The organism is Stenotrophomonas cyclobalanopsidis (assembly GCF_008710035.1).
GTDB lineage: Bacteria > Pseudomonadota > Gammaproteobacteria > Xanthomonadales > Xanthomonadaceae > Stenotrophomonas > Stenotrophomonas cyclobalanopsidis.
This window is the reverse complement of record NZ_VYKI01000013.1, coordinates 1-45,056: the sequence shown is the minus strand read 5'-3', so window position 1 is coordinate 45,056 and position 45,056 is coordinate 1. Positions and strand designations below refer to the sequence as shown.

Below are 45,056 nucleotides of genomic sequence, written 5' to 3'. Positions count from 1 at the left end.
TGGCGGGCTCTGCTTCTTCTTATTTTCTTGCTTGCTCGACTGCTCTGCACGGAATCAGTCGAGCAAGCTCGACTCTACGTGGCCCAGATCGCAGGCAAGAAAAAACCCGCTTGCGCGGGTTGTTTTCTTTCTCGACGTGGTGCCCAGGAGAGGACTCGAACCTCCACGAAGTTGCCCCCGCTAGCACCTGAAGCTAGTGCGTCTACCAATTCCGCCACCTGGGCGTCGAGGAGCGAGATTATGGGGTGTTGTTGCCGGGGTGTCAACACTTCTCGAAAACCAATCTCGCGATGGGGTCACAGCCCTTTCCTCTGGAAAGGGATCCGACCCCGCTGCTGGATTACAGGCAAAAAAAAACCCCGCCGAAGCGAGGAGTTTTTTCGTTGGTGCCCAGGAGAGGACTCGAACCTCCACGGTTTTACCCGCTAGTACCTGAAACTAGTGCGTCTACCAATTCCGCCACCTGGGCGTTCCAGAGGCGCAATTGTGAAGATGAATCCGCAGGCTGTCAACGATTTCCAACAAATAGTTCACGCGGCAATTCCAGAATCCGCCCCTGACCCGTTCTGCACGCCCGCAACGGCTACCATGTAGGGCGATGACTACCAAAAAACCAAGCAAAGGCGGGAGCAAGTCCCGCAGCCAGGCCCCGACCAAGGGCGCCAAGGCGGGCGCAGCCCGCACTAACAAGCCGGGCAAGCCGTTGCCGGGCTGGCTCCCTGAAATGAATGAAGGCGGTGCACCGCCGCGCGGCCGCAAGGGCCGCGGCATGGATGCCGCCGCACCGGGCCCGGCCCCGGGCCGCAAGCTGCCGCCGACCGGCAAGGTGATCGACGATCCCTATGCCGCCCGCGAAGCAGAGAAGTACGAACAGCCTATCGCCAGCCGCGAGGCCATCCTGGCCCTGCTGGAACGCTGCGAAGGGCCGCAGACCGCCGAAGAGCTGGGCGCGCGCCTGGGCTTGACCGCAGCCGACCGTGCCGAGGCACTGTCGCGCCGGCTCGGCGCCATGGTCCGTGATGGCCAGCTGGTGCAGAACCGCCGCGGCGGCTTCGCGCCGATCCGGACCCTGAATCTGGTTACCGGCGTGGTGATCGCCAACCCGGAAGGGTTCGGCTTCCTGCGCCCGCTCGAGGGCGGCGACGATCTGTTCCTGCCGCCGTATGAAATGCGCAAGGTGATGCACGGCGACAAGGTGCTGGCCCGCGTGACCGGTATCGACCACCGTGGCCGCCGCGAAGGCAGCATCGCCCGCGTGCTCGAACGCGGCATGACCCGCCTGATCGGTCGCTTCAGCATTGAAATGGGCATCAATTACGTAGTGCCCGATGACAAGCGCATCCAGCGCAACGTGCAGGTACCGCCGGACCAGACCGGTGGCGCGCGCGACGGCCAGCTGGTGGTCTGCGAACTGACCCAGGCACCGGACAGCCGTCGCCCGCCGATCGGCCGCATCATCGCCGTGCTGGGCGACAAGCTGACCGCCTCGCTGGTGGTGGAGACCGCCATCCACGGCCACGAACTGCCGTTCGAGTTCCCGCAGGATGTGCTGGACGAGGCCGCTTCGGTGCCGATGGTGGTCGAGCCGGCGATGATCGGCGACCGCGTCGACCTGCGCAGCACGCCGCTGGTGACCATCGACGGTGAGGATGCCAAGGACTTCGACGACGCGGTCTACTGCGAACCGAATGCCGATGGCTTCCGCCTGGTGGTGGCCATTGCCGATGTCTCCAACTACGTGCGCCCCGGCACGCCGCTGGACGAGGAAGCGCAGAAGCGTGCCACGTCGGTGTACTTCCCGGGCTTCGTGGTGCCGATGCTGCCGGAGACCCTGTCCAACGGCATCTGCTCGTTGATGCCCAAGGTCGACCGCATGTGCTTCGTCTGCGACATGCAGATCGACCGCGACGGCGTGGTCAGCCATTCGCGCTTCTACGAAGCGGTGATGAACTCGCACGCGCGCCTGACCTACACCCAGGTGTGGAAGGCGGTGGGCGAGGACGATGCCGATACCAAGGCGTGGATGGGCCCGCTGCTGCCGCAGGTGCAGCGCCTGCACCAGCTGTACAAGGTGCTGTCCAAGGCGCGTGCCAAGCGCGGTGCCATCGAGTTTGAAAGCAGTGAAGTGCGCTTCGTGCTGGACAACCGTGGCGAAGTGACCCAGGCCGGCATGCTGGTGCGCAACGATGCGCACAAGCTGATCGAGGAATGCATGATCGCGGCCAACGTGGAGGCGGCCAAGTACCTGCTGTCGCGCCATGTGCCGGCCCCGTACCGCGTCCACGAGAAGCCGCCGGAGACCAAGTTCGCCGACCTGCTGGAATTCCTCAAGGAGTTCAAGCTGAGCCTGCCGCCGTGGTCGAAGGTGCGCCCGGGCGACTACACCAAGCTGCTGAAGAAGATCCGCGACCGTCCCGATGCAACGCTGCTGGAATCGGTGCTGCTGCGCAGCCAGAGCCTGGCGGTCTACAGCCCGGACAACAATGGTCACTTCGGCCTCGCCCTGGAGGCGTACGCGCACTTCACCTCGCCGATCCGTCGTTATCCCGACCTGCTGGTGCACCGTGCGATCAAGCACGCGCTGTCCGGCAAGCCGCTGGACAAGTTCACCTACAACGCCCGCGAGATGGCCGCGCTGGCGCTGCAGTGTTCCGAGCGCGAGCGTCGTGCCGACGAGGCCGAGCGCGAGGTCGACGAGCGCTACCGCGCGGCGTGGATGGAAAAGCACGTGGGCGGCCAGTTCGACGGCGTGATCAGCGGCGTCACCAGCTTCGGCCTGTTCGTGGAGCTGGATGATTCCAAGGTGCAGGGCCTGGTCCATGTGACCCAGCTGCCGCAGGACTATTACAAGTTCGACGCCACGCGCAAGACGCTGACCGGCGAACGCCGCGGCAGCAGCTACCGGCTGGGCGACCGCGTGCGCATCCTGGTGCTGAAGGCCAGCATGGAGGAGCGCAAGATCGACTTCCGCCTGGTCGAACACAAGGGCGAGGACGAGGGCGATGGCCTGCCGCCGCTGCCGGAACGCGGCAAGCCGGCCAAGCGCGAAAAGAAGCAGTATTGAAAGGCGTGCCGACCAACGGTCGGCACCTGCCGGACCTGGTAGATGCCAACCTTGGTTGGCACATTCCTCACCCGGTAGGTGCCAACCTTGGTTGGCACGACGTTCCGGAGGAACCCAGCATGCAAGGCCAACCCGAGTACCGCGGCGGCTGCCAGTGCGGCGCCATCCGCTTCGAGGCGCGCGGCGCCCTCACCGACAGCTCGATCTGCCATTGCCGGATGTGCCAGAAGGCGTTCGGCGCCTACTACGCGCCGCTGGTCTCGGTGCGCGGCGCGCAGTTCAGCTGGACCCGCGGCCAGCCGCGCTATTTCCAGTCCTCCAACGTGGTCCGCCGTGGCTTCTGCGCTGACTGCGGCACCCCGCTGACCTACGAGGCCCCGGACGGCATGGCCGTGGCTGCCGGCGCCTTCGACGAACCCGAACGCCTGCCGCCCACCCTGCAGTACGGCATGGAGCGCAAGCTGCCCTTCGTGGATGGCCTGCGCCTGTTGCCGGGCAGCCGCACCGAAGAGGACGTCGCGGCGCTGGAGTTCCTGGCCACGATCGTGTCCCACCAGCACCCCGACCACGACACCCCGCACTGGCCGCCGCGCAGCCGTTCAGCCGAAGGATGAACGGCGGGTAGCGCCGGGCCATGCCCGGCGAGCGCGCAGCGCGGCCGGCGCCGATGCTCTACCATAGCCACCCCCTTTCCGGTTCGGCCCCCGCATGAGCAAGAACAGCCAGTGGATCGTCGGCGTCAACGCCGTCGCTTCCTCCATCGAGAACGACGCCGACAATGTCCGCGAAGTGCTGGTCGAGGCCGGTGCGAAGAACCCGCGCCTGGTCGAAATCGAGGAAAATGCCCGCCGCAAGGGTATCGACGTGCGCAAGGTCAACAGCCAGGCGCTGGACGGTGTCGGCGGTTCGGTGCGCCACCAGGGTGTGGCCGCGCGCTATGCCGCAGCCCGCACTTACAGCGAGAACGAGCTGGAAGGCCTGGTCACCGCTGCCGAGGGCAAGGCCCTGCTGCTGGTGCTGGACGAAGTGCAGGACCCGCACAACCTGGGCGCCTGCCTGCGCTCGGCCGCCGCGGCCGGTGCCACCGCCGTGATCATTCCCAAGGACAAGTCGGCCACGGTCAATGCGACTGTGCGCAAGACCTCGGCCGGCGCCGCCGACCTCATCCCCGTGGTGGCGGTGACCAACCTGTCGCGTTGCCTGAAGGACCTGCAGAAGCAGGGCGTCTGGATCTACGGCCTGGCCGGTGAGGCCACCGCTTCGCTGTACCAGCTGGACCTGAAGGGCAACATCGCGCTGGTGCTGGGCGGTGAAGCCGATGGCCTGCGCCGCCTGACCCGCGAGAACTGCGATGGCCTGGTCAAGATTCCGATGCCGGGCGAGATCGAGAGCCTGAACGTCTCCGTCGCCGCGGGCGTCAGCCTGTTCGAGGCCGTGCGCCAGCGCGGTTGATCGGCTGACGGTTTTGTAGAGCCGAGCCCATGCTCGGCTGCTTTCTGATCGGGACGACGTGGCCGCGCGGCATGCGACAGCCGAGCATGGGCTCGGCTCTACAGCAGTCGCGTGTCGACCAAGGTCGACACCTGCCAGAGCGGTGCACCCCGCCATCCCATGGAGCCTTACCCCGCGCTGCCGCCCAGCGCCTTGAACAGGGTCACGTCGTTGTTCAGCTGGCTCTGCCGCACACGCGCCAGCGACAGCTCGGCATCGCGCCGGGTCTGCTGTGCTTCCAGCCAGGTCCGCAGGTCGGTGGCACCCACCCGGTAGCGCACTTCCTGCGCGCGCTCCACTTCCACGGCCTGGTCATACGATGCCTGCGAAGCGGCCACCTGGCGCGCCAGCTGCTCGCGCGCCGACAGCGCGTTGTCCACTTCCGATAGCGCGGTGTACAGCGTCTTGCGGAAGTTGGTCGCGGCGATCTGGTAGGCGGTACCGGCGATGTCGGTGTCCAGCTGCGCACGCTGCAGGTTGAGGAAGGGCAGCGACAGCCCGGCGCCGAGCGTGGCCACCGGGTTGCGCAGCACATCCCCCAGCGAGGTCGCACTGGAGCCGAGGCTGCCGGTCAGGCTCAGCGCCGGGTAGTACTGGGTGGCGGTCACCTTGATGGTCTTCAGGCTGTTGCGCAGGCGCAGTTCGGCCGCGCGCAGGTCGGGGCGGCGGCCCAGCAGGTCGGCCGGCAGGCCTTCGTCGATGCCCGGGCTGCGCGCGGCCTGCAGGTCCTGCGGCTCGTCCTGCTGCGGCCACGGCGTGCCATCCAGCAGCACGGTCAATGCGTTGCGTACTTCCACCCGCTGCTGTTCCAGCGCGCTCTGCGCCGAACGCTGCGATTCCAGGTTCTGCAGCGCCTGGCGCACTTCCAGCCGCGACACCGCACCGGCGTCGAAGCGGGCCTGCACCAGGTCGCGGGTGCGCTCCAGGCGCTGCAGGTTGGCCTCGCCGCTGGCGATGGACTGGTTGAGGTAGGCCAGCGCCCAGTACTGGCTGATCGTGTCGCCGATCACCAGCAGGGCGGTGTTCTGCCGGTCCTCCTCGCTGGCCTGGGCTTCCCAGCGGGCGATGTCGCGCGCGGTGCGCAGGCGGCCCCACAGGTCCACCTCCCACGACAGCGACACGCCGGTGGAATAGCCGCGGCTCCAGTCGGCGGCCTGGTCGGTCGGGCGGCTGCCGCTGGCGCTGACGCCGGACGATGACGGCTGCGGCCACAGCGCGTTGCTGGCCAGGCCGGCCTGCAGGCGGGCGCGCTGCACGGCCAGGCCGGCGGCACCGAGGTCGCTGTTGGCGGCCAGGGCCTGCGCCACCAGGCGGTCCAGTCGCTCGTCACCGAAGCCGGTCCACCAGGTGTCCTGGCGGACGTCGCGGCCCGGGGTGTCCAGGCTGCTGCGCGGGTCATCGGCCGGCGCGTTGAGGGTGGCATCGCCACGGCCATAGGTCGCGGCCACGGCCGGGTCTTCGGTCGGGTAGCGGCCCACCGAGGCGCAGCCGGACAGGGCGAGCAGCACGGCGCCGGCCAGCAGCAGGCGCGAAGGGGCAGGGGAGGTCAGTCGGGTCATCATCTTCATTCGCGGGCCAGGGCCTCCACCGGGTCGAGCTGGGCGGCATTGCGTGCCGGCAGGAATCCAAACGCCACGCCGATCAGGGTCGAGCAGGCAAACGCGGCGATGATCGAGGCAGTCGAGAACACCACCTGGAAATTGCTGGAGAAGTGGCCGATCAGTACGCCCAGCAGCAGTGCCAGGCCGATGCCGAGCAGGCCGCCGATCAGGCACACCAGCACCGCTTCGATCAGGAACTGCTGGCGGATGTCGCTCTGCCGCGCACCCACGGCCATGCGCACGCCGATCTCGCGGGTACGTTCGGTCACCGACACCAGCATGATGTTCATCACGCCGATGCCGCCGACCAGCAGGGCGATGGCGGCGATGGCGCCGATCAGCAGGGTCATCGTGCGCGTGGTCTGTTCGATGGTCTCGCGGATCTCGGCGCTGTTGCTGAGGAAGAAATCCTCGGTGCCGTGGCGCAGGGTCAGCAGCCGGGTGATGGCTTCCTGTGCGGCATCCATCGGTGTTTCATCGTTGACGCGCACGGTGATGCTGGAGACGAAGCTCTGCCCCAGCATGCGCGACATCACCGTGGTGTACGGCACGAACACGCCCAGGCTGGTGCTGCCACCGAAGCCGAAGCTCTGCTTCTTGGCTACGCCGACCACGCGCACCGGCACGTTGCCCAGCAGGATCACCTGGCCGATCGGGTCGCTGTCGGGGAAGAACTGGGTCTTCGTGTTCTCGTCGATCACCCCCACCTGCGCCAGGCCGCGGATCGCATCGGTGTCGAAGAAGCTGCCGTCGAGCAGGGTTACACCCTTCACCCGGAAATACTGCTCGCCGACGCCGCTGATCTGTGCCGTCGCCGACTGGTTGCGGTAGCGCGCGGTGACCGAGGTCGACACGCTGGGTGTAGCGCTGTCCACGTAGCTCTGCTGCGACAGCGCATCGGCGTCGGTGGCCTTCAGGGTCTGCACGCGCGCCGAGCGCATGTCACCGAAGCCACGGCCGGGGTAGACATCGATGGTGTTGGTGCCCAGCGCGCTGATGTTCTGCAGGATCTGCTGCTGCGAGCCGTTGCCCAGCGCCACCACCGACACCACCGAGGCGATGCCGATGATGATGCCGAGCATGGTCAGGAAGGTGCGCAGACGGTGGGCGTTCATCGCCAGCAGCGCCATCCGGAACGCTTCGGTGAAGCGGTCGCGGGCCGCGCGCCAGCTGCTGCCATGGGCGACGTCGGCGCTGGGCTGGCGCTGCGCACGGTAGTCCGGCGCCTTTGGATTGGCGCGGTCGGCGATGATCTCGCCGTCGCGGATCTCGATGATGCGCTGGGCGTGCTCGGCCACGCTCATGTCGTGGGTGACGATGATGATGGTGTGGCCTTCGGCATGCAGCTCGCCGAGGATGGCCATCACTTCCTCACCGGATTTCGTGTCCAGCGCGCCGGTCGGTTCGTCGGCGAGGATCACCTCGCCGCCGTTCATCAGCGCGCGCGCGATCGACACGCGCTGCTGCTGGCCGCCGGACAGCTGGCCCGGCTTGTGGTGCATGCGGTCGTGCAGGCCCAGCCGCTGCAGCAGCTGCTCGGCGCGCGCGTTGCGGATCGGCCCGGGGCTGCCGGCATATACCGCCGGCACTTCGACGTTGCCACGTGCATCGAGGTCGCCCAGCAGGTGATAGCGCTGGAAGATGAAACCGAAATGCCCGCGGCGCAGCTCGGCCAGCTCGTCCGGCTCCATCTTTCCGGTTTCGCGGCCGGCCACCTGGTAGCTGCCGCGCGTCGGGCGGTCCAAGCAGCCGAGGATGTTCATCAGCGTCGATTTGCCCGAGCCGGACTGGCCGACGATGGCGACCATCTCACCGGCATGGATGTCCAGGTTGACGTCGCGCAGCACGGCGATGACATCCTCGCCGGCCGGGAATTCACGGCGCAGGTCACGCAGGCGCAGCAGGGGCGCCGTCGTGCTCATCGGCGCGGACCCATGCCACCGGGCGGGCCCATGCGCATCGCGCCGCTGCCGCGGTTGCCGGTGCCGCTGCCGGCTGCGGCCGCACCGCCTTCGCCGACCACCACGCGCTCACCTTCCTTCAGCCCGGACAGGATCTGCGCGGAGGCGCCGTTGTTGATGCCGACCTTGACCTTGCGCGGCTGCGGCTGGCCCTGTTCGTTGACCACGCGCACCACGCGCTCGCCGTCACGCGTCTTCGGGCCCAGCGCCACGGCCGGCACCAGCAGCGCGCCCTTGGCCTGCTGCAGCAGGACCGAGACCTGCGCGGTCATGTCGATGCGCAGGGTGCCATCGGGGTTTTCCACGTCGAACAGGGCGTTGTAGTAGACCGCGCTGCTGGAGCTGGAGCTGGACGAGCTGCTGGAACTGGACGAGCTTTCGTTGGCGATGGACGACGGCGCCGGATTGATCTGGCGCAGCGTGGCGTGGTACTTGCGGTCCGGGTCGCCCAGGGTGGTGAAGTACACCGGCATGCCGGCCTTGATTTTGACCACGTCAGCCTCGGAGACTTCGGCATTGACGGTAACCACGTCCAGGCGCGCCAGCATGACGATGGTCGGCGCGGTCTGGTTGGCATTCACCGTGCGGCCTTCCTCGGCCACCACCGCGACCACGGTGCCGTCCATCGGCGCGGTGATGCGGGTGTAGGCCAGGTTGGCGCGGGCGGTACCCAGTTCGGTCTCGCGGCCCTTGATCTGCGCCTCGTACGACTGCAGCTGGGCGCGGGCGGTCTTCAGCGTGGCCTCGGCGGCATCGTATTCCTGCCGCGAGGTCGCCTCGGCGGCCAGCATCTCCTTCTGCCGGGCGAAGTCCAGCTCGGCCTGGCGCAGGCTGGCCTGCTGCACGGCGCGCTGGGCGATCACCTGGTCCAGCGAGGCCTGCGCGTTAAGCACCTGGTTCTGCTGGGTGGTGGCGTCGATCTCGGCGATCAGATCACCTTCCTTCACCGTATCGCCCAGCTGCACCTTCAGCGATTTGATCTGGCCCGAGGCCTGCGCACCGACGCTGACCAGCTTGTAGGCATCGATCACGCCGGTGGCTTCCACCGTCTGTTCGATGTCGCCGCGGCTGACCGGGCTGGTGGCCAGGGCCGGGGCGGCGGGCTTGCGCAGCAGCCACCAGGCGCACGCGGCAGCAATGACGACAAGCAGGACAATCACGATCAGACGACCCCGGCGGGTCGCGGGCAACAGGCGGGAGATCACGTGCGGGCTTCACTCGGGCAGGCCGCCGCAGCGGCATTGGTGGGCATTGTGAAGATCGGGCGCAGGCAGGCTCAATCCTCGGGGTGTGTCTGTGTGTAACACTGTCGGCCGAAACGCGTAACTGCAGGTATCCGGCCCCGGCGTGGATACAGTGGTACGCATTGGACAGGATGCGGTTCAGCTCCCGACACGGGAAAATCGCGACATGGAGACTGAAAACCCGATGCATCGCCTGTTGATCGTCGACGACGACAATGACATCCGCACCCTGCTGGCCGAACAGCTCGGCCGCGCCGGCTACCTGGTCAGCACCGCGGCCGATGGCACCAGCATGCGACAGCTGCTGGAGCGCGAGCACGTGGACCTGATCGTGCTCGACCTCAACCTGCCGCGCGAGGATGGCCTGACCCTGTGCCGCGACCTGCGCGCGCGCTCGAACACGCCGGTGATCATGCTCACCGCACGCGCCGAGCCGATCGACCGCGTGCTGGGCCTGGAAATGGGCGCCGACGATTACCTGGCCAAGCCGTTCGAGCCGCGCGAGCTGCTGGCGCGCATCCGCAACGTGCTGCGCCGGACCGAGGCGCTGCCGGCCAACCTGGAGCCGCTGGCGGTGCGCCGCGCGCGCTTCTCGCGCTGGATCTTCGATCTGGAACACCGCCACCTGGTCGACCCCGATGGCCGCGTGGTGGTGCTGTCCGGCGCCGAATTCCGCCTGCTGCGGGTGTTCATCGCGCACGCCAACAAGGTGCTCTCTCGCGAACAGCTGGTGGCGCTCAGCAGCGGCCGCAACTACGAGGCGCAGGACCGCGCGATCGACCTGCAGGTCAGCCGGCTGCGCAACAAGCTGGCCGACGATGGTGGGCCCGATGGCCTGATCAAGACCGTACGCAACGAAGGCTATGTACTGGCCTCGGCCGTCAATCTGGAATAAGCCGTGATGAAGCGCCTGCGCCACTTCCTGTCCTCGATGGTGGGGCGGCTGTTCGTGATCCTGCTGCTGGGCATGTCGGTGGCCGCGATCGGCGCGACCATGCTGGCCACGTCCAAGCGCCAGCAGGAATTCGAGCGGCAGAACCTCAACCGCATCGCCGACCGCCTGCAGGGGTACGTCAACCTGCTCGACGGCAACCCGGAGCTGCGTGACCGCCTGCTGGAGATGGGCGGGCCGAGCGTGCGCGCGCTGCAGCCCGGCGCACGCCTGGGCCGCGTCGATACGGCGTTGATGGAAGTGCTTGATGACCGCCCCGGACCGGTGGCGCGCGCCCATGTGCACTTCGCCTCGTTCCGCTCGTGCATCCCCAAGCTGCAGGAACTGCTGCCGCCGCCACCGCCGGGCCACCGGCGCCCGCCGCGCGAACGCGATCCGTCCTTCATTCCGCCCAAGTGCCGGGCCGTGGACGTGGTCCTCAGCGATGGCACCTCGCTGAAGCTGGCACTGGATTCGCCGGCGGTGGCGCACAACGGCGTGCTGGCCGTCGACCCGCTGTTCCTGACCCTGCTGGTGCTGGCGATCGCCGTGCTGGCCTACATCGTTTCGCGCATGGCCAGCGCGCCGCTGCAGGAACTGGCCTCGGCCGCCGAGGAACTGGGCGACGACCTGCAGCGCGACCCGCTGCCGCTGCGTGGCCCGCGCGAAGTACAGCGCGCCGCCGAAGCCTTCAACGCCATGCAGCAGCGGCTGCAGCGGCACCTGGCCGAACGCACGCAGATGCTGGCGGCGATCACCCACGACCTGCAGACGCCGCTGACCCGGCTGCGCCTTCGCCTGGAAAACGTGACCGACGAGATCCTGCGCGAGCGCCTGATCGGCGACCTCGCGGCCATGCAGGCACTGGTGCGCGAAGGCCTGGAACTGGCCCGCAGTGCCGAGAGTGCCGAACAGCGCGCTGCCCTCGACCTGGATTCGCTGCTGGAGAGCATCGTCGAGGACACCGCCGAGGCGGGCGCCGACGTGGCTTTCGAAGGCGCCAGTGGCGCAGTGCTGATGCTGCGGCCGCTGGCCATGCACCGCCTGTTCTCCAACCTGGTGGACAACGCGGTGATGTATGCCGAGCGGGTGCGGGTGCGGGTGGACAGCAGCGGCGGTGGCATCACCGTGGTGGTGGCCGACGACGGCCCGGGGCTGGCCGATGACCAGCTCGAAGCGGTGTTCGATCCCTTCGTGCGGGTGGAAACCTCGCGCTCGCGGCAGACCGGCGGCGCCGGCCTGGGCCTGACCATCGCCCGCGCGCTGGCCGAGAAGGATGGCGCCCGGCTGTGGCTGCGCAACCGTCCCGAGGGCGGGCTGGAAGCGGTGGTGCAGTGGCCGGCGGGCAGCCCGGTGGCCGGGCGCTGAGTCGGGTGCCCGGATAGCTGGGGTCAGAGCCCTCTGCGTGCGCAGAGGGATCCGACCCCGTACGGCCTGGGGTCAGATCCCTTGTGCCATCGGTGGAAGGGGTCTGACCCCGGCTGAAACCACGGCTTTCACGCCGCGGTGACGCCGAGGGGGGTGTTTGGCCTATCATTCGCCCAATCTCCCCACAGTTCCCGCGATGAGCCAGCCTGTTCACACCGGCGCGCGGCCCCGTGCCGCCCGGCTGTTCCTGCTCCTGCCTGTCGCCCTGCGCGGCAACCGCACCTGGCCGCTGCCGTTGCAGTAATGGGCGGTCAGGGGGCTGGCAGGCGCCTGGCGGGGCGCCACCCGGAACACCACATCGGTCGCCTGTTGCGGCTCGGTGTGCTGTGGCTGTTGCTGCTGCTGGCGTCGCCGCTGGCGGCGCAGACCGTCGCGCCGCCGCTGCGCGATTACGCCATCGACGTGTGGACCTCGCGCAACGGCCTGCCGCACAACTCGCTGCGCGACATCGCCCAGACCCCCGAAGGCCACCTGTGGTTCGCCACCTGGGAAGGCCTGGTGCGCTACAACGGCCTGGATTTCACCGTGTTTGACCGCAGCACGCGGCCGGGCCTGCGCGACAACGGCATCGGCGCGCTGCTGGTCGACCGCCAGGGCGGGCTGTGGATCAGTGATTCGCGCGGCAACGTGACCTACCGCAGCAGCGCCGGCCAGTGGCGTGTCTGGGAGCACCAGGCCAACACCCCGGAAGTGCTGATCCAATCGATGCAGATGGACAGCCAAGGGCGTCTGTGGCTGCTGTACGAAGGCAAGGGCATCGCCTACCTGACCCCCGAAACCGGCATCGTCTACCAGCCGCCGCCGCCGGACCTGCCGCTGGCGATGAGCTTCACCAAGCTGGTGGTCGACGCCCAGGACCGGGTCTGGATCGGCACCCTCGATGGCCTGGTGTTGCGCGACAACGATGGTGAGCTCAAGCGCGCGCCGGCCGGCTGGGGCGTGGACAAGGGCCTGACCTGGCCCTATCGCGCACCCGATGGCGCGCTGTGGATCGTGGCCGGCGAGCGCCTGTACCGGGTCGAGGATGACCGCCTGGTGCTGGTGCACAGCCTGCCGGGGCAGCTGCACATGACCGCGATGCTGCAGGACCGCCACGGCGACATCTGGCTGGGTACCGAGAACCAGGGCCTGCTGCGCATCTCCAGCCACGGACTGGAGCGCCTGCCGGCCGGCCTGAACCTGCCCGGCGGTCGGGTGGTGAGCCTGCGCGAGGACGCCGAGGGCAGCATCTGGGTCGGCGCCAACGGCGGCCTGTACCGCCTTCGCGAAACGCTGTTCAGCAGCTACACCGAGCGCGATGGCCTGAGCGGTGACTACGTGCGCACCGTGTTCGAGGACCGCGACCGCCGGTTGTGGGTGGGCAGCGCCAGCGGTCTGGACCAGCAGACCGCCGATGGCCGCTTCCGGCCGATGCCGCTGCACAACCGCGGTGGCAAGGCGCCGTCGGTCCTCAGCCTGGCCCAAGGCCCTGAGGGTGATCTCTGGGTGGGCACCTTCGGCGACGGCGTCTACCGCCTGCGCGCCGATGGCAGCCTGCGCCACAACTACGATGCGGCCGATGGGATGCCGGGCGGCAACATCCGCGCGATCAGCATCGATCCAGCCGGCGTGGTCTGGGCGGGCACACAGAAGGGGGTGGTACGCATCGAGGGGGAACGCGTGCATGTGTCCGACGTACCCGGCATGCCGGGCGGTCTGATCACAGCGCTGGAACACGACCATCAGGGCAACCTGTGGATCGGTACCATCGAGGGCATCCGCGTGCTGCGCGGCGACCATGTGCAGTCCATCGATCTGGCACCAACGGGCGGCGGCCGCAGCGTGTTCGGCTTCCACCAGATCGGCGACGCGATGTGGATCAGCAGCGACCGTGGCCTGTACCGCTGGTACAAGGATCGCCTGTCCCGGGTCGGCCTGGAGCAGGGCATGCCGGTCGACACCGTGTTCCAGCTGGTGCCCGACCGGCTGGGGAATGTGTGGATCAGCAGCAACCGCGGCGTGCTGCGCACCGACATGGCGACCTTGAACGCCGTGGCCGACGGGCGCGCGCCGCGAGTGACCGTGGAGCGCTACAACGAGATCGACGGCATGGCCAACGCGCAGGCCAATGGCAGTTCCGGGCCCTCGGCGATCCTGCGCCAGAATGGCAGCTTCTGGGTGGTTACCGCTGGTGGCCTGAGCACGGTGGACCCGCAGCGCCTGCAGCGCTTCCGCGAACGCCCGGCGCCGCCGGCGGCGATCGAGAACGTGCAGGTCGATGGCGCGCCGGTGCTTTGGGAAGGTCCCGAGCGAAACCTGATTCCCGGCGGGCGCCGGCTGGCGGTGAGCTTCGTCGGCCTCAGCTACCTGATGTCAGACCGCATCCGTTACCGCACACGGCTGGAAGGCCTGGACGCCGGCTGGGTCGAGCGTGGCCCCCAGCGCAGCGTCGAGTTCGTCGGCCTGCCGCCGGGTGATTACACCCTGCACGTGGCGGCCTCGCACCCGGGCGGTGCCTGGGGCCAGCAGGAAGCGGTGTGGAGTTTCACCGTGCAGCCGTTCTGGTGGCAGCGGCACAGCGTGCAGGCGCTGATCGGCCTGCTGCTGCTGGCTGCGCTGGTGGCGCTGTACCGGTTCCTGCTGCAGCAGTACAAGGCCAGCAACCTGCGCCTGGCCCGGCGGGTGGATGAAGCAACCTTCGACCTGCAGGCGCAGACCGTGCATCTGCAGGCGCTGAACCAGGAAAAGACCGAGCTGGCCGAGCGCCTGGCGCGGCAGGCCGAGGCGTTCGAGCGGCAGGCCCGCGAGGATGCGCTGACCGGCCTGGCCAACCGTCGCGGCTTCGACGAGACGCTGTCGCGCGATTTCGCCCGCTCGCAGCGCAGCGGCCATCCGTTGAGCCTGGTGGTGCTGGATATCGATCATTTCAAGTACGTCAACGACACCTACAGCCACAGCATCGGCGACCTGGTGCTGAAGGAAGTGGCCGAGGTGATCGCCGCAGCCTGCCGGGATTCGGACCTGCCGGCGCGTACCGGTGGCGAAGAGTTCGCGCTGCTGCTCAACGACACGCGCCTGGAAGAAGCGGCGCAGGTCTGCGCGCGCCTGCGCGGCCTGTTCCATGACCATCCGGACTGGGCCGGGGTGAAGGGCCTGCGCGTGACCTTCAGCGCGGGCCTGGTGGAACTGGCCAATGACGACCGCACCCCGGCGCTGCTGTACCAGCGCGCCGACCGCGCGCTGTACCGCGCCAAGAGCGACGGCCGCGACCGCACGAGCATCGGGTAATCGCCATCTGGTTGATGGGTGCGGACCGTTGGCCCGCACTGCAGGTGTGGATCTACCGCGGCCAGGCGTTGGCGATGGTGCAGAACAACCGTGCCGTCTGCTCGGTGTCGTACACCGCGCTGTGCGCCTCGTTCGCATCCCAGCCCAGGCCGGCGGCATTGGCTGCACGTGCCAGCACCGTCTGCCCATAGGCGATACCAGCCAGGGTGACCGTGTCGAACACGCTGAAGGGATGGAACGGGTTGCGCTTGTGACCGGTGCGGGCCACGGCAGCATTGACGAAGCCCAGGTCGAAGTGGGCGTTGTGCCCGACCAGGATCGCGCGCTGGCAGCCGTACTTTTTCATCGCTGCGCGGACCGGGGTGAAGACATGGTCCAGCGCGGCCTTCTCTTCCTTTGCCAGCCGGAACGGATGGTCGAGGATGATGCCGGTCACTTCCAGCGACTTCGGGTCGATCTCCAGCCCTTCGGCGGGGACCACGTGGGCGCTGGCGGTCTGGCCGGGGTAGAGCAGGCCGTTCTCGTCCATCTCGATCGGCACGGCGGCGATTTCCAGCAGCGCGTTGCGCTGGCTGTCGAAGCCGCCGGTTTCCACGTCCACCACCACCGGCAGGAAGCCGCGGAAGCGTTGCGACATCGCGCGCTGCGCCATCGGAACTACGGAAACAGGGGCGGCGTCAGCTGCGGGGGTGGGGTCAGTCATGCGCGGATTCTAGCAGAGCGACCCTGAGCGCCCGGCCACGCATCGCATGGCCGGGACACTGTGCACGGGTCAGCGGCGTGCCAGCACCACGTCGGCGATGACGCCGGTGGCCACGGCAATCAGCACGTAACGGCCGTCGACCTTGCGCCATTCCTGGCCGCGGGCGGGGGCGTGCAGGCCATGGTGGCGATAATCGCGGACGTGCTCGCCGCGGTGGTCACGGGCGAGCTTGTGGCCGCGACGGGGCGGATCGCGGCGGTCGTCGTGGTGATCCTTGTGGCCGTGGTGGTCGTCGCGCCCACCGGCGCCATAGGGAGCGGCCATCGCGGGCGAGACGGCGGTGGCCAGCAGGGTCAGCGAAAGGGCGGCGGCAATCAGGCGCTTCATGGGGCAACTCCGAGGGAAGGACGTGGTCATCGAGGCCACGGATCCAGCATCGGATTTTTTTGATGAATAGGCGATTAAATCGGCCTTTTGCGCGGTTTCAGCGCGTATCGGCGTGTAACGGGATGGCCGCCGGACCGGTGGATGCCAACCTTGGTTGGCATGCGGAACAACCGCCAACCAAGGTCGGCGACTACCGGGGCGCGGCGGCCCGGCCGGCGATCCACGCGTCCACACTCAGGCGGCCGGCGCCGTTGCACAGCAGCGGCAGCAGCATCGCCATGAACAGTACCGGCAGCTTGAAGTTGCCGAACCCCTGGTCGCTGATCGCATAGCCCATCGCCAGATCACCCAGCGAACCCCAGTGCATCGGCCAGTGCACGGCGTAGGTGGCCACCACGGTCAGCACCAGCAGGCTCGCCGCAGCGAAGCGGGTGCCGAGCCCGAACAGCAGGCAGGCCGCGCCGACCAGCTCGAACCAGGTCGCCAGCTGCCAGTTCACGCCAGCGGGCAGCAGGTCGAACGGGAACGGGAACGCGCCCTGCAGCTCGGCAAACCAGTTCTCGCCCAGCAGCTTCTCGCGGCCGGACTCGAAGTATTCCCATGCGAGCAGCAGGCGCAGGCCCAGCGGCGCCAACCACGGGCCGCAGCGATCCAGCTGGCTGCGCACGGCAGCCAGGGGCAGGGTATTCATCGGGGGGAACTCCTTGTTGGGGGTATCACGCCACGGCGGGCAGCGGGCCGATCACGCCGGCCTGCAGGAACTGCTGCAGCAGCCGGGTGCCGGGTTCGATCAACGCATCGGCGTCGAGGTGGTGCAGGGTGGCCAGCTGCTGCAGCCGCTCTCCGCCGATGGCTCCGGGCGACTCGTCGATCAGGATCAACAGGTGCGCGGCCAACGGGCTGAGCTGGGCGAAGCGCACCACGCCATCGGCATCGCGGCGGACCAGCAGGCCGGTCGGTTCGGCAGGCGGAGCGAGTGGTGCATCATCGGCGCCGAGGCGGTGGACCGGCCACGCGTACAGCAGCGGCCAGGCCAGCGGTGAGCAGCGCAGCGGTTCCTGCAGCGGGTCGATGCCCGGGGCTGGCGGCAATGGCTCGGCCGCACGCTGGTACAGATCGGTTTCCACCCACTCGTAGTGGGCCAGCTCGGCCAGCGCCGGGTGCGGCAGCTCGGGCTGCGCCTGCAGCCAGCGCACGAACTCGGCCGACACTGCCGTGAACAGCGGCGTGCGTGCGCGGTGATGGGCGAAGTAGTAGCGGACCAGCTCGGCCCAGGCCGCTTCGCCGAGCAGGCGCACACAGACCGGGAAACTGTTGCCGAGCAGGCCCAGCAGGTTGTTGGACAGCAACCGCTGGTAGACGGCCACCCGCCGCGGGTCGAGGTCGGCGGGGGCAGGCACCTGCTGCGGGTCGCGCAGGTGCGCCGTGAATGCATGCTGCTGCGCGCGCAGGCGCTCTGGCGCGTCAGCCATGGGCGACCTCGCGCGGTGTGCCCTGCAGCCGGCGGATGGTACCCAGTTCGCCCTGCAGCTCTGCGTAGGGCGGGAAGTTGAAGTCGCGTTCCAGCAGGGTCGGGCGCGGCCCGAAGCGGGCGTAGCTGCGCTCCAGCAGCGCCCACACCGGGTCGATCACCGGGCTGCCGTGGGTATCGATCTTCAGGTCGGGCGCCTCGTCCAGATGGCCGGCCACGTGCAGGCAGACGATGCGCTGCGCCGGTAGGCCGGCGATGAAGGCGTCGGCATCGTAGCCATGGTTGCAGGCGTTGACGTACACGTTGTTGACGTCCAGCAGCAGGTCGCAGTCGGCCTCGGCCAGCACCGCGTTGGTGAAGGCCAGTTCGTCCATCGCCGGCTGCGGGGCCAGGTAGTAGGACACGTTCTCCACCGCGATGCGGCGGCCGAGCAGGTCCTGCACACGCGCGATGCGCGCGGCGGTATGGCGCACCGCTTCGTCAGTGAAGGGAATCGGCAGCAGGTCGTACAGCTGGCCGTCGTCACTGCAGTAACTCAGGTGCTCGCTGTACAGCGGCACGCGGTGGCGTTCCAGGAAACGGCCGACCTGCTGCAGCAGCTGGGTATCCAGCGCGGCGCTGCCGCCCAGCGACAGCGACAGGCCATGGCAGGTCAAGGGGTGGCGCTGGGCCAGTTCGTCCAGGGCGTCGCCGGCCGGGCCACCGACGTGGATCCAGTTTTCCGGCGCGCACTCCAGGAAGTCGAAATCGCCGGCCGGGGCATCGTGCAGGTCCTGCAGCAGCGCACGCCGCAGGCCCAGCCCGACGGCCGCCGCAGGCAGCGGCAGCCGTGGGTGGACGACGCTGGCGGCAGCGTCAGTGCTTTGCACCGCACTTGCCTTCGCCGCACTTGCCTTCGGCGGCCTTCTTGTCGCCGGCGGTCTTGGCCTTGGCTTCGGCGCCCGCGCCGGCCTTGGCCTTTCCCTTGTCGGCGCCGCACTTGCCTTCGGCGCTCTTGCCGTCGGCACCACACTTGCCCTCGGCATGCTTGGCGGCGTCACCGGCCTTGGCGTCGGTTGCCTTGGCATCGCCGGCCTTGGCCGCCTGGCCAGCCACCAGGTAGCCCTGGGCAAGGTCGGTCATGCTCAGGGCCGAAGCACTGGCAGTCACGCCCAGCCCTGCAGCCAGGGCGGTGGCGGTCAGCAGGGACAGGGTCTTGTTGGAACTGCTCATCGGTCGTACTCCTTGGGTGGTGGGCGGGCGCCCGGGGTGAAACGATGGTGCAGCGATCCTACTCAAGGAATCCTCGCCGGGACCTCAAATTTTCGTGAGGATTGCCGCAGGCGGGAAGGGGGCAGGAGCACCGTATCCAGTAGATCCACGCCATGCGTGGATGAATGCCCGGATCGCGCATACAAAAAAGGCCCCTGTCATGCCGACAGGGGCCTCCACACGCGCTTGCGCTGTTGCAGCGCAGTATCAGACGTGATCGGTGCTGGACGTCTCGTCGCGCTTCTCGCGCGGCGGCAGCGGCTGCTCGCCGTGCACCAGGAACCACACGTTCTCGGCGATGTTGGTGGCGTGGTCGCCCACGCGCTCCAGGTTCTTGGCCATGAACAGCAGGTGGGTGCACGGGGTGATGTTGCGCGGGTCTTCCATCATGTAGGTCAGCAGCTCGCGGAACAGCGCGGTGTACTGCGCGTCCAGGCGGGCGTCGTCCTGGCGCAGGGCGATGGCGGCTTCGGCGTCGTTGTCGCGGTAGGCGGCGATGGCGCGGCGCACCTGCTGCGCGGCCAGGCGGCCGAGGGCGCGCAGGCCCTGGATCTGCGGCAGCGGCGGCACCTTGCCCAGCGCGATCGAACGCTTGGCCACGTTGGCGGCGTAGTCACCGATGCGTTCGATGTCGGCCGGGATGCGCAGGCCGGCCAGGATCTCGCGCAGGTCGCGGGCCATCGGGCCACGCAGGGCCAGGCGCATCACGTCGTGGCTGATCTGCTGCTCCAGCTGGTCGATGGCTTCATCGTTGGCGATGATGCGGTGGGCGGCGTTCTCGTCGCGCTTCTCGATGACGTCCATCGACGCCTCCAGCTGGGCGACAGCCATCTCGCCCATGCGCACGATTTCGGCCACCAGGCGCTGCTGCTCTTCGTCGTAGCTCTTGACGATGTGGTCGTTGGGAAGATTCATGGTTGTTCCACTCTGTAGAGTCGAGCCATGCTCGACTGGCGTTGTCTGTAGAGTCGAGCCATGCTCGACTGCCCTTTCAGCCAAAGCGACCGGTGATGTAATCCTCGGTCTGCCGCTGCGAGGGCTGCGAGAAGATCACTTCAGTCCGGTCGTGCTCGATCAGGTCGCCCAGGTACATGAAGGCGGTGTAGTCGGACACGCGCGCAGCCTGCTGCATGTTGTGGGTGACGATGACGATGGTGTACTCGTGCTTGAGCTCTTCCACCAGCTGCTCGATGCGGCTGGTCGAGATCGGGTCCAGCGCCGAGGTCGGCTCGTCCAGCAGCAGCACCGACGGGCGCAGGGCCACGGCACGGGCGATGCACAGGCGCTGCTGCTGGCCACCGGACAGGCCCAGTGCGCTCTGCCCCAGCTTGTCCTTCACTTCGTCCCACAGCGCGCCCTGGCGCAGCGCCTGCTCGACGCGGTCGGCCATGTCGGCCTTGCTCAGTTTTTCGTGGTGGCGGATGCCGTAAGCCACGTTCTCGAAGATGGTCATCGGGAACGGAACCGGCTTCTGGAACACCATGCCCACCTTGCTGCGCAGGCGGTTCATCGGGTACTTCGGCGACAGGATGTTCTCGCCGTCCAGCAGCACCTCACCACGCGCTTCCAGCTTCGGGTACAGCGCGTAGATGCGGTTGAAGATGCGCAGCAGGGTCGACTTGCCGCAACCGGAGGGACCGATCAGCGCGGTCACGCGCTTTTCCGGGATCTCCAGGTCGATGCCCTTCAGGGCGTGGAACTTGTCGTAGTAGAAGTCCAGACCACGCGCGGCCAGCTTGACCGGCGACGGCGCGTGCAGGTTCTCGTGCGAGGCCGGCACCGCGATGCGCTGCATGGGCACGGCGTTGGAGAGGTCGTTCATGGCGTTATCCACGGAAAGGTCAGTCATGGGAGATACGGTTGCGCAGCAGGATGCCGCGGGCGGCAAGGCTGACCAGCAACACGAAGACAGTCAGCACCAGGGCACCGGCCCAGGCCAGCACCTGCCAGGATTCATACGGGCTGCCGGCGAACTGGTTCATCACCACCGGCACCGAAGCCATCGGCTGGAAGATGTTGTTGTTCCAGTACTGGTTGCCGAAGGCGGTGAACAGCAGCGGTGCGGTTTCGCCGGAGATGCGGGCCAGGGCCAGCAGGATGCCGGTGATGATGCCGGCCGACGCACTGCGGTACAGCACCTGGACGATCACCTTCCACTGCGGGATGCCCAGCGACAGGGCGGCTTCGCGCATCTGCGAAGGCACCAGGCGCAGCATCTCGTCGGTGGTGCGTACCACCACCGGCAGCACGATGAAGGCCAGCGACAGGGCACCGGCGAAGGCGGAGAAGTTGCCGCCGGTCTGCATCACGTACAGGGTGTAGACGAACAGGCCCAGCACGATGGACGGTGCCGACAGCAGGATGTCGTTGACGAAGCGGACCACGGTGCCGGCCTTGCGGGCGTTGCCGTACTCGGCCAGCCAGGTGCCGGCCAGCACGCCCAGCGGGGTACCGATGCCGATGGCCAGCGCACACATCACCGCGCTGCCGAAGAAGGCATTGGCCAGGCCGCCTGCCTGCATCGGCGGCGGCGTCATCTTGGTGAACAGATCAAGATTGATGCCGGCCAGGCCCTTGGAGGCCAGGGTGAACAGGATCCAGCCCAGGAAGAACAGGCCGAACAGGGCGGTGGCGCAGGACATCGCGATGGCGATGACGTTGCCGATGCGGCGGCGCAGGTACAGGGAGTCAGCGGTGGTGGACATCAGTTGCCCTCCTTGCGGGACAGGCGCATCAGCATCAGGCGGGCGATGGCCAGCACGACGAAGGTGACGATGAACAGGACGAAGCCGAGCAGCAGCAGCGCCGAGCGGTAGGTTTCAGTGGCCTCGCCGAAATCGTTGGCGATGAGCGCGGCGATGGTGGTGCCCGGTTCCAGCAGCGACGGCGACAGGCGCACGCTGTTGCCGATCACGAAGGCCACGGCCATCGTTTCGCCCAGTGCACGGCCGAGGCCGAGGAAGACGCCGCCGATGACGGCCGAGCGGGTGTAGGGCAGGACGATGTCCCAGCTCACTTCCCACTTGGTGGAGCCCAGCGCGTAGGCCGATTCCTTCAGGCGGGTCGGCACGGTCAGGAACACTTCGCGCATCACCGAGGAGATGAACGGGATGACCATGATGGCCAGTACGAAGCCGGCGGTGAGCATGCCGATGCCCAGCGGCGGGCCCTGGAACATCGGGCCGATGATTGGCCATTCGCCCAAGGTTTCGTTGAGGAACGGGGTGACGTACTCGGTCATCACCGGCACCAGCACGAACAGGCCCCACATGCCATAGATGATCGAGGGGATGCCGGCCAGCAGTTCGATGGCGGTACCGACCGGGCCACGCAGCCAGCGCGGCGCGACTTCGGTGAGGAAGAAGGCGATGCCGAAGCTGACCGGCACGGCGATGACCATCGCGATGAACGCGGTGACCAGGGTGCCGTAGATCGGGGCGAGGGCGCCGAACTTGTTTTCGACCGGATTCCAGTCGGAGGAGAAGAAGAAGCTCAGGCCCTGCATCTGCAGGGCATGGCGGCCACCCCACAGCATGGACAGCGCGGCACAGGCCAGGGCGATCAGGACGAAGATGACGGTGCCGACCAGCACCCATCGGAACAGTTTGTCGTTGCGGGCATCACGCGCATCGCGCGTGGACGGGGCTGCTACAGGCTGGGCGATGGCATTCATGGGGACGGCAGGGCCAGGAAAGGGGGCGGCACGACGTGGAAGTGACGGTGCCCGCGCGGGGCGGGCACCGTCGGGTCCATCACTTCAGCTCGGTGCCCCAGTAGGCCTCGATCTGCTTGGTCAGTTCGGCCGGCAGCGGCACGTAGTGCAGCTCGTTGGCCTGGGTCTGGCCGTTCTCGAAGGCCCACTTGAAGAAGGCCAGGGTGTCCTGGTTGCGCTTGGCGTCCTTCGGCTTCTTCTGCATCAGCATGAAGTTGGTGGCGGTGATCGGCCACGCCTGCTCGCCCGGGGCGTTGGTGATGACCAGGTTGAAGTCCTTGGCGCTGGCCCAGTCGGCGCTGGCAGCAGCGGCGGCGAAGCTTTCAGCGTTCGGCTGCACCCAGGTGCCTGCGGCGTTCTGCAGGGCGGTGTACGGCATGGCGTTCTGCAGGGCGTAGGCCAGCTCGACGTAGCCGATGGAGCCCTTGATCTGCTTCACGTAGGAGGCAACGCCTTCGTTGCCCTTGCCGCCGACGCCGTCCGGCCACTGCACCGAGGTGCCTTCGCCGACCTTGGTCTTCCACTCCGGGCTGACCTTGGACAGGTAGTTGGAGAAGTTGAAGGTGGTGCCCGAACCGTCCGAACGGTGGACGATGGTGATCTTGCCGTCCGGCAGGGACACGCCCGGGTTGGCCGCAGCGATGGCCGGGTCGTTCCAGGTCTTGACCTTGCCCAGGAAGATGTCGGCCAGCAGGGCGCCGGTCAGGCGCAGCTTGCCGGCTTCCAGGCCTTCGATGTTGACGACCGGCACCACGCCGCCGATGGCCGACGGGAACTGGGCCAGGCCGGCCTGGGCCAGCTCATCGCTGCTCAGCGGCTTGTCGGAGGAACCGAAATCAACGGTGCCGGCCTTGATCTGGGCGATACCGCCGCCCGAACCGATCGACTGGTAGTTGATCTTGGCGCCGGTGGCGGTGTTGTAGTCGGCCGACCACTTGGACACCAGCGGGAAGATGAAGGATGCGCCAGCGCCGGAGACTTCAGCGGTCACCTTATCACCGGCAGCGGCCGGGGCGGCGGCTGCGTCGGCAGCCGGCTGCTGTGCAGCCTGCTTGTCGCCACCGCAGGCCGACAGGCCCAGGGCGATGGCCAGGGAAAGGGCGGCGAGGCCGGCCGAGTGCAGTTTCATGGTCACTCCATAGCGGGGAAGAGCCGACGGCGTCGGCGGATGCGGCTATGAAATGATGTTTTTGTTACAGCCGTATGACGTCCATGACAGAGGTGTCGGACATCACGTTCTGACAAGGGTTTCACGGGGCCCGGGACGCCGCCCGCAGGCCCGGTGGCCCCCGGACTGCGCGCCCCTGCCTTTGTAGCGTCGAGCCATGCTCGACGGCTTCTTGCATTCGTAGAGTCGAGCTTGCTCGACTGAAGGCGCACGGCAGTCGAGCAAGCTCGACTCTACCAAGCGGGGTCCCCCAAAAAAGAAAGGCGCCAGACCCGAAGGTCCAGCGCCCGGTTGGGGTCGGCGAGGGAGAGAGGACCCGCCGACGCCCGTTCCTGCGGGGGAACACCTTTCTCAGTACTTCAGGTTCTGCGACCAGTAGGTCTCGATCTGCTTGACCAGGGCGTCCGGCAGCGGCACGTAGTCCAGCTGCTTGGCCTGCGCATCACCGTTCTTGTAGATCCAGCGGAAGAACTCCTGGGTCGCCTTGGCGCCGGCCACGTTCTTCGGCTGCTTGCGCACCAGGATGAAGTTGGTGGCGGTGATCGGCCACGCCTGCTCGCCCGGGGCGTTGGTCATGACCAGGTAGAAGTCCTTGGCATTGGCCCAGTCAGCGCTGGCGGCCGCGGCCGAGAACGAGGCGTCCGACGGCTGCACGATCTTGCCGGCAGCATTCTTCATCGCCGCGTAGGACATCTTGTTCTGCAGGGCGTAGGACAGTTCCACGTAGCCGATGCCGCCCTTGATCTGCTTCACGTAGGCAGCGACGCCTTCGTTGCCCTTGCCGCCGATGCCGGCCGGCCACTGGACCGAGGTGCCTTCACCAACCTTGCTCTTCCACTCCGGGCTGACCTTGGACAGGTAGTTGACGAAGTTGAAGGTGGTGCCCGAACCGTCCGAACGGTGGACGATGGTGATCTTGGCGTTCGGCAGGGCCAGGCCGCTGTTCAGGGCAGCGATGGCCGGGTCGTTCCAGGTCTTGATCTTGCCCAGGAAGATGTTGGCCAGGGTCGGGCCGTCCAGCTTCAGCGCGCCCGGGGCGACGCCGGCCACGTTGATGACCGGCACCACGCCGCCGATGACCGACGGGAACTGGGCCAGGCCGGCAGCAGCCAGCTCTTCCGGCTTCAGCGGGGCATCGGACGAACCGAAGTCCACGGTCGCCGCCTTGATCTGGGCGATACCACCACCGGAACCGATGGACTGGTAGTTGACCTTCTTGCCGGTCGCGGTGCTGTAGTCCGCCGACCATTTGGACATGACCGGGTAGATGAACGAAGCGCCCGCGCCGGTGACATCGGCGGCGTTGGCGGCAAACACGGACGATGCAGCCAGGATGGCGACAGCGGCGCGCGACTTGAAGGCGTGGATCACGGGACAGACTCCTGGGGTGGTCGAAGGGCGGCTGCCCAACGTTTCGGTGCACATTCCATAACGGTTACGTGACACGCCGGCGTCTGTCATATGACGTTGTGGTGACAGTGCCGGCGGTCTTGCGCTGGCAACAAAAAAGGCACGGCCGGAGCCGTGCCTTCGTTGCAGCGCGTGCGTCAGGTCTTACCAGAAGAACTGTGCGCGGGCTTCCAGGATGTTTGGATCGTCGTTGACGAAGCCGCGGGCAGTGGAGCTGTACTTCTTGCTGTCCACCATCACGTAGTTGACCATGAACTTGAAGTTCGAGCGCCAGTACCAGTTGGCGCCGACGGTCCAGATGTCCATCTTGCCGCCCAGCACGCCATCGACGATCGGCGGACGACCGGCCACCGGGTTGGCCGACAGGTTGCCGTCGTTCAGGTCCATGTGGTCGTAACGCACGCCCAGCTGCCACTGGCCGCCGGCCGGGTTGTTCGGCAGGCCGGTGCCCGGGGTGCCGCCCTTGTAGCTCCAGGTTTCGCCGGTCACGTTCCACACGCCGCTGACGTAGTAGCCGTCGCTGGTGTAGTTGTCGTGGTCGTAGCGCTTGGCCTTGCTGCTGTAGTACTCGGCCTGGGCCTTGAACGGACCCTGGAAGTACATGGCTTCAGCGCCCAGGGTGCTGACGCGGTCGGTGTCGGTCATGTTGCCGCTGTCGACCAGGCGCGCGGTGGCCAGGTCGGCGTTCGGGCGGGCACGCACGCGCAGGGTGTCGGCGTCGGCGTCGTAGTCGACATAGCTCAGGCCGAAGTGCAGGACCTGGCCCTTCTCGTTGATCGGGGCGAAGGTGCCGCGTGCGCCGTAGCCGCTGCCGTGGGCCAGGTTGCGGGTCAGTTCGCGGCCGAAGGCGCTGGCGGTGACCGACCAGTTGTCCTGGCCGTAGCTGTAGGCGCCACCGAGGCGGCGGGCGACCGCGTAGGTGTTGGTGACCGCAGCCTTGGAGATGAAATCGTTGTTCTTGGTGCTGGACAGTTCTTCCAGGCTGTTCGGCTGCTTGAACTGGCCGGCCTGGATGAAGTGGTTGGCGTTGCCCAGCAGCTTGTACTTGACGTTGGTGTCGAGGAACTTGTCAGCCTTGGCGTCGTAGCCGACGACCCACTCCACGTTGCCCGGGCCCTTGCCCTTCAGTACCAGCTCGGCGCGACGCAGTTCGAATTCGCTGTCCTTGCCATTGCCGGCGTCACCGCCGTTGAGGTCCACGACGTCATTGTCGAACCAGTTGCCGTCGGCCTGGACCAGGCCTTCGAAGGTGATTTCCGAACCGCCGATCACATCGATGGCGACTTCAGCGTGGGCAGCCGGCACGTACAGCGCAGCAGCCACGGCCACCGTCAGGAGTTGGTGATGCAGTTTCATGGAGAGGAGCCTTGCAGGCAGGTGGGAAGATGCGCGCAGGCTAAAAGGTAAAGATTGCGTAAATGTGACAGTTCGCGCGCGGCCGGAATCCGCCGCAGGCCCCGTCGCGTCAGGGGCTGACGATGTAAACGCTTGCGTGTGACGCTGGGGTTGCGCACGGATTGCAGTAGATCCACGCCAGGCGTGGATGCGTTTCCTGCGGCCTACGCGACGGTTTTTTCCTTGAAGCGACACAGGTCGGCAATCACGCAGCCCGCGCAATCCGGCTTGCGTGCCTTGCACACATAACGCCCGTGCAGGATCAGCCAGTGATGCGCATCGAGCAGGAACTCGGCCGGGATCGCCTTGACCAGGCGGTCCTCCACTTCGCGCACATTTTTGCCCGGCGCCAGCCCGCTGCGGTTGGCCACGCGGAAGATGTGCGTATCGACTGCCATCACCGGTTCGCCGAACGCGGTGTTGAGCACCACGTTGGCGGTCTTGCGGCCGACCCCGGGCAGGGCTTCGAGCGCTTCGCGATCGCGTGGCACTTCGCTGTCGTACTTCTCCAGCAGGATCGCGCAGGTGGCGATCACGTTCTTCGCCTTCGCGTTGAACAGGCCGATGGTGGCGATGTACTTCTTCAGGCCGTCCTCACCAAGCGCGAGCATCTTCGCCGGTGTGTTGGCCACCGGAAACAAGCGTCGCGTCGCCTTGTTGACGCCCACGTCCGTGGCCTGCGCCGACAGTGCCACCGCCACCAGCAGTTCGAACGGTGAGCTGTATTCCAGCTCGGTCTTCGGGTGCGGGTTGAGTTCGCGCAGGCGGGTGAACATTTCCACCACGTCGGCGCGCGGCATCACGCTGCCACGACGCGCAGTTGCGCGCGTGGTCTTCTTTGCAGTGGCCATTACTGTTCCTTGCCTGCCGCGCGGGCCTTGGCCCGGGCGAGGATGGCGGCCGCCGCAGCGGGCAGTGCGGGTTTCACATCGGGCGCCGGTGCCGGTGTGCGACGTGCATCACGTTCGGCTTCGCGGCGTGCCAGGCGCACGGCGCGTGCGCGATAACGTTCGCGTGCGGCCCAGGCCGTGCGCAGGTCATGTTGTGCCTGCAGCAGCCGTTGCGGAAGTTCCGGGTGGTCGGGCAGCAGGCGTACGTCGTCATCTGCGGCGATGTAGTCCATCAGACCGTTCTGCACGGCGCCATCGAGATCGTCTGCCTGGACCCGGGCAAACAGCTGCACGGGGTTGGGTCGGGGTGCCATGGGGTCAGCGGTTCTGGAAGGCCGGCGGGCGGCGCTGCAGGAACGCGCTGGTGCCTTCGCGCATGTCCTCGGTGGCGAACAGCAGGCCGAACTGCGCGCTTTCATATTCCAGGCCGGCTTCCAGGCTGCATTCGCCGCCCACGTGCACGGCATCCAGCAGGCCGCGCAGGGCCAGAGGTGCCGAGCGTGCCAGCTGCCTGGCGACGTCCTGCACGCGGTTGTCGAGTTCGGCCGCCGGCACTACATGGTTGACGATGCCCAGCGCGAGGGCGCGTTCGGCATCGATCGGGGCGCCCAGCAGGCACAGTTCCAGGGTGGCGGCGCGGCCGCACAGGCGCAGCAGGCGCTGGCTGCCGCCGAAACCGGGGATCAGCCCCAGGTTGATCTCCGGCTGGCCGACTTTGGCGGTATCGGCGGCGATGCGCAGGTGGCAGGCCATGGCCAGCTCCAGCCCACCGCCGAGCGCGAAGCCGTTGACGCGGGCGATGACCGGCTTGGGCATGCGCTCGATCCGGCGCATCAGGGCCTGGCCGAGCAGCGAGAAATCACGTCCCTGAACCGGGCTGAGGGTGTTCATCTCGGCGATGTCGGCACCGGCCACGAAGGCCTTGGGGCCGGCGCCGGTCAACACCACCACGCGCACGTCCGGGTCGGCCGCCGCCGCGCTGAACGCCTCGGCCAGGGCCTGCAGGGTGGCCGCATTGAGGGCATTGAGCTTTTCCGGGCGCTGCACGGTGAGGGTGCGGATGGCACCGTCATCGGTCACGGCGACGGGCTGGTCGGCGGGGGCTGAGGCCACGGCAAGCTCCTGGAACGTTAAAAAAAAGTGAGATTGAACTCTTGAAACGCAGGTGGGTCAAAGCCTGCGTGGTCAGTAGCGGTTACACGTTGTGGCCGGTATCCTAACCCGTCGCCTCAGGGCGGCGCAGAACGTCCCTGAGTTACCACCCCTGGAGAACTGTTTGATGAAGTTGCGTTCTATCGCGGTCGCCGTCGCGGCCCTGGCCCTGACGGGCAATGCCCTCGCCCAGGACGTCGCGTCCGAAAAGGGCAAGCTGAGCTATTACTTCGGTTATGACTACGGCAATAACCTGGCGGAGCTGACCGGTCGTGGTGAGCAGCTGGACATCAACTCGGTGGTGAAGGGTCTGCAGGACGCCTACGCCAAGAAGCAGCCGGCAATCACCGCCGAGCAGCTGAAGCCGGCTGTTGAAGCGTTCCAGAAGCGTGAGCAGGGCCGTGCCCAGGCTGCCAAGGCCGAGTACGAAAAGGCTGCTGCCGAAAACAAGACCAAGAGCGACCAGTTCGTTGCGGCCAACAAGGCCAAGGCGGGCGTGCAGACCCTGCCGAGCGGCGTCCAGTACCGCGTGATCGAAGCCGGCAAGGGTGCCAAGCCGACCCAGGCCAGCACCGTGCAGCTGGAAGTGGCCGGTCCGTACCCGTTCGGCCAGCGTCCGACCGAAGCCCGTCCGGCCCAGCAGATTCCGTCGATCAAGGTCAGCGAAGTCGAAATGAAGGCCATGCGCGAGACCCTGCTGCAGATGCCGGCGGGTTCGAAGTGGGAAATCACCCTGCCGCCGGATCAGGCCTACGGTGCCGACCCGCGTACCGGCTTCCCGCCGAACGTGGCGGTGCAGTTCGAAGTCAAGCTGGTCAGCGTCAAGTAAGTCGAAGCAACATCAATGCAATGCAGACAACGCGCCGGTGGCTTCCACCGGCGCGTTTCTGTTTCTGCCGCGGGACGGTAGAGTCGACCGTTGGTCGACTGCTCTTACCGCGCTGCGCGCGATAGTCGACTGACAGTCGACTCTACCGCCCATCCGCGTGCCGTGATCGTCCCCAACCGCAGCCATTCGCGCTACTGTTGCAGGGTGCAAACTACGGAAGAACCGGCGCGTGTTGTCGCAAGCCCCTGCATTGGAGTGTGCAAGCTGGATCACAACCGGCTGTGCGCCGGGTGCGGGCGGCATATCGATGAAATCGCTGGGTGGTCGATGATGAGCGACCGCGAACGCAGCCGCATCCTGCACCGCGTGCAGCCCCTGCGCGAACAACTGCGGCAGTCGCTGCGCGGATCGGTCGCCGACCACGAACGCCTGCTGCGCGCGCTGCATCCGCTGGCCGAACCGCCGCAGGGCGATGGCTGGAACCGCAGTGAACTGAGTGACCTGCTGCCGCCCGGCCCGCCGGTGGAAGCCGCGGTGCTGGCAGGCATCGTGCCGCGTGCCGGCGGCGCCCAGGTCATCCTGACCCGTCGCACCGAAACCCTGCGCACCCATGGTGGCCAGGTCGGCTTTCCCGGTGGACGCACCGAACCGGACGACCGCGATGCGCTGGCCGCCGCACTGCGCGAGAGCCAGGAAGAAATCGCGCTGGCACCGGGCCAGGTGCAGGCGCTGGGCTATCTCGATCCATTCGTGACCATCACCGGCTACCGGGTGACCCCGGTGGTGGCGGTGGTCGATCCGGATTTCGTGCCGGTACCGCAGCCCAGCGAAGTAGCCGAGGTGTTCGAGGTGCCGCTGGATTACCTGATGGCCGCCGACAACCTGCGCCAGGTCGAGATCAACCATCGCGGCCGCGTGCGCCATGTCCTCGAATACGACTGGCCTGGCCAGCGCATCTGGGGCGCGACCGCCGCCATTCTCTACAACCTGCGTCGCCGCCTGGAGCAAGTGCAATGAAGCCGATCGATCCGCCGTGGACCACCCTGGTCGATGTCGCCACGCTGGCCGCCGCCCTCGATGGCGACGTGCGCGTGGTCGATGCCCGTGCCACCGCCAGCACCGTCGTGCGTGTGGTGGATGCGCGCGCAGCGCTGGCCGACCCGCAGGCCGGGGCAGGGCAGTACGCGGCCGGGCATATCCCGCGTGCGGTCCATGCCGATCTCAACCAGGATCTTTCCGACCTGCGCCGCAGCGGCCATGGCCGCCATCCGCTGCCCGACAGCGACACCTTCGCCGCGCGCGTGGGCCAGTGGGGCATCGGGCCGGACACCCAGGTCGTGGTCTATGACAGCAGTGACGGCAGCATGGCCGCCGCACGCCTGTGGTGGCTGCTGCGCCTGATCGGGCATACCCGTGTGGCCGTGCTCGACGGCGGCATCGCCGCCTGGCAGGCCGCCGGCCATGCGCTGGCCACCGGCCACAGCGAGGTGGCCGCGCAGCCGCCCTATCCAGGCCGCTTCGACACCACCCAGGTGGCCTCGACCGACGAAATCGCCGCGCGCCTCAAACACGCCCCGGGCTGGCTGGTCGACGCCCGCGCCGGCGAGCGCTTCCGTGGCGAAGTCGAGCCGCTGGACCCGGTGGCCGGCCACGTGCCCGGCGCGGTCAACCGCCCGTTCGCCCTGAACGTCCTCGACGGCCGCCTGCGCGACCCGCAGGAACTGCGCGCCGAACTGCAGGGCGTGATCGGCAGCCAGGACCCCGAGCGCGTCGTGCTGATGTGCGGATCCGGCGTGACCGCCTGCCACCTGCTGCTGGCGATGGAAAGCGCCGGCCTGAGTGGCGCCCGCATCTACGCCGACTCCTGGAGCGGCTGGGTCAGCGACAGCACCCGCCCGGTGGCGACCGGCGCCTGAGTCGCACGGGGGCGGATGCTCATCCACGCACGGCGTGGATCTACTGTCGACCAAGGTCGACACCTACCAGAGCAGAGCGCGGTTCCGGCAGATAGAGGCCGGTAGATCCACGCCACGCGTGGATGAAATCTGTCAGCTATCGAATGAATTCATCCGTGCCGACCAACGGTCGGCACCCACCATCAGCACCCACCATCAGCAGTAGGTTCCAACAGCCCGCAGGAAACTGTCGAAGGTGGGGTGGGTCCGGTTGAGGGGGCGTGAGCGCCATGGATGGCGCGACCGAGCCGCCCTGGGCGGATTTTAGGGGGGCCCCCCAACCCGTCCCAACCCCCCACCCCCCCCCCCCCCCCCGCCACCCCACGGACTGCAGGCTTCTGACGTTGACGTTGATTCGGCAGGTGCAGGGCGCAGCCCTGCAAACGATCACCCCAACCCTTGCAACGGCACCTTCGCCAGCACCCGCGCCCACGGGAACAACGGCCCCGGATCCCGCTTGCGCGCCACCACCAGCCCCGCATCATCACTGGCCGGCACCTGCTCCAGATCCAGCTGGTCGTGCCCGGCAATCCGCTGCAGCGAGGGGTAACGCGCCACCAGCGCCAGCAGCAGCGCCTCCAGCGCCAGCAGCTGCGCCTCCGTGTACGGCTCGTCCATCGCCTGGTGGCGGCTGTCGAACCAGTGCGGGTAACGGCCGGTATTGACCAGCTCGATGCCCACCGTATCGGCGTTCATGCCGCGCACGTGGTGGGCGATGCGCTCCGGCGCCACGTACTGCACCACGCTGCCGTCCCGGTCGATGTAGAAATGCCCGCTGTTGCCCACGCCACTGTCGTACAGCACGCGCTCGCCATACTCGCGGGCCATCGCCAGGTCGGGCAGTTCGGTGCAGTGGATCACCACCATCCGCAGGCTGTCGGCATCACGCAGGGGCAGGCGGTCATGGTAGGGCAGGGGCTGCAGCTGCAGGCCGGGCAGGAGCGGGGTGGGCATGCGGCGATGCTAGCATTGCAGGATGAACCTGCCTTCCCGATCGACGTTGAACCGCTCCCTTGGAGCGCAAGCATGAGCCGCGGCCACTGCATCCTGTCCCACGGCTTCGAGAGCGGACCGGAGGCCTCCAAGGTCACCGCGCTGGCCGAGGTTGCGCAGCGCCTGGGCTGGACCCATGAGCGCCCCGACTACACCGACCTGGACGCGATGAGCGAGATCAGCCGCGTCGGCGACGTGCGCACCCGCCTGCAGCGCCTGGTCGAGCGTGCCGCCGCGGCCGCCGCGCAGGGCCCGCTGGTGCTGGCCGGGTCCAGCCTGGGCGCCTACATTTCCGGCATCGCCTCGCTGCAGGTGCCGGTGGCCGGCCTGTTCCTGATGGTGCCGCCCACCACCATGGGCCCGATGCCGGCGCTGGACGCCGCTGACGTGCCTATCACCGTGGTCCAGGCCTGGCATGACGAGGTGGTGCCTGCGGCCGGGGTCATCGCCTGGGCGCAGGCGCGCTCGGCGCAGCTACTGCTGGTCGACGACGGCCACCGCCTGGAACGCCACGTGGAGGCCTCCGCGCAGGCCTTCGAGCGCCTGCTGCGCCAGCTGTGAAGCCCGGGCGCACGGCGCGCCCGCCCGCTTTGACTACAATGGCAGCCCCGCCGCCCCTGGCGCGGGCCTGCCGGCCGTGTCCACGGCCCTCCTTTCCGACTGGCCCGGCCCCCGTGCTGCGCCCGACCACCTGCGAACCGATCCCGTGAAATTCTTCGTCTCCTGCGCCAAGGGCCTGGAATACCTGCTTGCCGATGAACTGTCGGTCCTGGGCCTCGGCAAGGCCACCGCCACCATTGCCGGCGTCAACGCCGATGGCGAACTGGAGCAGGCGCTGCGGATCGTCATGTGGTCGCGCCTGGCCAGCCGCGTGCTGTGGCCGATCGACGAGTTCGAGTGCCCGGACGAGCAGGCCCTGTACGACGGCGTGCGCGCGCTGCCGTGGCACGAGCACATCAAGCCGGAAATGACCCTGGCGGTGGACGCGCACGTGTCCGGCGACAAGATCACCCACGCGCGCTTCGCCGCGCAGCGGATCAAGGACGCCATCGTCGACCGCATGCGCGATGAAGGCCTGGAACGCCCCTCGGTCAACACCGACCTGCCCGACGTGCGCGTGAACCTGTCGCTGCGCAAGGGCCGTGCCTCGCTGTCGATCGATCTCGGCGGCGGTCCGCTGCACCGCCGTGGCTGGCGTGGTGCCGCCCACGAGGCGCCGCTGAAGGAAAACCTGGCCGCCGCGCTGCTGATGCGCGCGCAGTGGCCGCGCCTGCACGCCGCCGGTGGTGGCCTGCTGGACCCGATGTGCGGCAGCGGCACGCTGCTGATCGAAGGCGCGCTGATGGCCGCCGACGTCGCCCCCGGCCTGATGCGCCATGGCAGCCTGCCGCCGAGCCGCTGGCTGGGCTTCGACAAGGCCGCCTGGAAGGCCATCCAGAGTGAAGCGCGTGATCGCGAAGCCGCCGGCGTGGCCGCGCTGAAGCCGGTCATCCACGGCAGCGACATCGACCCGGTGGCCATCCAGGCTGCGCGTGAGAATGCCGAAGTTGCCGGCGTGGCCCACGCCATCCGCTTCACCCGTGCGGACGTGGCCGATCTTGCCGCACCGGATCAGGAAATCGGCGCGGTGGTCTGCAACCCGCCCTACGACGAGCGCCTGGCCGCCGATCCGGCGCTGTACCGCGCGCTGGGCAACGCCCTGCAGAAGGCGGTGCCGCAGTGGCGCGCCAGCCTGCTGTGCGGCAACGACGAGCTCGCTTTCGCCACCGGCCTGCGCGCCGGCAAGAAGTACCAGATGTTCAACGGTGCGCTGGAATGCGCGCTGATCGTCTGCGATCCGATCGCTGTGCCGGGCCGCGACCCGGCGCAGCCGCGCGAGCTGAGCGAAGGCGCGCAGATGGTGGCCAACCGCCTGCGCAAGAACCTGAAGAAGTTCAAGAGCTGGCGCGCGCGCGAGGACATCACCTGCTTCCGCGCATACGATGCCGACCTGCCGGAATATGCGGCGGCCATCGACGTCTACGAAGAAGACGGCGGCCAGCGCCGCACCTTCCTGCACGTGCAGGAATACGCCGCACCGGCCGCGATTCCGGAAAACGACGTGCGCCGCCGCCGCAACGAACTGCTGGCCGCCGCGCGCGACGTGTTCGGCGTGCCGCCGGAGCAGGTGTCGATGAAGTCGCGCGAGCGCGGCAAGGGCGGCAGCAAGTACGGTCGCTTCGAACAGCGCGACGAGTTCATCGTGGTGCGCGAGAACAACGCGCTGCTGCAGGTGAACCTGTTCGATTACCTGGATACCGGCCTGTTCCTGGACCACCGCCCGCTGCGCCGGATGATGGCCGAGCAGGTGCGTGGCAAGCGCTTCCTCAACCTGTTCTGCTACACCGGCGTGGCCAGCGTGCAGGCGGCGGTGGCCGGTGCGGCCAGCACCACCAGCGTCGATTTGTCGGCCACCTACCTGCAGTGGTGCTACGACAACCTGGCGCTGAACGGCCAGGGCGGCAACCAGCACCTGCTGGTGCAGGCCGATGTGATGGCGTGGCTGGAAGGTGATCGCGGCCAGTACGACGTGATCTTCTGCGACCCACCGACGTTCTCGAACTCGGCGCGTGCCGACGACTTCGACGTGCAGCGCGAGCAGCTGAAGCTGCTGCGTGCGGCCTTGGCGCGCCTGGCGCCGGGCGGCGTGCTGTATTTCTCCAACAACTTCCGCCGCTTCAAGCTGGAAGAAAACGCCATCGCCGAGTTCGCCCAGTGCCGCGAGATCACCGCGCGCACGATTGGTCCGGACTTCGAGCGCAACGCGCGCATCCACCGCGCGTGGGAATTGAAGCGCCTGGGCTGACCGGTAGCGCCAGGCCACGCCCGGCGGATGCGTCACGTGGATGGGGTCAGAGCCCTTGCGCATTGCGCAAGGGATCCGACCCCGGTAGCGCCGGGCCATGCCCGGCGGCTGGATCTGGATGGGATCCGACCCCAGCTGTCGGGTTACAGAACGGCCGCCACCAGGCCGAGAACCGGCAGCGCGATGGCCAACGGCGCGATCCACGTCTGCCGGTACGGGTACAGGCCAAAGGCCAGCGGCACGCCGGCCAGGGTCAACGCACCCAACCACAGCACCGGGCCCATCGCCCAGCCGTGGTCGACCACGCACAGCGCGAACGCGACCGTCAGCAACACCCAGCCCAGCACGCGCCACTGCATGCGCCGTGCCGGCGTCGCGGCGGCCTTGCCGTGCAGATCCTGCTGGTGCTTTTCCATCGCCAGCGACAGCGCGGTGAACGCGGAGAACGACAGGGTCAGGGCCAGCAGCATCATGCGTTGGCCTCCGCTTCGGTCGTCGCAGGCGCAGCCGGTGCCTTGGCGGCTGCAGCCGCCGCTGCGCGCTTCTTCTTCTCGGCCGCGCTCAGCGGCGGCGTCCAGCGCTGCATGCGCCATCCGCACATCGCCAGCATCGCGCCGAAGGCGAGCATCGACAGATCGAAGCCGGCCAGCACCCAATCGCCACTGAGCAGGGTCACGCCCAGGTGCGCGTGAGTGGTCAGGGCATTGACCACCGGTACCAGCGCGAAAGCGGCCGCGCCGATGTACAGCTGCCACGCCCACATCATCCGCTTGGGCCAGATGAAGGCGGCCAGCAGGGCAGCGCCCCAGGCGTAGAAGAACACGTTGGCCTCTGCGTTGGAGCGCTCGGCCATCTCCAGCGGCAGCAGGCGGTTGCCCCAGAAGTAGGCGGCAAACGCGATCGGCAGGCCGGCCACGGCGCCGATGTTCAGCGCATCGACCAGGCGCAGGCCGAAGCCGATGCGCCCGCTCTTGGTGTGCTTGGGCCGTTCCTTCACCGCCCACAGCACTACGCCGCTGGCCACCATCAGGCAGCCGGTCAGGCCGGACAGGAAGAACAACGCGCGCAGGCCCCAATCAGCGAAGCGGGCCAGGTGCAGGCCATACATCACGCCACGAGTGGCGGTTGCACCGCCGGAGGGCGGGCTCTCCTGCAGCAGCGTGCCACTGGCCATGTCATAGCGCAGCGCCGGGGTGTCGGTGGACAGCCGCTTGCCGTCGCGTTGGCGGATGTCGATGATCGCGTTGGCGGCGCCCGGGTTGGTCACGGTGAAGCCGGCCACTTCCACGCCCTTCCAGCGTGCGCGCGCGCTGTCCAGCAGCTGCGCGATCGGCAGCGGCGCCGCGCGGCCCTCGGCCGGTGCGCCCACCTCGGGCAGGCCACCGAAGGCTTCGGCGAAGAACGTGTCCTCGTCCTGCGGGTAGGCCACTTTCACCCCCCACGGCAGGTACATGATCATCAGGGTGACGATGCCGGTGTAGGTGATCATCGCATGGTAGGGCAGGGCCATCACCGCGCTGACGTTGTGGAAATCCAGCCACGACCGCAGGCCCTTGTCCTTGCGGAAGGTGAAGAAGTCCTTGAAGATTTTCTTGTGGGTGATGACGCCGGTGATGATCGCCACCAGCATGAACATCGCGCAGAAGCCCACCAGGTAGCGCGCCCAGTACACCGGGATGTAGTGCAGGTCGAAATGCAGGCGGTAGAAGAAATCACCGCCACGGGTGTCGCGTGCCTTCAGTTCGCCGCCGGTGTTCGGGTCCAGCGTCGCATCGCCGAAGGCACCGCGACGCCCTTTGGACGGATCGGCCTGGTCGGCCGGCACGCGCCAGAACGTGCTCATGGCCGGGTTGCGCGGCTGCGGCAGCGTCACGTACCACATCTCGGCGTTGCCGGCCTTGTCCTGCAGGAAATCGATGGCGCGCTGCGCGGCCACGTCGGTGCTGACCTTGGCACTGGGCAGCTCCGGGCGCATCCAGCGGCTGATCTCCTCGCGGTAGTAACTGGCGGTGCCGGCCATGAAGATCAGCAGCAGCAGCCAGCCGACCAGCAGGCCGGTCCAGGTGTGCAGCCAGGCCATCGATTGGCGGAATCCATTCTTCATGCCCAGGCCCCCAGCAGGCGCGATGCGGCGGCCAGCAGCAGGGTGGGGCCGAGGATGCCGACCCAGGCGCGCAGCGCACTGCGCGTGGCGAAGGCCCACAGTGCGGCGCAGGCGGCCACCACGATGGCCAGCAGCATGCCGGTCAGCACGGCCTGGCCACGCGCGGCGGGCAGGGCCACGGCACAGAACACGCTGGTCATCGCGGCCAGCGCGTAGCCACCGAAGATCGCGGCCAGGGAACGGGACAGCACTCCCCAGCGTTCGCTGGCGAAGAAGGTGCTGAGGCGGGAGCTGGCAATTTCGGGCGAGCGGTCCACGGCGGTCCTGCAGGTTCGTAGGAAGAAAGGCCGGCGCAGCGAAGTGCGCCGGGGTTGGCCATCCGTGGCCGGGCGCCGGTCGCAGAACCGGCGCCATCCATCAGGGCATCAGAGCTTCCAGCGCAGGGTCATGGTGACGTTGCGCGGTTCACCCCAGTACACGCCGTTGTAGAAACCGACGTTGTTGTAATACTTCTTGTCCAGCAGGTTGCTGATGTTGAGCTGGGCGCTGAAGTTCTCGTTGAAGCGGTAGCCGCCGGCCAGGTTCAGCAGGTAGAACGCGTCCTGGGTGATGTTGGCCTTGCTGCCATCGGCCTTTGTGCTGCTGCGCCAGATGCGGCTCTGCCAGGTGCCACCGCCGCCCAGCCAGAAGCGGCCATCGATGCCGCCCGGGCGCCAGCTGGCGTTGAGGCGGAAGATGTGCTGCGGGGTGGTGCTGTTCTGTACGACGCCGGCCTGGCTGCGGCTGACGGTATGGGCAAAGCCCGTCGACAGGTTCCAGCTCTCGCCGAGACTGCCCTGTGCTTCCACTTCCCAGCCGTGCACCTTGTTGCCCTTGCCGGTGGAGCGGTAGGCCTGGGTGCCATCCGGCAGCGAATTCAGCGGCACCGAATCATCGACCTCGGCCACGTTGTCCTTCTCGCCCTCGAAGATCGCCGCCGAGGCGTTCAGCAGGCCGCCGAAGAACTCGGCCTTCAGGCCGCCTTCGTACATCCTGCCGACCACCGGCTCCAGGTAGCTGCCGTTCCTGTCGCGATAGTTCTGCGGCGCAAAGATGTCGGTGTAGCTGGCATACGCGCTGAGCACGCGGTTGAAGTCGTACACCACGCCGGCGTACGGCGTGGTCTGGTCCTTGGGCTTGTAGCCGGTGCGCGTGGTCCGCGTGCGGTTGCCACTGCTGTCGTAGCTGTAGCGCCAGGTCTTGGTTTCCCAGTTGCCGTAGCGCACGCCGGCCACGACCAGCAGCGGGTCGGCCAGGCGCAGTCGGGTGGCCACGTAGGCCGCCTGCTGGCGCAGCTCATCCTGCGAACCGAGATAGCCGGGGCGGGTCACCGACAGCGGCGCGACGTCGCCGGTCCAGTTCCGCCAGTCGGGAACCTGGGCGTAACTGGCGGGGTAGGGGTCGAGGGAAGCCGCGGGGTACTCGCCCTTGCGCACCGACTGGCCTGCGCCGAACACCACTTCCTGGGTGTGGCCGAACAGTTCGAAGCTGCCGGTGGCGTTCACGTCCGCCACATCCATGCTGCTGTCTTCAACGAAGTTGCCGATGTAGGCGAGCACGCCGGTGCCATCGGCACGCGGGTAGCCCTGCGCGCCATACCAGACCGCGCCATCGGTGTTGCGCTTGGCGCGGCTGATCGCGGCCTTCACCGACCAGTGGTTGCCCAGCTGCTGTTCCAGCCGCGCGAAGGTGGTCTTCTCGATGATCGGCCAGCTGCTCCACGACGCCGACAGATTGGTCGAGCGCGGCAGGTTGGCCGGATTGCCATCGGCACCCCAGTACGGCACCACGCCCCAGGTGACGCCTGTGGTGTGCGGCGACTGGTACTCGTAGCCCACTTCGAACAGGGTGCTGTCGGTCAGATCGGCCTGGACGATGCCGTAGAACACGTCCTTGTCCAGCTGGTACACATCACGGAACGAATCACTCTGCTGCTTGGCCGCGACCACGCGGGCGCGGATGCGGCCGTCCCAGGCGATCGGGCCGCCCAGATCGGCTTCCAGGCGCTGGTTGCCCCAATGGCCCAGGGTCAGGTTGGCACCCATCTGGAAGGTATCGGTGGGGCGCTTGCGCACCATGCTGATGGTGCCGGACGGATCACCGGCGCCGGTGGTCAGGCCGGTGGCACCGCGGATCACTTCGATGCGCTCGTAGATCACGTTGTCGGTGTTGGTCTTGATCGACCCACCGAACGTGTTGAGCATGCCGTCGATCTGGAAATTGGTGATGTTGTAGCCGCGCGAGACATAGTTGATGCGTTCGCTGTCGGTGACCGCCACATGCACGCCGGTCACCTGGCCCATCACGTCGGACAGCGAGAACAGGCCCATGTCGTCGAGGCGCTGGCGGGTGATGACGGTGACCGACTGCGGCGTCTCGCGCAGCGACAGGTCCAGCTTGGTCGCACTGCGCGCGTTCTTCACCGTGTAGCCGTTCTGGATCTCGCCGTCGGCGGTTACCTTCACCGTGTCCAGCGTGCGCGCATCGGCGGCGGACGGTGCATCGGCGTGGGCCAGCGGGGCACACAACAGCGTGGCCAGGGCAAGCGCCAAGGGTGAAACGACGGGGATGTTCGGTCGGGCCATACAGTGCGATTCCATGCAGGAGAAAAACATCAGCGACGGAATGCATGCGTGCGGGCGCCTGCGCGGAATGGCGCGACCCGAGGCATCTCCCATCGCCACGCGCTGACGGCCAGGGCCGTCGGCGCACGAGGAGCCGGGGATGTACACGGGCGGAAGCGCGGTGGGGGCGCCGGGTGGCTGAGCGTACAACCGATCAGTAAATGATAGGCATTCGCATTTCGTTAATCAAGCGTGGGTTGGCCGGGGCCGGGGCCCCCGCCTTCAGCGCGACGCGCACGCGCGGGTGACGTCGTCGTTGAGCTGCCGTTGTGGCGTGCGGGTGCCGAACCATTCGGCCATCTCGCGGCGCGCACGCGCCTTGTCGCAGGCCTCGGCGTTGCTGGCGGCCTCGATGACCGTGCCGGATCCCTGCGGCGCACTGCGGCCGGCGCTGGCCTGCAGCTGACGGCGCGCATCGCGGAGCTCGCGGTCGACCCGCTCCGATTCCTGCCAGCTCAGCTTGGGATCACGCACGATCGGCCGCGTCACGCCCGTATCCTGTCCGCTCGGGCAGGGCAGCGTCTGGTAGACGGTACGACCGCCATCATTGCACTTGTACACACGCTGCGCGCACGCATCACCGGCCGCCAGCAGTGGCAGCAACACCCACATCCTTCGCATGGATCCCCCCCACGGGCCACCCTGGCCCGCATGGCGCGGGAGCATAAGGAGTGTGACCCCGGTCGCGCAATATGTCGCCGCCTTCCGCCAGGCACGGGGTCAGAGCCCGTTGCACAGCAACGGGATCCGACCCCGTGCCGACCACCGGTCGGCACCCACCAACAGCAGCAGGTTCCGTCGCCGTCAAAGGCTTGCATCGCGTCTGGGGCAGAGCCCCCTGAGTCAGGGGGCAGCCGCGAAGCGGCGGGGGTTTGGGAGCTGGTAAGTGGGGCCCGCGGTTCGCGTAGTGAATCGTGGGAGCGGCAGCGCGCATGCGATGGCGCATACCCAGGGCGCAGCCCTGCCAAGCAATCATGAGAATCTGAACAGCACCGTCGCCGCATGCAGCAGCACCCCGATCAACCCACCCACCAGCGTGCCGTTGAACCGGATGAACTGCAGGTCGCGGCCCACGCTCAGTTCCAGCTGCTCGACCAGGTGCCGCTCGTCCCAGCCCTTCACCGTCTGCGCGATATGCGTGGTCACCCCCTCGCGCAGGCGCTCGGTCAACCGCTGCGCACCCTCCAGCAGATGCTGGTTCAGCGCATCGCGCAGCGCCGGATCGGCCTGCAGCGTCGAACCCAGCGATGCCAGGCTGCGCTGCAGGTGGCCGACCAGCGCTGAATCCTCGCGCTGCAGGTCCGCGCGCAGGCTGGCGTGGATGCGCGCCCACAGCCCCTGCACGTACTCCTGCAGGGCCGGGTGGTCGATCATTTCCTGCTTCAGCTGCTCGATGCGCTCGGCCAGCGCCGGGTCCTCGCGCAGGCGCTGCACGTAGTTGCCCAGCCAGGTTTCGTAATCCTGCCGCAAAGGATGCTGCGGTTCGGCCAGCACCTGCTGCAGTTCCTCCAGCACCGCCCGCGCCAGCCGTGCGGCCAGGCTGTCACCGATCTCGTCGATCGGCTTGACCCAGTTCACCGTGCTCGACAGCGTCGGCCACTCGCGCTGGATGTAGCGCACGATCAACTGCGAGGCGCGCTCCTTCACTTCCGGTTGTTCCAGCCAGCGGCCGAGCCGCTGCAGGCCCTCGTCCAGCACCCGCTGGTGGCGGCCATCGGCGGTCAGCAGGGCCAGCAGTTCGCCGGCGGTGGACGCGGCGTTCCACTGCCGCAGCTGTTGCACCACGAAGCTGTGCAGCTGCCTGCGTACGGCGCCTTCGTCGAAGAAATCCAATGCCTGCAGCGCCCAGCCGCGGGCCATGTCGGCCAGCATCCGCGAACGCGCCGGATCGGCCAGCCAGCTGCCGAGGCGGCTGGCCGGATCGAACACCTGCAGCTTGGCCAGCAGCACGCCGGGCTCGAGGAACTGGTCACGCACGAACACGGCCAGGCTGTCGCCGATGCGTTCCTTGCTGCGCGGGATGATCGCGGTATGCGGAATGGGCAGGCCCATCGGCCGCCGGAACAGCGCGACCACCGCGAACCAGTCGGCCAGCGCGCCGACGGCGGCGGCCTCGCAGAAGGCCGACACCCAGGCCCAGCCACCGCGTTCGCCCTGCCAGTGGCTGACCGCGAACCCGGCCAGCATCAACAGCAGCAGGCCCAGGGCGATGGCTTTCAAACGTCGCAGCTGCGCGCGACGCGGATCGATGGCAGATGTCATGGGGGGAGTCTACCTGCCGCACGGTGACGCTGATCTGTAGAGCCGAGCCCACGCTCGGCTGCTCTTGCCGCGGTGCACGGCAGCCGAGCGTGGGCTCGGCTCTACAGATCAGCGTCTTACCATCGCTAGCGCCTGGCCATGCCCGGCGGCGTGGTTACAGCGCCTCGAGCTGCTTGCGCAGCGCGGCCAGCTGCGCGCGCAGGGTGTCGTTCTCGCGGGTCAGGGCCACCACGCGGCGGCGCAGGGCCGGTGCATCTTCGCCCAGCTGCTCCAGCGCGGACAGCACCTCGGCATCACGGCTGACGACCTCGTCCTCGCTCGGCTCCTCGAAATCCATCTCGGCCACTTCAGGCTTCGGCGCGCGAGGCTTGCGCTTGGCGTCGCGCGCGCGCTTGGCGGCCTGCTTCAGCTCGTCCTTGCCACCGGCGGCGGCCGCGCGCTGCTCCTCTTCCGGCAGGTCGGCCACGGCCGCAGCCGCGCTGATCGAGATCACGCCGGCCTTCACCGCTTCCACCACCTCGGCCGCGGCCTGGGCGTGGATGCGCTCGATCATGCCGACCTGGCTGGTGCTCAGCTTGGCCTCGCGGGCCAGCTCGGCGCGGCTGACCTTCGGTGCTGGTTCCCATGGCGGGCTGTCTTCGCCCGCGTCGTCGGCCGGTTCGGCTGTACCGTCGCTCTCGCGCTGCAGCTGCGCCTGTTCCACCTGCTTGCGGGCGGACAGGATGTCGCGCTTGCGCAGGGCCAGCACGCCGCGCTGGAAGTCGGAGACGCTGCGGCGGCCCAGGTGCTGCTCGATCATCCACAGGTGCACGTCTTCCATGCTCTGGAAGCGGGTGTTCTGCACGGTGTTGAAGGGCAGGCCGTGCTTCTGGCAGATGCCGAAGCGGTTGTGGCCGTCCACCAGCACATCGCCCCACAGCACCAGCGCGTCGCGGCAGCCCTCGGCCAGGATGCTGCGCTCCAGCGCGTCGTGTTCGTCCGCGGTCAGCGGGTCGATGTAGGCCTTCAGTTCTTCTTTGACGACGATGTCCATGGGCACGGCAACAGTCAGGAGCGGAACCGACCATTGTACCCGCTCGCCGCTGCCGGCCCGGCCTCAGGCGGTGGCCCGGATCATCTCGCCCAGGGTGCCGGTGATCTGGTCGATCTGTGCCTTGTCCACGATCAGCGGCGGCGACAGGGCAATGATGTCACCGGTGCAGCGCACCAGCAGCCGCCCGTCGTGGAAGCAGCGCCGGTAGACCTCGTAGCCGCGGGCGCCGGCGGCATCGCGGCGTGGCGCCAGCTCGACCGCGCCGACCAGGCCGAAGTTACGGATGTCGACCACGTTCGGCAGCCCCTGCAGGGCATGCAGGCGCTCCTGCCAGTACTCGCCCAGTTCGATGGCGCGCTCGAACAGGCGCTCCTCGGCGTGGATGTCCAGGGTGGCCAGGGCGGCCGCGCAGGCCAGCGGGTGGCCCGAATACGTATAGCCATGGAACAGCTCGATGGCCTGCGCCGGGCCCTGCATGAAGCTGGCATGCACGGCTTCGCCCACCAGCACGCCGCCCAGCGGTACCGCGCCGTTGCTGACGCCCTTGGCGAAGGTCAGCAGGTCCGGGGTGACCCCGAAGCGCTGCGCGGCGAAGGGCATGCCGACCCGGCCGAAGCCAGTGATGACCTCGTCGAACACCAGCAGGATGCCGTGCTGGTCGCAGATCTCGCGCAGCCGCTGCAGGTAGCCGGGAGAGGGCAGGATCACCCCGGCCGAGCCAGCCACGGGCTCGACGAACACGGCGGCGATCGTGGACGCATCGTGCAGCGCGATCAGGCGTTCCAGATCGTCGGCCAGTTCGGCGCCATGGCGCGGCAGGCCCTTGCTGAACGCGTTGCGCTCCAGGTCCAGGGTGTGGCGCAGGAAGTCGACGCCGCCCAGTTGCAGGCCGAATTGCCGGCGGTTGTTGGGCAGGCCGCCGAGCGCCATGCCGCCGAACCCGACCCCATGGTAGGCCTTTTCGCGGCTGATGAAGCGGGTGCGCTGGCCCTCGCCACGCAGGCGATGGTGGGCGAGCACGATCTTCATCGCGGTATCCACCGCCTCCGAGCCGGAGCTGGTGAAGAACACATGGTTGAGCCCGGCCGGTGCCAGCGCGGCCAGCCGCTGGGCCAGGGCAAACGCGGGCGGCGAGCCCATCTGGAAAGCAGGCGAGTAATCGAGCGTGGCCGCCTGTTTGGCGATGGCCTGGACGATGCGCGGGCGGGCGTGGCCGGCGTTGCAGCACCAGAGGCCGGCGGCGCCGTCGAGGATGCTGCGCCCGTCGATGTCCTCGTAGTGCATGCCCTCGGCACGCACCAGCATGCGCGGCGCACCCTTGAACTGGCGGTTGGCGGTGAACGGCATCCAGTATGCGTCCAGCGATTCGGGGCGCTGGGTGGCCAGCACATGCGGGTCGATCGCGGGGTTCTTCATGCCGCCTCCGTCGGGTCCGATGCACCGACTGTAGCGCAGCCCGGTCATCCCGGCGGTAGCGGCGGCGGCAGAACGGGTGCGTCACGGCCACGGCGGTGTGAACGGCGCATTCGTCGCCAGGAGTCGGCCTGGCGGCAGAACTGTGAAGCGTGACCAGGGGCGCGCGCAGCGCGCGTCGCTGCATGCGTTAGACAAGTGCAGCGAGAACAAGACGACCTGGATCCAGTTGTAGCGTCGAGCAAATGCTCGGATGCTTCCCGCTTTCCTGTAGCGCGGGGCCATGCTGGGCTGAGTTTGGCTCTTCTGTAGAGCCGAGATCCTATGTTCGTGGTCAAGCCTGTTGGAAGCAGGCTTGGCCTACCTTCAGCATGGCTGGGTCGAATTCCTTGCCACTCTTGAATACGCCCCACGCAATCCTGGCCAGTTTTCT

39 protein-coding genes, 2 tRNA genes and 1 pseudogene are annotated in these 45,056 nt (G+C 67.9%); 11 read left to right on the top strand and 31 right to left on the bottom strand.

What is annotated here, in order from left to right; all coding sequences use genetic code 11:
- Window positions 1-137: 137 nt before the first annotated feature.
- Together FJU31_RS11630 and FJU31_RS11625 are read right to left on the bottom strand one after the other, a co-directional pair.
- Window positions 138-224, bottom strand: a tRNA-Leu gene (locus tag FJU31_RS11630).
- 160 nt (window positions 225-384) lie between these two features.
- Window positions 385-469 (bottom strand) — tRNA-Leu (locus FJU31_RS11625).
- Window positions 470-598: 129 nt separating this feature from the next.
- Between FJU31_RS11625 and rnr the strand changes: the two genes are divergently transcribed.
- From rnr to rlmB, 3 genes are all read left to right on the top strand, one after another.
- Window positions 599-3,064 carry a ribonuclease R gene (rnr, locus tag FJU31_RS11620; RefSeq protein WP_150454884.1) on the top strand — a complete coding sequence of 822 codons (2,466 nt, stop codon included), beginning with the start codon at window positions 599-601 and terminating at the stop codon, window positions 3,062-3,064.
- Window positions 3,065-3,183: 119 nt separating this feature from the next.
- On the top strand, window positions 3,184-3,678 hold the full coding sequence (locus tag FJU31_RS11615; protein ID WP_150454883.1) for a GFA family protein: 495 nt from the start codon (window positions 3,184-3,186) through the stop codon (window positions 3,676-3,678).
- Between the two features lie 94 nt (window positions 3,679-3,772).
- Window positions 3,773-4,516 carry a 23S rRNA (guanosine(2251)-2'-O)-methyltransferase RlmB gene (gene rlmB / locus FJU31_RS11610; protein WP_079221277.1) on the top strand — a complete coding sequence of 248 codons (744 nt, stop codon included), beginning with the start codon at window positions 3,773-3,775 and terminating at the stop codon, window positions 4,514-4,516.
- A gap of 167 nt (window positions 4,517-4,683) precedes the next feature.
- Here the strand turns inward: rlmB and FJU31_RS11605 are convergent, their stop codons facing one another.
- Genes FJU31_RS11605 through FJU31_RS11595 form a run of 3 tightly spaced genes read right to left on the bottom strand, consistent with a single transcriptional unit; the run spans window position 4,684 to window position 9,322 of the window.
- Window positions 4,684-6,123, bottom strand: coding sequence for an efflux transporter outer membrane subunit (locus FJU31_RS11605; protein ID WP_150454882.1), 1,440 nt, complete (start codon window positions 6,121-6,123; stop codon window positions 4,684-4,686).
- Window positions 6,120-8,078, bottom strand: a complete 1,959-nt coding sequence (locus tag FJU31_RS11600; protein WP_150454881.1) for a MacB family efflux pump subunit — start codon at window positions 8,076-8,078, stop codon at window positions 6,120-6,122. Before FJU31_RS11600 ends, FJU31_RS11605 begins: the two co-directional genes overlap by 4 nt.
- Entirely contained in the window at window positions 8,075-9,322 is a 1,248-nt protein-coding gene (locus FJU31_RS11595; protein WP_150454880.1) for an efflux RND transporter periplasmic adaptor subunit, read from the bottom strand. The genes FJU31_RS11600 and FJU31_RS11595 overlap by 4 nt, the downstream gene beginning before the upstream one ends.
- Window positions 9,323-9,527: 205 nt before the next feature.
- On the opposite strand from FJU31_RS11595, the gene FJU31_RS11590 reads away from it, so the two are divergent.
- The 3 genes from FJU31_RS11590 (at window position 9,528) to FJU31_RS11580 (ending at window position 14,987) form a co-directional block, all read left to right on the top strand.
- Window positions 9,528-10,256, top strand: coding sequence for a response regulator (locus tag FJU31_RS11590; RefSeq protein ID WP_079221281.1), 729 nt, complete (start codon window positions 9,528-9,530; stop codon window positions 10,254-10,256).
- Between the two features lie 6 nt (window positions 10,257-10,262).
- Window positions 10,263-11,660, top strand: a complete 1,398-nt coding sequence (locus FJU31_RS11585; protein WP_150454879.1) for an ATP-binding protein — start codon at window positions 10,263-10,265, stop codon at window positions 11,658-11,660.
- 303 nt (window positions 11,661-11,963) lie between these two features.
- Window positions 11,964-14,987, top strand: coding sequence for a ligand-binding sensor domain-containing diguanylate cyclase (locus tag FJU31_RS11580; RefSeq protein WP_246161311.1), 3,024 nt, complete (start codon window positions 11,964-11,966; stop codon window positions 14,985-14,987).
- Between the two features lie 52 nt (window positions 14,988-15,039).
- Here FJU31_RS11580 and rnt read toward each other — a convergent pair whose 3' ends face one another.
- The 16 genes from rnt to FJU31_RS11500 all read right to left on the bottom strand — a co-directional run bounded on the left by rnt (window position 15,040) and on the right by FJU31_RS11500 (window position 28,487).
- Window positions 15,040-15,639: a ribonuclease T gene (rnt, locus tag FJU31_RS11575; protein ID WP_150454938.1), complete on the bottom strand. Its 600-nt coding sequence runs from the start codon at window positions 15,637-15,639 to the stop codon at window positions 15,040-15,042.
- Between the two features lie 120 nt (window positions 15,640-15,759).
- A complete protein-coding gene (locus tag FJU31_RS11570; RefSeq protein ID WP_150454878.1) occupies window positions 15,760-16,077 on the bottom strand; it encodes an RcnB family protein in 318 nt (105 codons plus the stop codon).
- Window positions 16,078-16,267: 190 nt separating this feature from the next.
- The gene (locus FJU31_RS11565; RefSeq protein ID WP_150454877.1) at window positions 16,268-16,768 is read right to left on the bottom strand and encodes an HvfX family Cu-binding RiPP maturation protein; all 501 of its coding nucleotides are present in this window, start codon (window positions 16,766-16,768) and stop codon (window positions 16,268-16,270) included.
- Between the two features lie 25 nt (window positions 16,769-16,793).
- The gene (locus FJU31_RS11560) at window positions 16,794-17,549 is read right to left on the bottom strand and encodes an HvfC family RiPP maturation protein (protein WP_150454876.1); all 756 of its coding nucleotides are present in this window, start codon (window positions 17,547-17,549) and stop codon (window positions 16,794-16,796) included.
- Window positions 17,542-18,417 carry an HvfB family MNIO-type RiPP peptide maturase gene (locus FJU31_RS11555; RefSeq protein WP_150454875.1) on the bottom strand — a complete coding sequence of 292 codons (876 nt, stop codon included), beginning with the start codon at window positions 18,415-18,417 and terminating at the stop codon, window positions 17,542-17,544. Before FJU31_RS11555 ends, FJU31_RS11560 begins: the two co-directional genes overlap by 8 nt.
- Window positions 18,404-18,760, bottom strand: coding sequence for a hypothetical protein (locus FJU31_RS11550; RefSeq protein WP_150454874.1), 357 nt, complete (start codon window positions 18,758-18,760; stop codon window positions 18,404-18,406). The genes FJU31_RS11555 and FJU31_RS11550 overlap by 14 nt, the downstream gene beginning before the upstream one ends.
- 246 nt (window positions 18,761-19,006) lie before the next feature.
- Window positions 19,007-19,714 (bottom strand): phosphate signaling complex protein PhoU, encoded by a 708-nt coding sequence (gene phoU / locus FJU31_RS11545; protein ID WP_079221290.1) that lies wholly within the window; start codon window positions 19,712-19,714, stop codon window positions 19,007-19,009.
- A 76-nt stretch (window positions 19,715-19,790) separates the two neighbouring features.
- Window positions 19,791-20,621 carry a phosphate ABC transporter ATP-binding protein PstB gene (gene pstB, locus FJU31_RS11540; RefSeq protein WP_150454937.1) on the bottom strand — a complete coding sequence of 277 codons (831 nt, stop codon included), beginning with the start codon at window positions 20,619-20,621 and terminating at the stop codon, window positions 19,791-19,793.
- Window positions 20,622-20,640: 19 nt separating this feature from the next.
- Complete coding sequence (pstA, locus tag FJU31_RS11535) at window positions 20,641-21,504, bottom strand: phosphate ABC transporter permease PstA (protein WP_150454873.1); 864 nt, start codon at window positions 21,502-21,504, stop codon at window positions 20,641-20,643.
- On the bottom strand, window positions 21,504-22,472 hold the full coding sequence (pstC, locus tag FJU31_RS11530; RefSeq protein ID WP_079221293.1) for a phosphate ABC transporter permease subunit PstC: 969 nt from the start codon (window positions 22,470-22,472) through the stop codon (window positions 21,504-21,506). Before pstC ends, pstA begins: the two co-directional genes overlap by 1 nt.
- 79 nt (window positions 22,473-22,551) lie before the next feature.
- Window positions 22,552-23,640 carry a phosphate ABC transporter substrate-binding protein PstS gene (gene pstS / locus FJU31_RS11525; RefSeq protein ID WP_150454872.1) on the bottom strand — a complete coding sequence of 363 codons (1,089 nt, stop codon included), beginning with the start codon at window positions 23,638-23,640 and terminating at the stop codon, window positions 22,552-22,554.
- 390 nt (window positions 23,641-24,030) lie between these two features.
- Window positions 24,031-25,050, bottom strand: coding sequence for a phosphate ABC transporter substrate-binding protein PstS (gene pstS / locus FJU31_RS11520; protein ID WP_150454871.1), 1,020 nt, complete (start codon window positions 25,048-25,050; stop codon window positions 24,031-24,033).
- A gap of 183 nt (window positions 25,051-25,233) precedes the next feature.
- Window positions 25,234-26,445 (bottom strand): OprO/OprP family phosphate-selective porin, encoded by a 1,212-nt coding sequence (locus tag FJU31_RS11515; protein WP_108768343.1) that lies wholly within the window; start codon window positions 26,443-26,445, stop codon window positions 25,234-25,236.
- Between the two features lie 203 nt (window positions 26,446-26,648).
- Window positions 26,649-27,335 carry an endonuclease III gene (gene nth, locus FJU31_RS11510; protein WP_150454870.1) on the bottom strand — a complete coding sequence of 229 codons (687 nt, stop codon included), beginning with the start codon at window positions 27,333-27,335 and terminating at the stop codon, window positions 26,649-26,651.
- Entirely contained in the window at window positions 27,335-27,688 is a 354-nt protein-coding gene (locus FJU31_RS11505) for a hypothetical protein (RefSeq protein WP_150454869.1), read from the bottom strand. The genes nth and FJU31_RS11505 overlap by 1 nt, the downstream gene beginning before the upstream one ends.
- Window positions 27,689-27,692: 4 nt before the next feature.
- Complete coding sequence (locus FJU31_RS11500) at window positions 27,693-28,487, bottom strand: enoyl-CoA hydratase/isomerase family protein (RefSeq protein ID WP_150454868.1); 795 nt, start codon at window positions 28,485-28,487, stop codon at window positions 27,693-27,695.
- Window positions 28,488-28,653: 166 nt separating this feature from the next.
- Here FJU31_RS11500 and FJU31_RS11495 point away from each other — a divergent pair, with 166 nt between their 5' ends.
- From FJU31_RS11495 to FJU31_RS11485, 3 genes are all read left to right on the top strand, one after another.
- Window positions 28,654-29,355, top strand: coding sequence for an FKBP-type peptidyl-prolyl cis-trans isomerase N-terminal domain-containing protein (locus FJU31_RS11495; RefSeq protein ID WP_150454867.1), 702 nt, complete (start codon window positions 28,654-28,656; stop codon window positions 29,353-29,355).
- Between the two features lie 204 nt (window positions 29,356-29,559).
- Window positions 29,560-30,372 carry a CoA pyrophosphatase gene (locus tag FJU31_RS11490; RefSeq protein WP_150454866.1) on the top strand — a complete coding sequence of 271 codons (813 nt, stop codon included), beginning with the start codon at window positions 29,560-29,562 and terminating at the stop codon, window positions 30,370-30,372.
- On the top strand, window positions 30,369-31,271 hold the full coding sequence (locus FJU31_RS11485; protein WP_150454865.1) for a sulfurtransferase: 903 nt from the start codon (window positions 30,369-30,371) through the stop codon (window positions 31,269-31,271). The genes FJU31_RS11490 and FJU31_RS11485 overlap by 4 nt, the downstream gene beginning before the upstream one ends.
- Window positions 31,272-31,697: 426 nt before the next feature.
- On the opposite strand, the gene FJU31_RS11480 is transcribed toward FJU31_RS11485, so the two are convergent.
- Window positions 31,698-32,264 (bottom strand): N-acetylmuramoyl-L-alanine amidase, encoded by a 567-nt coding sequence (locus FJU31_RS11480; RefSeq protein WP_150454864.1) that lies wholly within the window; start codon window positions 32,262-32,264, stop codon window positions 31,698-31,700.
- Between the two features lie 72 nt (window positions 32,265-32,336).
- On the opposite strand from FJU31_RS11480, the gene FJU31_RS11475 reads away from it, so the two are divergent.
- Both FJU31_RS11475 and rlmKL read left to right on the top strand, forming a co-directional pair.
- Window positions 32,337-32,864: an alpha/beta hydrolase gene (locus FJU31_RS11475; protein ID WP_150454863.1), complete on the top strand. Its 528-nt coding sequence runs from the start codon at window positions 32,337-32,339 to the stop codon at window positions 32,862-32,864.
- Between the two features lie 145 nt (window positions 32,865-33,009).
- A complete protein-coding gene (gene rlmKL / locus FJU31_RS11470; protein ID WP_150454862.1) occupies window positions 33,010-35,148 on the top strand; it encodes a bifunctional 23S rRNA (guanine(2069)-N(7))-methyltransferase RlmK/23S rRNA (guanine(2445)-N(2))-methyltransferase RlmL in 2,139 nt (712 codons plus the stop codon).
- 143 nt (window positions 35,149-35,291) lie between these two features.
- Here the strand turns inward: rlmKL and FJU31_RS11465 are convergent, their stop codons facing one another.
- The 9 genes and pseudogenes from FJU31_RS11465 to FJU31_RS19635 all read right to left on the bottom strand — a co-directional run.
- Window positions 35,292-35,621, bottom strand: a complete 330-nt coding sequence (locus tag FJU31_RS11465; RefSeq protein ID WP_150454861.1) for a DUF3325 domain-containing protein — start codon at window positions 35,619-35,621, stop codon at window positions 35,292-35,294.
- On the bottom strand, window positions 35,618-37,252 hold the full coding sequence (locus tag FJU31_RS11460) for a PepSY-associated TM helix domain-containing protein (protein ID WP_150454860.1): 1,635 nt from the start codon (window positions 37,250-37,252) through the stop codon (window positions 35,618-35,620). The genes FJU31_RS11465 and FJU31_RS11460 overlap by 4 nt, the downstream gene beginning before the upstream one ends.
- Window positions 37,249-37,569 carry a DUF3649 domain-containing protein gene (locus FJU31_RS11455; RefSeq protein ID WP_150454859.1) on the bottom strand — a complete coding sequence of 107 codons (321 nt, stop codon included), beginning with the start codon at window positions 37,567-37,569 and terminating at the stop codon, window positions 37,249-37,251. The genes FJU31_RS11460 and FJU31_RS11455 overlap by 4 nt, the downstream gene beginning before the upstream one ends.
- A 108-nt stretch (window positions 37,570-37,677) precedes the next feature.
- Window positions 37,678-39,876 (bottom strand): TonB-dependent siderophore receptor, encoded by a 2,199-nt coding sequence (locus FJU31_RS11450; RefSeq protein ID WP_150454858.1) that lies wholly within the window; start codon window positions 39,874-39,876, stop codon window positions 37,678-37,680.
- Window positions 39,877-40,137: 261 nt separating this feature from the next.
- Window positions 40,138-40,518, bottom strand: coding sequence for a DUF4124 domain-containing protein (locus FJU31_RS11445; RefSeq protein ID WP_188115492.1), 381 nt, complete (start codon window positions 40,516-40,518; stop codon window positions 40,138-40,140).
- Between the two features lie 369 nt (window positions 40,519-40,887).
- A complete protein-coding gene (locus tag FJU31_RS11440; RefSeq protein ID WP_150454856.1) occupies window positions 40,888-42,177 on the bottom strand; it encodes a DUF445 domain-containing protein in 1,290 nt (429 codons plus the stop codon).
- Window positions 42,178-42,331: 154 nt separating this feature from the next.
- Window positions 42,332-43,210 carry a ParB N-terminal domain-containing protein gene (locus FJU31_RS11435; protein ID WP_150454855.1) on the bottom strand — a complete coding sequence of 293 codons (879 nt, stop codon included), beginning with the start codon at window positions 43,208-43,210 and terminating at the stop codon, window positions 42,332-42,334.
- Between the two features lie 63 nt (window positions 43,211-43,273).
- The gene (aptA, locus tag FJU31_RS11430) at window positions 43,274-44,626 is read right to left on the bottom strand and encodes an omega-aminotransferase AptA (RefSeq protein ID WP_150454854.1); all 1,353 of its coding nucleotides are present in this window, start codon (window positions 44,624-44,626) and stop codon (window positions 43,274-43,276) included.
- Window positions 44,627-44,957: 331 nt separating this feature from the next.
- Window positions 44,958-45,056 (bottom strand): annotated as a pseudogene (locus FJU31_RS19635) (IS110 family transposase); the annotation flags it as partial.

Excerpts from the sequence above, each read along its gene's own strand:
- rnr (WP_150454884.1), top strand. The coding sequence starts at position 599 with ATGACTACCAAAAAACCAAGCAAAGGCGGGAGCAAGTCCCGCAGCCAG.
- FJU31_RS11615 (WP_150454883.1), top strand. The coding sequence starts at position 3,184 with ATGCAAGGCCAACCCGAGTACCGCGGCGGCTGCCAGTGCGGCGCCATC.
- rlmB (WP_079221277.1), top strand. The coding sequence starts at position 3,773 with ATGAGCAAGAACAGCCAGTGGATCGTCGGCGTCAACGCCGTCGCTTCC.
- FJU31_RS11605 (WP_150454882.1), bottom strand. The coding sequence starts at position 6,123 with ATGAAGATGATGACCCGACTGACCTCCCCTGCCCCTTCGCGCCTGCTG.
- FJU31_RS11600 (WP_150454881.1), bottom strand. The coding sequence starts at position 8,078 with ATGAGCACGACGGCGCCCCTGCTGCGCCTGCGTGACCTGCGCCGTGAA.
- FJU31_RS11590 (WP_079221281.1), top strand. The coding sequence starts at position 9,528 with ATGGAGACTGAAAACCCGATGCATCGCCTGTTGATCGTCGACGACGAC.
- FJU31_RS11585 (WP_150454879.1), top strand. The coding sequence starts at position 10,263 with ATGAAGCGCCTGCGCCACTTCCTGTCCTCGATGGTGGGGCGGCTGTTC.
- FJU31_RS11580 (WP_246161311.1), top strand. The coding sequence starts at position 11,964 with ATGGGCGGTCAGGGGGCTGGCAGGCGCCTGGCGGGGCGCCACCCGGAA.
- rnt (WP_150454938.1), bottom strand. The coding sequence starts at position 15,639 with ATGGCGCAGCGCGCGATGTCGCAACGCTTCCGCGGCTTCCTGCCGGTG.
- FJU31_RS11570 (WP_150454878.1), bottom strand. The coding sequence starts at position 16,077 with ATGAAGCGCCTGATTGCCGCCGCCCTTTCGCTGACCCTGCTGGCCACC.
- FJU31_RS11565 (WP_150454877.1), bottom strand. The coding sequence starts at position 16,768 with ATGAATACCCTGCCCCTGGCTGCCGTGCGCAGCCAGCTGGATCGCTGC.
- FJU31_RS11560 (WP_150454876.1), bottom strand. The coding sequence starts at position 17,549 with ATGGCTGACGCGCCAGAGCGCCTGCGCGCGCAGCAGCATGCATTCACG.
- FJU31_RS11550 (WP_150454874.1), bottom strand. The coding sequence starts at position 18,760 with ATGAGCAGTTCCAACAAGACCCTGTCCCTGCTGACCGCCACCGCCCTG.
- phoU (WP_079221290.1), bottom strand. The coding sequence starts at position 19,714 with ATGAATCTTCCCAACGACCACATCGTCAAGAGCTACGACGAAGAGCAG.
- pstB (WP_150454937.1), bottom strand. The coding sequence starts at position 20,621 with ATGAACGACCTCTCCAACGCCGTGCCCATGCAGCGCATCGCGGTGCCG.
- pstA (WP_150454873.1), bottom strand. The coding sequence starts at position 21,504 with ATGTCCACCACCGCTGACTCCCTGTACCTGCGCCGCCGCATCGGCAAC.
- pstC (WP_079221293.1), bottom strand. The coding sequence starts at position 22,472 with ATGAATGCCATCGCCCAGCCTGTAGCAGCCCCGTCCACGCGCGATGCG.
- pstS (WP_150454872.1), bottom strand. The coding sequence starts at position 23,640 with ATGAAACTGCACTCGGCCGGCCTCGCCGCCCTTTCCCTGGCCATCGCC.
- FJU31_RS11515 (WP_108768343.1), bottom strand. The coding sequence starts at position 26,445 with ATGAAACTGCATCACCAACTCCTGACGGTGGCCGTGGCTGCTGCGCTG.
- nth (WP_150454870.1), bottom strand. The coding sequence starts at position 27,335 with ATGGCCACTGCAAAGAAGACCACGCGCGCAACTGCGCGTCGTGGCAGC.
- FJU31_RS11505 (WP_150454869.1), bottom strand. The coding sequence starts at position 27,688 with ATGGCACCCCGACCCAACCCCGTGCAGCTGTTTGCCCGGGTCCAGGCA.
- FJU31_RS11495 (WP_150454867.1), top strand. The coding sequence starts at position 28,654 with ATGAAGTTGCGTTCTATCGCGGTCGCCGTCGCGGCCCTGGCCCTGACG.
- FJU31_RS11485 (WP_150454865.1), top strand. The coding sequence starts at position 30,369 with ATGAAGCCGATCGATCCGCCGTGGACCACCCTGGTCGATGTCGCCACG.
- FJU31_RS11480 (WP_150454864.1), bottom strand. The coding sequence starts at position 32,264 with ATGCCCACCCCGCTCCTGCCCGGCCTGCAGCTGCAGCCCCTGCCCTAC.
- FJU31_RS11475 (WP_150454863.1), top strand. The coding sequence starts at position 32,337 with ATGAGCCGCGGCCACTGCATCCTGTCCCACGGCTTCGAGAGCGGACCG.
- FJU31_RS11465 (WP_150454861.1), bottom strand. The coding sequence starts at position 35,621 with ATGATGCTGCTGGCCCTGACCCTGTCGTTCTCCGCGTTCACCGCGCTG.
- FJU31_RS11460 (WP_150454860.1), bottom strand. The coding sequence starts at position 37,252 with ATGAAGAATGGATTCCGCCAATCGATGGCCTGGCTGCACACCTGGACC.
- FJU31_RS11450 (WP_150454858.1), bottom strand. The coding sequence starts at position 39,876 with ATGGCCCGACCGAACATCCCCGTCGTTTCACCCTTGGCGCTTGCCCTG.
- FJU31_RS11440 (WP_150454856.1), bottom strand. The coding sequence starts at position 42,177 with ATGACATCTGCCATCGATCCGCGTCGCGCGCAGCTGCGACGTTTGAAA.
- FJU31_RS11435 (WP_150454855.1), bottom strand. The coding sequence starts at position 43,210 with ATGGACATCGTCGTCAAAGAAGAACTGAAGGCCTACATCGACCCGCTG.
- aptA (WP_150454854.1), bottom strand. The coding sequence starts at position 44,626 with ATGAAGAACCCCGCGATCGACCCGCATGTGCTGGCCACCCAGCGCCCC.